The organism is Streptococcus vestibularis ATCC 49124 (genome assembly GCF_000188295.1).
Lineage (GTDB): Bacteria > Bacillota > Bacilli > Lactobacillales > Streptococcaceae > Streptococcus > Streptococcus vestibularis.
In genome coordinates this window covers 1,362,537-1,409,836 of the sequence record NZ_GL831112.1, presented here as the reverse complement: position 1 = coordinate 1,409,836, position 47,300 = coordinate 1,362,537, and the positions used below count along the sequence as shown (strand labels likewise).

Genomic DNA, 47,300 nt, shown 5'->3' with positions numbered 1-47,300 from the left:
ATACAGAAATTATAGAGCCAAAATATCTGAGAGTCTTCTTTATTTGCATTTAGTTGACTAAACTTAGGTTTTATAGAGAACAATCTTAATAAAGCAAGTCGAGTTTTCGGAATTTTCCTAAAATCCTAGTAATAGTAAGGGATTTGTGATAAAATAAACGAGTAAATAAATAAAAGAAGAGGTATGTGAAATGTCACGTAAACCATTTATCGCTGGTAACTGGAAAATGAACAAAAATCCAGAAGAAGCAAAAGCATTCGTTGAAGCTGTAGCATCAAAACTTCCTTCATCAGATCTTGTTGAAGCTGGTATCGCAGCTCCTGCAGTTGACTTGACAACTGTTCTTGCTGCTGCTAAAGGTTCAAACCTTAAAGTTGCTGCACAAAACACTTACTTTGAAAATGCAGGTGCTTTCACTGGTGAAACTAGCCCACAAGTTTTGAAAGAAATCGGTACTGACTATGTTGTTATCGGTCACTCAGAACGTCGTGACTACTTCCACGAAACTGATGAAGACATCAACAAAAAAGCTAAAGCAATCTTTGCTAACGGTATGCTTCCAATCATCTGTTGTGGTGAATCTCTTGAAACTTACGAAGCTGGTAAAGCGGCAGAATTCGTAGGTGCTCAAGTTTCAGCTGCTTTGGCTGGATTGACTGCGGAGCAAGTAGCTTCATCAGTTATTGCGTACGAACCAATCTGGGCTATCGGTACTGGTAAATCAGCTTCACAAGACGATGCACAAAAAATGTGTAAAGTTGTGCGTGATGTTGTAGCAGCTGACTTCGGTCAAGAAGTTGCTGACAAAGTACGTGTTCAATACGGTGGATCAGTTAAACCTGAAAACGTTGCTGAGTACATGGCTTGTCCAGACGTTGACGGAGCTCTTGTTGGTGGTGCATCACTTGAAGCTGAAAGCTTCTTGGCATTGCTTGACTTCGTTAAATAATGAATAAAAAGTTCGAGAACTGTTCTCGGCTTTTTTGTTTGTAAACATGTGTCTAAAAAACTAAACCTAATAAGATAAATATGTGGTTTATATAAATAGAGTTTTGAAATGTTTTGTGGTTTTGATGACATGCCAAGATGTACACTTTTTTACCATAGGCTATATACTTTCTGAGATTGTTCTTTTAGCCTAAAATTTGATAAAATAGAAGGTAACAAAATAAAAAAGGAAGTATCATGTCAAAAGGGTTATTAATCTCAATCGAAGGGCCAGATGGTGCTGGAAAGACTACAGTTTTGGAGGCGCTTTTACCTCGTCTTAGAGAAGCCTATCCAGCCAAAGTCGTGACGACACGTGAACCAGGTGGAGTCGCTATTGCAGAGCAAATTCGTGAGGTTATTTTGGATGTAAATAATACGGCTATGGATGCTAAGACAGAGCTCTTGCTCTATATTGCGGCTCGCCGTCAACATTTGGTTGAGAGGGTTTTGCCAGAGCTTGAAGAAGGCAATATGGTCATCATGGATCGTTTTATTGATTCATCAGTTGCGTATCAAGGGACTGGTCGTGGCTTGAATCAGGATGAGATTGCCTGGTTAAATGCCTATGCGACTGATGGGTATAAACCTGATGTGACCCTATTGTTTGATGTGGATTCTGAAACTGGTTTGGCCCGTATTGCAGCTAACGGCGAACGCGAAGTCAATCGGTTGGATTTAGAGAAGCTTGACCTACATCAGCGTGTACGTCAAGGTTATTTAGATTTAGCACAGGCTGAACCAGAACGTATCAAAATAATCGATGCCTCACAGGCTTTTGAGGATGTTGTAGAGGAAGCTTGGAAAGTAATTAAAGGCTATTTATAAGGAGCAAGATGAAGTTAGCTGAGAGTCAAAGCAAACTATTTGAAGAGTTTTCACAAATTATCAGAGAAAATCGTTTGAGTCATGCTTATTTGTTTTCGGGTGATTTTGGAAGTCTCGATATGGCTATTTGGCTAGCACAGAGTCGGTTTTGTGTGACTCCTGAGAATGGTCTACCTTGTGGTCACTGTCGTCCCTGTCGTTTGATTGCACAGGGGGACTTTTCTGATGTTAAAATAGTAGAGCCACAAGGACAGATTATTAAGACGGACACGATTCGCCAGTTGACTAGAGAGTTTAGTCAATCGAGTTTTGAGGGGCAGGCTCAGGTTTTTATCATTCGTGATGCAGATAAGATGCACGTCAATGCTGCTAATAGTCTATTAAAGTTTATTGAAGAACCTCAAAGTCAGATTTATATTTTTCTTTTGACAGCTGATGATAGTCGTATGTTACCTACGATTAAAAGCCGAACTCAACTCTTTTATTTTCCTAAGAATCGGGCTTATCTGGAAGAATTGCTTCAGAAGGAAGGTTTGTTGTTGACACAAGCCAAAGTGTTGGCAGATTTTGCTAAAGATGATGTTCAGGCTTTAGACTTAGCTAAAGATAATAAGGTTCTTGATCTGATTAATACAGTAGAGCGTTTCACACAGTCCCTGCTATCTAATCAGGACCTGCTTTATTTGGACGTTGCAAAACTGGCTGTCCAGTGTAGTGAAAAGTCGGAACAAGAGATAGTCTGGGCTTTTTTAACTTATCAATTGGGGAAGGATATACAAAATCCACAAGCAAGACGATGGCTAGACTTAGTTTATGAGGCTCGAAAAATGTGGCTTGCTAATGTCAGCTTTCAAAATGCGATGGAGTATATGGTATTATCATGACAGAAGTCATTGGAATAAAATTTGAAGAAACTGGAGCAGTAGAATACGTTGTTCCTGATAAAAATTACGCCAAAGATGACTTTGTAGTCGTTTTGGAGAAAAAAGATAAGCGCCTAGCCCAGGTTGTCATGGAGAACACAGATTTTCCTGAGGTTAGTTTGCCTGCGGATTTGAATCGGGTTGAAGGATTGGCAGGAGAGAAAGATTTTGCTAGATATGATGAAAATCTTTTGAAGGCTGAAAAGAGTATGGGAGTAGTGGCTGATTTAATTGCTCAAAATCAGCTTGATATGAGGGTGGTGGATATTGTCTTTCCCCTAAATAGCTCATACGTGCGTATCAGTTTTGTGGCTGAAAAGCGGGTAGATTTTCGTCAGTTGCTCAAGGATTTGGCGACTTACTTTAAGACACGTATTGAGTTACGTCAGATTTCAAGTCGTGAGGAATCAAAAATCTATGGTGGCTTAGGACCTTGTGGTCGGGCACTTTGTTGTTCTAGTTTTTTGGGTGAATTCCCACCAGTATCGATTAAGATGGCTAAAAATCAGAGTTTATCTTTGAATTCTGGTAAGATGAATGGGGTCTGTGGTCGACTTATGTGTTGTCTCAGTTATGAAGATGACTTTTACCGAGATAGCAAGGCAAGTTATCCTGACTTGGGTGATGAAATTGAAACCAAGGATGGCACGGGTCAGGTCGTTGCCATTGATGTGATTGCAGGGACTATTAAGGTTGTATTTGAAAAAGGGCGTGCGCCCCTAACTTATGGAGTGGAGGAAGTTCAGCTAAATGGAAAAGCGTGAATTGTATGATAAATTCGAGGAATTATCACAAAATTTGATGTCGATGTTGGCAGAGGTAGAAGCAATTAAGGCGAACTTCTCAGGGATTCTCGATGAAAATACGGCTCTCAAGTTGGAGAATGACAAGTTACGTGAGCACTTGAGTCAAGTAGTTCAAGAGGAGACAGGGACTAAAATGTCTCATGGCAAGGTGAACCTCGAGGCTATTTATGATGATGGATTCCACATTTGCCCAGATTTTTATGGTCAACGTCGTGATAATAATGAAGCTTGTGGCTTCTGTGCAGAATTGTTGTACGGAGATTAAGTATGCAGGTTCAAAAGAGTTTTAAGGGGCAATCTAATTATGGTACCCTTTATTTGGTTCCCACACCTATTGGTAATTTGCAGGATATGACTTTTCGCAGTGTGCAAATCCTGAAAGAGGTGGATCTTATTTGTGCGGAGGACACGCGTAATACAGGTCTCTTGCTCAAACATTTTGAAATTGAAACCAAGCAGTATTCTTTTCATGAGCACAATGCTTATGAAAAAATTCCAGATTTACTGGAACGCTTGAAGTCAGGTCTTTCTTTGGCTCAGGTTTCTGATGCGGGTATGCCTTCCATTTCGGATCCTGGGCATGATTTGGTCAAAGCCGCCATTGCTGAGGATATTCCTGTGGCGGCCTTACCGGGAGCATCAGCTGGTATTACAGCCTTGATTGCTAGTGGTTTAGCACCGCAACCTCATATTTTTTATGGATTCCTGCCTCGTAAAAAGGGACAGCAGATTGATTTCTTCAAGGGAAAAGTATCTTATCCTGAGACACAGATCTTTTACGAGTCACCCTACCGTGTGGCGGATACCCTTGAAAATATGCATGAGGTCTATGGTAACCGTCAAGTAACTCTAGTTCGAGAATTGACCAAGCTTTATGAAGAGTATCAGCGAGGGTCAATTTCAGAAATTTTAGATTATATTGCTAGTAATCCTCTCAAGGGAGAATGTTTACTGATTGTGGCTGGAGCTTCTGAGAATGGTAGGAAAGAAAATCTAACATCAGATGTTACGCCAGTGAAGGCTGTTGAAGCTTTAATTGCTTCTGGTATGAAACCTAATCAGGCTATAAAAACCATTGCTAAAGAGCGAAAAATAAACAGACAAGAGCTTTATAACCTTTTCCATAGGGTTTAAGAGGCTCTTTTTTTGTGGCGACATAATATGTCAGAAAAGAAAGAATTATCAAAAAATTCCGTAAATACACTTGTTTGTCTCATATTTTTGTGTTATATTTTCTAACATAAAATATTTTGTGAATTGGAGTGGTTTTATGGATACAGGTAGCAGTGCCTTTATATTGATTTGTTCAGCCATGGTTTGTTTGATGACACCGGCCTTGGCCTTCTTCTATGGTGGTCTTGGGCGTCGAAAAAATGTCATTAATACTATGATGATGTCTGTTCTTCCCTTAGCTATAGCCTCTCTCTTGTGGATTGTTGCTGGCTACTCGCTTTCTTTTGGCGGTCATGGGAATTTCTTCGGTAATTTCAGTCACCTTTTTTAAATGGTGTGTCTGAAACGATTTCAAGTCGTGGTCTAGCTATTCCTGATCTCTTATTTGCGGCTTTTCAGATGATGTTTTCCATTATCTGTGTGGCGATTTTGACAGGTTCAGTAGTAGAACGTATGCGCTTTACTCCTTTAACTATTTTCGTAGTCTTTTGGTTATTTTTGGTCTATTATCCTTTTGCACATATGGTATGGGACGAAGGGCTCCTTGCTAAATGGGGGACAATTGACTTCGCAGGTGGTGATGTGGTTCATATTACCTCGGGTGTATCGGCCTTGGTTCTGGCAATCGTTGTTGGTAAACGTCGTGATTTTGGCATTTTAGAACACCGTCCTCATAATGTTCCTTTTGTCCTATTGGGAGCGGGTCTCCTTTGGTTTGGCTGGTTTGGTTTCAATGCAGGCTCAGCCTTGGCTGCTAATGGCTTGGCAGTTCACGCGCTAGTAACCACACATGTTTCTGCAGCAGCTGCCATGTTTTCATGGTTGGCTCTTGAAAAATATGTGACAGGTCATCCATCTTTGGTCGGTGGTTCGACTGGTTTAGTAGCTGGGCTTGTTGCCATCACGCCTGGAGCCGGTTTCGTTTCCATCTGGAGTGCCATTCTAATTGGAGCTATGGTTAGTCCGGTTTGTTTCTATGCTATCTCTGTCTTAAAAAAACGCTTTGCCTATGATGATGCTTTGGATGCTTTTGGTTGCCACGGCGTTGGAGGTATCTTTGGTGGTTTGGCTACTGCGATTTTTACGACACCAGATTTAGCCCTAGATAAGGTCAATATTGGCTTGATTTATGGGAAGGCCCATCTGTTTATTGTGACCATTTTGGCTATTATCTTTACAGCTATTTGGTCTGCTCTTGTGACCTATGGTATTATTAAAGTAATTGCTCATTATATGCCTTTACGTGTCACTGACCGTGATGAAGCTATTGGTCTTGATGACTGTGAACACAAGGAAACAGCCTATCCAACCTTTATGGGCTTAGATTCGTAGGAGAATACAGATGAAAAAAGTAGAAGCGATTATTCGTTCGGATAAATTGGAAGATTTGAAAAATGCCTTGACTGGTAGTGGTTTAGCCAAGGGAATGACTGTAAGTCAAGTTCTGGGTTACGGTAATCAACGGGGCTTTGCAGAGTTTGTTCGTGGACAGCGCATTGTTCCTACCTTATTAGCTAAGGTCAAGGTTGAGATTGTAGTTAAGGATATGGCAGTTGACGAGGTTGTTGATGCCATTCGGAGCGCCGTAGCGACGGGAGAAGTTGGTGATGGGAAGATTTTTATTGTTCCTATTGATGATGTTATCCGTATTCGTACGGGTGAACGTGGTGGAGACGCCATTTAATATATGAAGGCTTAAACCGGTTGGTTTGGGTCTTTTTTAGTGAATTTTGATATACTTAGAGGAGTTAGTATGATTGAGGGGGTGACCGATTGGCGAAAGGAAAAAAGAAAACTAAGTCGAAAGCTAGACCTAAGAAAACTAAAAAGAAAAAGAAGTCTTTCTTGCTTTTTCCTAAATTTTTCCAAAAGTGGAGTCTGATTTTTATGGGTCTATTTGCCTTATTGGGCCTCCTAGCTAGTTTAAATTTTCCAAGGTTGACTATGGAAAAAAATATGACGCCTACAGATGAGACGACGGTTGCTTTTATTGCTGAGATTGGCGAGACATCGCGCTATTTGGCAGCTAGAAATGATCTTTATGCATCTGTCATGATAGCTCAGGCTATTCTAGAATCTGATTCTGGCCAATCAAGTTTGAGTCAGAAGCCATCTTACAATTTCTTTGGAATTAAAGGAGAATACAATGGTCAAAGTGTAACCCTACCGACCTGGGAGGATGATGGTAAGGGAAATCCTTACCATATTGATGCGGCCTTTCGTTCCTATGGTTCCGTGGAAAATTCTTTACAGGATTATGTGGACTTCCTTGAGGGAAGCTACTATGTAGGAGTGCACCGTTCCAAGACAAAGAGTTATAAAGATGCGACGGCAGCCCTAACAGGCGTTTATGCTACCGACATAACCTATGGGGATAAATTGAACAGCATCATAGAACAATATCAGTTAACTATTTACGACACATATTAGGATCAAGGAGAATAAGAAAAATATGAACCAGAACCAAGTGAAACTCATTGCAATTGACATGGACGGGACACTCTTAAATAGCCAAAAAGAGATACCTGAAGAGAACATCAAGGCTATTCAAGATGCGGCTGCGGCAGGTATTAAGATTGTCCTTTGTACGGGTCGCCCACGTTCAGGCATTGTTCCCCATTTTGAAAAATTGGGTCTTAGTGAAGAAGAGTACATTATCATGAACAATGGGTGTTCAACTTATGAAACTAAAAATTGGACCTTGCTTCAATCTGAAAGTTTATCTCGCTCTGAAATGGAAGCACTCTTGCAGGCTTGCGAAGACTTCCCAGGGGTGGCTCTAACCTTTACTGGTGAAAAAACTTACTATGTTGTGGGTAATGAGGTACCTGAGCTAGTAGCTTATGATGCTGGGACTGTTTTTACAGAAGCGAAAGCTAGGAGTTTGGAAAAAATCTTTGAGGAAGGGCAAGTGATTTTCCAAGCTATGTATATGGCTGATTCTGAATCTTTGGACGCCTTCCAAAATGCTGTGCAAGATAGACTTAATCAGAGCTATAGCACAGTTCGCAGTCAAGATTATATCTTTGAAATTATGCCACAAGGAGCAACCAAGGCCAGTGGACTGAAGCATTTAGCTGAAAAGTTGGGTATCAATCCCGAACAGATTATGGCTTTGGGAGATGCTGCTAATGACCTTGAAATGCTTCAATTCGTCGGTCAAAGCGTTGCCATGGGTAATGCGAGTGACGACATTAAGGCTTTGTGTAAGTATGTGACTTTGACAAATGACGAGGCAGGTGTGGCACACGCCATTCGTACTTGGGCTCTATAAGAAAAAGACCTTTAGCTTTATTGTTTGCTAAAGGTTTTTCGATTTCTGATAATGGCAATGAGAGTAGTAAGTGTGATAGTGACATCAGTGATGGCAGCTGGGTAAGCCTGAATGGTCAAATCGTAAATTAGCCAGAGTAACATATTCTCAATAATGACCCAGCGAAGCCACTGAAGGTTTGGTGTGGCAGCAATAGCTAGGCTATAGGAAACTGAAGAGATGATTGGCAAATAGCCAATAACCCCAAGTTGATTGAGATAAGATCCTACGATGATTTGAAGAATGATGAGGATGGTCAAGATAGTCTTGGTCATTTTCTTTTTGATCATCAAACGATTTCTAATGATGGAAATACTAATGGTTAAGGCACCGGTATAGCCACCCAATAAGAGGTTAGCAGTGGCAGTGAAAATATAGTCGGTAATTTGCCAGGCGAGCATCTTATTTTTTGATTTTGCAAAAGAAGATATGGCAACACAGAGGGCTCCAATGGCTGAGAATACTTGTGCTAGAAGGTAGATTATCATGATTCAACTTCCAATTTTTTCCTTTATTATATCACAAGAAAGAAGGATTTATTTCGATAATATCTATCCGTTATTTTGAGGTTACAAAAGATGAAGGAACAACTAAAAAAATCATCTCCCAACGGATGATGGTATTGCTACGCTAGGGTTCCATTTATGAAAATCTCCAAACACTGCTAGTAATGTTTTTCTGACTGGTTTTGCTTGAAATCTGGTGACAAGTATCAGATAAAAACGCAGCATACTCGAGACGGGCATTGATGGCTTTCTGATATGAGTATCTGATCTTTTTATTATTTTTGGGAAAAGTCTTGTTTATTCCTTAATAAATAGATACAATAGAAGAGTCGGTCTTACCGAAAATTTTATATAATGAGGACAAAAATGTGTCAGTAAATTGGCAGGATATTGCGTTTTCTTTCCTCGGTGGTTTGGGACTTTTCCTATTTAGTATTAAGTATATGGGTGATGGTCTTCAACAAGCGGCCGGAGATAAACTACGCTTTTACATCGATAAGTACACCAGTAACCCATTTTTAGGTGTTCTGATTGGCATTGTCATGACGGCCTTGATTCAGTCGAGTTCAGGGGTAACCGTTATTGTCGTAGGTCTGGTTTCGGCAGGGCTCTTGAGTCTTCGTCAGGCTATTGGTATTGTCATGGGGGCGAATATCGGGACAACCGTAACCTCCTTCATGATTGGTTTCAAGCTTGGTGATTATGCTCTTCCAGTGATTTTCCTAGGGGCAGCGTTTCTCTTCTTTACGAGTAATAAGAAGCTCAATAACCTAGGACGTATCTTGTTTGGTGTTGGGGGGATTTTCTTTGCCCTTAACCTGATGGGAGATGCGGTAGAACCTTTGAAGTCAGTAACAGCCTTTAAAGATTACCTGGCAACTTTAGGTGACCGCCCAATTATGGGAGTTATCATTGGTTCTGGTTTGACCATGTTGATTCAGTCTTCGGCAGCTACCATTGGTATTCTTCAGAGCCTTTATTCAGGTGGTTTGCTTGACCTACAAGGGGCTCTTCCAATCCTCTTTGGGGACAATATCGGAACAACTATTACAGCGGTTCTTGCGGCTCTTGGTTCCAACATTGCGGCCAAACGTGTGGCAGGGGCTCACGTACTGTTCAACGTTATTGGAACGGTCTTGTGTTTGGTTCTTCTGGTACCATTCACAGCTCTGATTCAATGGTTTAAGTCTATGCTTGGTTTGACACCAGAGATGACTATTGCCTTTGCCCATGGTACCTTCAATATTGCAAATACTATCGTGCAATTCCCATTCATTGGGCTTCTTGCTTATCTTGTAACTAAGATTATTCCTGGTGAGGATGAAGTTAACAAGTACGAAGCGCTTTACTTGGATCGTTTGCTTATCACACAAGCGCCAGCCATTGCCCTTGGTAATGCTAAGAAAGAGTTGGTTCACTTAGCGTCATATGCCATTCAATCTTTGGAGGCTTCATACGCTTTCTTTGATAAAGGTGATGAGAAATACTTTGACAAGGTTGAGAAGTATGAAACAGCTGTTAATAGTATTGACGAAGAGTTGACAACCTACTTGATTGACATCTCTAATGAATCTCTAAGCGTTTCTGAAAATGAAGTGTTGGCAAGTGTGCTTGACTCTGTTCGTGACTTGGAGCGTATTGGTGATCTGGCAGTTGCAAGCGCCAACCTTTCACAACATATTCATAATAAGGGGATTGAATTCTCTGAGACTGCTAAGACCGAGCTTGGGGATGTTTATAACCGTACGCACCGTATTGTTCTCGATAGTATTCGTGTTGTTGTGGATGATGACAAGGTGCTTGCAGGTCAAGTCATCCTTCGTCATGAAGAATTGGAAAAACTTGAAAAACAATTGCGTAAAACACATACCAAACGTCTTAACAATGGTGAATGTACTGCGCAAGCAGGTATCAACTATGTTGATTACCTCTCACATTACACACGTATCGCAGACCATGCGATTAACCTTGTTGAAAAGGTTACAGAAGGTGTGATTTAATAGAGAAAGTCGAGAAAATTTCTCGGCTTTTTTGATATAATGAAAGCGTATTAAGAATATAGAAAAATGATGAGAGGTGGTCCTATGACCTATTATATTTCAGCCAAACGTTTTTACTTTGAGAATAAAATCAAGGAAGGGGGTTACCTAGCGGTTGTGGATGGTCGTTTCGGTGACTGGTCGGAAAAGGTACCAGAAGGTGCAGAAGTACTGGATTACAGTGATTATCAGATTGCTCCGGGTCTTGTAGATACTCATATTCATGGATTTGCGGGTTATGATGTCATGGATAATTCTGAGGAAAGTCTTCTTGGCATGAGTCAAGCCTTGCTTTCAGCAGGTGTGACTTCTTTCTTACCGACAGCATTGACAGCACCATTTGAAGAGTTAAAAGCTATCTGTCAGACAGCAGCAGAGACGGCTGGTAAGGAGCCTGGTGCTAAAATTCAGGGACTCTTCTTTGAAGGACCTTATTTCACTGAGACCTATAAGGGAGCGCAAAATCCTAAATATATGGGCAATCCAAGTATAGAACAGTTGCAAGCCTGGCAAGAGGCGGCTCAAGGCAAATTAATCAAGCTGGCCTTGGCTCCTGAACGTGAGGGAGTAGTTGAATTTATCAAAGAAGCGACTGGGCAAGGTGTGACAATCGCTCTAGGTCATTCCAATGCTACTTACGAGGAAGCTGTAGCGGCTGTGGAAGCTGGGGCATCTGTTTGGGTTCACGTCTACAACGGTATGCGTGGGTTTACGCATCGTGAACCTGGAATGGTTGGAGCAGCCTTCGATAGTCCAGAAACGATTGGTGAGTTGATTGCAGATGGTCATCATGTGGTTCCTGCAGCTTGTAAGGTTCTTATCAAGCAAAAGACTCCTCAAGGAGTTGCCCTTATTACAGACTGTATGTCAGCGGGAGGTTGTCCAGATGGCGACTATATGTTAGGCGAACTTCCTGTTATTGTTGAAAATGGTACTGCCCGCCTCAAAGAAGGTGGTAACCTGGCTGGTTCTATCCTACAACTTAAAGATGGTGTCAAGCACGTCGTTGATTGGGGACTTGTGACGGTTGCTCAAGCTTTACAAATGGCGAGTCATGTTCCAGCTAAATCTGTTGGTCTTGAAAATACTTGTGGAAGTCTAAAAGCAGGTCTACCAGCTGATTTTATCGTCTTAGATGACTCCTTGGACTTGCAAGCAACCTATATTGATGGACGAAAAGGTTGGGAAAAATAAGAGTATAAGTAGCACTTTCTTATGAAGGTGCTGTTTTTAATTGATTTTTACAAAGGTGTCAGAGTAGTGTAAAATAGAAATACTTTATATTTTATAGGAGGTAATATGTCAAAACGTATTTGGAGCATTGCCCTGGCCTACGTCGGTGTAATGATTGGTGCAGGGGTATCTTCAGGGCAGGACCTCTTACAGTATTTTGTTAGTTTTGGAGCCTGGGGACTGATAGGTGTTATAGTTCTAGGAATTTTGCATGTTGGCTTTGGGCGACTCATGATTGCTCTGGGAAGTTATTACCGTTCAGATGATCATTCAGTAGTCCTGGCAGAAATCAGTCATCCTGTGATTTACCGTATTTTGGATATCGCTTTGATTATCACTTGTTTCCTGTTTGGTTTTGTGATGACAGCTGGTGCAGGGGCTAACCTAAACCAACAGTTCGGCTTTCCGATTTGGGTAGGTGCCTTCCTGTGTACAGCTCTGACTATCTTTGTGAGTTTCCTAGATTTCAAAAAAATCATCGGTGTTATTGGAGTTTTTACCCCTATGATTTTGGTTATGATTGCTATGATATTCGTGACCAATGTTCTAGGGCGTCACTGGGATTTTGCAGAGATGGATAAGGTGTCGCAAACCATTCAATCTCCCTTCCCAAGCGTTTGGATGTCTGTGATCAATTATTTTGCTGTTTGTGTCATGTCAGCCATAGCCATGGCCTTTGTAATGGGTGGATCTATTCTCAAAATCAATGAAGCCGAAAAGAGTGGAGCCTGGGGAGGATTTATGGTTGGTGTGATTTTCTTCGTCACGACCTTGATTCTCTTTGCTAACAGTGATAAAGTTGCTAGCTCGGATGTTCCTATGCTGGCTATTGCCAAGGAAGTGAACCCTATCTTTGCGACACTCTACGCCTTAGTGATTTTTGGCTTGATTTTCAATACCGTCTTTAGTCTCTACTATGCCCTTGGGAAACGCTTCTCAGCAGGTAGTGATAAACGCTTCAAGTTCTTTGTGGCTGCATTTGCCCTTGCTGGTTTTGCTATTTCCTTCGTGGGCTTCCGTCAATTGGTAGCGGTTATGTATCCTATTATCGGTTATCTGGGAATACTGATGTTGGTTGTGCTAGTTGTAGCTAGCTACCGCAAAAAAGCCAAAATTCGTAAGGAAAAGGAAATTCGAAATCATCTCTTGTCTATCGTCGAGAAAGCTTATGATCCCAATCAAGACTTAACCCATCAGGACAGGAAAAAGGCCCAAGAACTTCGAGAAGCTTCAATTATTGATAATGATATTCTTCATGAAGATTCCCATGCACATGTTCGTCAGGAAATGGGAATCAGTGAGAAGGATTAGAATTTTATTTTACAAGTTTCTCTATTTCTGCTATAATACTGACAAGAAAGAAGGGCTTATGGCGTTTTTCTAGCGAGCTTGGGATAGTGAAAGCCAAGTAGAGCAAAGTAAGCAAGTGGCGCTTTCTCTCAGCAAAGAGCTGAAGACAAACAGATAAAATGAAGTAATAAATTAGGGTGGAACCGCGTTTCTGACGCCCCTAGTCGCAAGGCTTGGGTGTTGAAATTCGGTTCTTTTTGAATTCGTCTAATACCTAAGTAGAAAGGAGTACAATGCTTAAAGGATCTTGTTTATGTAAAGCAGTGACTTACACTCTAGATGAGGAATTATCTGAATTAGTTTTTTGCCACTGTTCATTCTGTCGGAAAGCAACTGCGTCTGCCTATACAGTTAATGCTAAAGTTAGCAGTAAAAATCTAGTATTGCATGGAAAAGAAAAGCTTGTTACGTATAGTTCTTCTCCAGGAAAACAGCGTTATTACTGCCAGAACTGTCATAGTCAAATTTTCACTGTTCAAGAAAATATACCAGAAGTCTGTGCTTTGAAATTAGGTACAATAGATGAATGCGATCAGAATTTACAAACTGTTCCCAAACGTCATATTTTTCAGGATCCAGCTTTTTCTTGGTTGCTTGATAAATAAACCTAAAAAGATAATATAAATTAAAGGAGTAAATAATGTCTAAAAAACTAACCTTCCAGGAAATTATCCTTACTTTACAACAATACTGGAATGACCAGGGTTGTATGCTCATGCAGGCTTATGATAATGAAAAGGGTGCAGGAACCATGAGTCCTTACACCTTCCTTCGTGCCATTGGGCCTGAACCATGGAATGCGGCTTATGTAGAGCCATCTCGTCGTCCAGCTGATGGTCGTTACGGGGAAAACCCAAATCGTCTCTATCAACACCACCAATTCCAAGTGGTTATGAAACCATCACCATCAAACATCCAAGAGCTTTACCTTGAGTCATTGGAAAAATTGGGGATCAATCCTTTGGAACATGATATTCGTTTCGTTGAAGATAACTGGGAAAACCCATCAACTGGTTCAGCTGGTCTTGGTTGGGAAGTTTGGCTTGACGGTATGGAAATCACTCAGTTCACCTACTTCCAACAAGTTGGTGGATTGGCAACTGGTCCGGTAACTTCTGAGGTCACTTACGGATTGGAACGTTTGGCTTCTTACATCCAAGAAGTAGATTCTGTTTACGATATTGAGTGGGCTCCAGGCGTTAAATACGGAGAAATCTTCCTTCAACCAGAATATGAGCACTCAAAATACAGCTTTGAAGTCTCAGACCAAGATATGCTTCTTGAAAACTTTGAAAAATTTGAAAAAGAAGCAGGACGTGCTTTGGAATTGGGTCTTGTTCACCCAGCCTACGACTACGTATTGAAATGTTCACATACTTTTAACTTGCTAGATGCTCGTGGTGCTGTTTCTGTCACAGAACGTGCCGGTTATATTGCCCGCATCCGTAACTTGGCCCGTGTTGTAGCCAAGACCTTCGTTGCAGAACGTAAGAAACTTGGTTACCCACTTCTTGACGAAGCCACACGCGCAAAACTCCTAGCAGAAGAGGAAGAATAAACAGAGCGTATTAAAAAGGATTGGCTAATAGAGTAATCCTACAGAACCAGTTGCCGCAGTGATAAAGGTATCGTTAGAGAAACTAACGATACCAGGCAAAATTGGAGACATAGGCTCCAATTTTAGCAATGAAACGACGCAGTCGGTTGCTTGCGTGACAATCACATAAGGCAAACTGGAAAAAAATATTTTTCGGAGAAAAAACATGACAAAAAACTTATTAGTAGAACTTGGACTTGAAGAATTGCCAGCCTACGTTGTCACACCAAGTGAAAAACAACTCGGGGAGAAAATGGCAGCCTTCTTGGATAACAATCGTCTTTCATACGAAAGCATTCAAACTTTCTCAACACCGCGCCGTTTGGCAGTCCGTGTCATTGGATTGGCTGATCAACAATCTGATTTGACAGAAGATTTTAAAGGACCTTCTAAGAAAATCGCCTTGGATGCAGAAGGTAACTTCTCAAAAGCGGCACAAGGATTTGTCCGTGGAAAAGGCTTGACCGTTGATGATATCGAATTCCGTGAAGTTAAAGGTGAAGAATATGTCTACGTGACGAAACATGAAGCTGGAAAACCTGCCAAAGAAGTCTTGGCTGGCGTTCCAGAAGTGCTTTCTTCATTGACTTTCCCTGTTAGCATGCACTGGGCTAACAACACCTTTGAATACATCCGCCCTGTTCATACTTTGGTTGTCCTTTTGGGCGACGAAGCGCTTAACCTTGATTTCTTGGATATCAAGTCAGGTCGTGTGAGCCGTGGTCACCGTTTCCTTGGGCACGAAGTGGAAATCACCAATGCAGATTCTTATGAGGAAGACCTTCGTACCGTGTACGTGATTGCGGATAGCAAAGAACGTGAAAACATGATTCGTGAGCAAATCAAAGCCATCGAATCAGAACAAGGTGTTCAAGTCCAAATCGAAGAAGGACTTTTGAATGAAGTCTTGAACTTGGTCGAATACCCAACAGCATTTATGGGAAGTTTCGACACTAAGTATTTGGACGTTCCAGAAGAAGTCTTGGTGACATCAATGGAAACGCACCAACGTTACTTTGTTGTACGTGACCTTGACGGTAAGCTTAAACCAAACTTCATCTCAGTCCGTAATGGTAACGCTGAGCATTTGGAAAATGTTATCCGAGGAAATGAAAAAGTATTGGTGGCCCGTCTTGAAGATGGTGAATTCTTCTGGCGTGAAGACCAAAAACTCAAGATTGAAGATCTCGTTGCTAAATTGGCTAACGTGACTTTCCATGAAAAAATCGGTTCTCTCTCAGAACACATGGCCCGTGCTGGTGTCATTGCGGCTTCCTTGGCTGAGCAAGCTGGTTTGACTGCTGAAGAAAGGGCAGCCGTAGCGCGTGCAGCTGAAATCTACAAATTTGACCTCTTGACTGGTATGGTCGGAGAGTTCGATGAATTGCAAGGAATCATGGGTGAAAAATACGCCCTCCTTGCTGGTGAGGATGCTGCGGTTGCGACAGCTATCCGTGAGCACTACCTTCCTGATTCAGCAGACGGAGCTCTTCCAGAGACTAAGGTTGGTGCCATCCTTGCGCTTGCAGATAAATTGGATACCCTCCTTTCCTTCTTCTCAGTTGGCTTGATTCCATCAGGTTCTAATGACCCTTATGCGCTTCGTCGTGCAACGCAAGGGATTGTTCGTATCTTGGATGCTTTTGGTTGGCACATCCCTATGGATGAGTTGATCGACAGCCTTTACGCCCTTTCATTTGATAGTCTTTCTTATGACAATCAAGCAGAAGTTATCAACTTCATCAAGGCACGTGTGGACAAGATGATGGGACGTACATCAAAAGATATCAAAGAAGCCGTTCTTGCTGGTTCAAACTTCGTGGTTGCGGATATGCTTGAAGTAGCTGACGCCCTCTCAGCAGCTGCTAAGGCTGATGGTTACAAGGCAGCTGTTGAATCACTCTCACGTGCCTTCAACTTGGCAGAAAAAGCAGATGATTCAGTAGCAGTCGATGCCAGTCTCTTTGAAAATAATCAAGAAAAAGTCCTTTCTAAAGCAATTGAAGAGCTTGAATTGACTGGTTCAGCTAGTGACAAATTGGCTCAGCTCTTTGCTCTTAGCCCAGTCATCGATGCCTTCTTTGACAACACGATGGTAATGGCAGAGGATGAAGCTGTTAAAAATAACCGTTTGGCCCTTCTTTCGAGTCTTGTGGCTAAAGCCAAAGCTGTTGCAGCCTTTAACCAATTGAATACAAAATAGAGGTAAGAGGAATGGATTCTAAAAAAATTGCTCGAATCAATGAGCTTGCAAAAAAGAAAAAACAGAAGGTTTGACTCCAGAAGAAGCAGTGGAACAAGCAAAACTTCGTGAAGAATACATTGAGGGCTATCGTCGCTCAGTTCGTCACCATATCGAAGGAATTAAAGTGGTTGATGAAGAGGGTAACGATGTGACACCTGAAAAACTACGTCAAATACAACGTGAAAAAGGTTTGCATGGCCGTAGCCTTGATGATCCTGAATCATAATAACGATGTACAAGGGTTTGGAATTTTTCCAAGCCCTTGTTTCGAAGTATAAAATTCTGAATATTCTGTATAAAATTGACCAATTATTTCAAAAATGGTAAAATATAAGTTATGTTAAAAATGGCATGATTCAATGAGTCGTGCTAAATAGAATTGGAGTGAAAAAAATGTCGCAAAAGCAACATCATAAAGACGACGAAAACCAGACTGAGAATGGGATGGTGCGTGGTCTTCAAAACCGTCACGTCCAGCTGATTGCCATCGCTGGTACAATCGGTACAGGTCTCTTTCTTGGGGCGGGGCGTTCCCTATCCCTAACAGGACCTTCAATCATCTTAGTATATATACTAACTGGTATCTTCATGTATCTTATGATGCGAGCGATCGGTGAGATGCTCTATATGGATCCTGACCAGCACACCTTTATCAACTTTATTACCAAATACCTTGGTAAGGGCTGGGGATTCTTCTCGGGTTGGTCTTACTGGGTATCGCTGATATTCCTTGGGATGGCAGAAATTACGGCTGTATCGACCTATGTGCAATACTGGTTCCCGAGTTGGCCTGCCTGGCAGATTCAGATTGTCTTCTTGATTATCCTGAGTTCGGTTAACCTAATCGCAGTTAAGATTTTCGGGGAAGTTGAGTTTTGGTTTGGGATGATCAAGATTGTCACCATTCTTGCCTTGATAGCTACAGGGATATTTATGGTAGCAACTAACTTTGAAACGCCAGCTGGACATGCTAGTCTTACCAATATCACACAAGGATTTCAGATGTTTCCTAAAGGTTGGGTGAGCTTTGTCATGACCTTCCAAATGGTCTTCTTTGCCTACCAAGCCATCGAATTTGTAGGGATTACAACATCTGAGACAGCAAATCCACGTAAGGTGTTGCCAAAGGCAATCAAGGAGATTCCGATTCGTATTGTCATTTTCTATGTGGGTGCCCTCATTGCCCTCATGGCTATCTTCCCATGGCAAAAACTTCCAGTTAATGAATCACCCTTCGTAACGGTCTTCCAAATGGCTGGTATCAAGTGGGCAGCGGCTTTCATTAACTTTGTTGTTTTGACAGCAGCGGCTTCATCATTGAACTCAACGCTTTATTCTACAGGTCGTCACCTTTTCCAAATTGCTAAGGAGACACCAAATAGTAAAGTCATGAAAGCTTTGAAGCTAGATACTTTGTCACGTAATGGTATTCCTTCACGTGCTATCATTGTTTCAGCCATTGTAGTATGTGTTTCAGCCTTCATCAACGTCTTACCTGGTGTATCTGATGCCTTCGCTTTGATTACGGCATCATCATCAGGTGTCTACATTGCCATCTATATTTTGACCATGCTTGCTCATCTCAAGTACCGTAAGTCTCAAGAGTTTATGGCAGATGGCTTCCTTATGCCAGCCTATAAGATTCTTAATCCATTGACTATCCTTTTCTTCATCTTCGTCTTTGTTTGTCTCTTCTTGCAAAAGTCAACAGTTGTCGGAGCTATCGGAGCAACCATCTGGATTGTAGTGTTTAGTATCTACAGTAACTGGAAACACAGTAAATAAATCGATTTAGCTCACCTTATGGTGGGTTTTTTAGTTGCCAAAAAAAAGGACACAAGGTGTCCCAGTTATTAGTTATGCAATACTTTCTTGGCTTCCATGGTGAAAGAAACCGCTTATGAGGTCCTTACTACGATGGAAAATAGCGGGCTTGTGATCGTTGTGCGAACGGCCATTAACATCAAGTTTAGCCCATTCAAGAGCCTGGTGGGCATTTCGGTCTGAGACTGTAGATGTCCCAATATAGCTATAGATGCCTGCTTGAGCGAGAATAAAACCTTGCAGTTGACGAATATGTTCATCATTGAGGGCTTCGGAAAAATGAATCTTAACTGTCTTATAAGTTAAAGCTTGGACAGACTCGACGATAGGCGACTCTGCTAGGAGGTGCAAAAGTTCTTGATGCTTAGTAAAGTACTTATCATAGTTCATTGGAAGAATGATAGTATGGGCAATCCAATCTTCCAAGTTGGCTTTAGCTTTTTTACTGAGACCTCTTGCTGTGATACTGAGATCATCCATATTGAAAGGAAGCTGGTCGATGTGAGCAGTGTTTGAACCATATGCCTTTCTGAAAAGCGGTGTACTTGATAGAATATGTCCAGTGGGAGAAATAATAGCCAAGGCAGTTTCCTTGGTTTGGTAACCAAGCTCGTGGCATTCCATGCTAGCGTATGTGTCTTTAAATTCAATAATTGCTCTTGTCTTCATCGTGTAACTCTCTTTCTGTTAGTTTATAAACTAACAATAGTTTATCATGACTTATAATCTTGGTCAAGATTATACCTTCAAAAACAAAAAAATATTTTTGTAAGGGTTTGCAAAAAATATTTGAACTCTGATATTATATAACCATAGCAAAAGGATTGTTACTGGTCAGCAGGCAAAACCTAGATAAATACGAAAAACTAATGGGAGTAGTGTATACTCATCTCAATTGGTTCTTGGTATTTATTTAGGTTTTTTTCGTTGAAAAAGCCTCAAAGAAAATTAGGATCCTAGACAAGAAAGGAGACCTTATGGCTAAATATACTGAATTAGCTGAGGACATTCTCAAACACGTTAGTGGCAAGGAAAATGTTAATAGCTTGAAACACTGTGTGACACGTTTGCGCTTTGATTTGAAAGATGAATCTAAAGCAGATGATGACTACCTTAAGAACCGTGACGGAGTTGTTACTGTTGTTAAAGCAGGTGGACAATATCAGGTGGTGATTGGTAACCATGTGCCTGATGTTTATGCGGAGGTTCTCCAAGTTGGTGGTCTTCCAGCAGGTGGAAGTCTTGATCTTGATGAGGGGGATGCACAAAAGGGTAATCTCTTCGATCGCTTTGTATCCCTAGTCTCAAGTATTTTCCAACCTTTCCTTGGTCCATTGGCTGCGGCCGGGATTATCAAGGGTGTAGTTGCTATCATGGCAGCATGTGGTCTGTCAGCTGCAACAAGTCCTATTTATGTCATCTTGAATGCAGCAGGAGATGGTTTCTTCCAGTTCTTGCCAATCTTGATTGCATTAACATCTGCCCGTCGTTTCAAGGTTAATGAGTTTACAGCTATTGCGATTGCAGGAGCGCTTGTTTACCCTGATATTGCTACACTAGTGACTGCTCTTCAAAAGGCTGGTCAAGGACATGTTCTAGGAGTTATTCCTTTTGCACTTCCTGCAGGAGGTTACCTCTCAACTGTAATGCCTTCTATCTTGGCAATTTGGGTGGCTTCATACATTCAAAAATTCTTTACCAAGATTACTCCAGATGTGATTAAAGTCTTCGTAGTGCCTTTCTTTACATTACTCATTACCGTTCCATTAACATTCTTGGTGGTGGGACCAGTTGCCAATACTTTCTCTAATGGATTGACAAATCTTTTCCAAGCAATCATGAACTTTAATCCGATTGTCTTTGGTCTTGTACTTGGTGTTTTGTGGCAAGTCTTGGTTATGTTCGGAATGCACTGGGCACTTGTTCCCCTTGCTATCTTAGATGTGGCAACAAACGGAAGTTCTATTATTCTTTCAGCAGCTATTCTTCCATGTTTCACGCAAACAGGTGTGTTGGGAGCTATCATGCTTAAAACGAAAGAAGAAAAAGTCCGTACCATCTCTATGCCAGCCTTCATTTCATCTATTTTTGGGGTTACAGAACCTGCTATCTATGGGGTAACTCTTCCAATGAAAACGCCATTCTATATTTCATGTGGTGTTTCAGGACTTATGGGGGCTGTCATGATGGCCCTAGATATTAAGGCGTATTCAATAGGTGGTCTGGGTGTCTTTGTCTTCCCAAGCCTTATTGGGCCTGACGGTAACCTTTCTAAAGTTATCTTTGCCATTATTATTGCCATTGTGGGTGGTGTTCTTGCCTTCCTCATCCAACTCTTTGTACGAGTACCAAATCTATACGGTGGTGGATCAGCTAAGGGTGAAGAAAAAGCTGAAGAAGCTGCACCTGCTCCTAAAGAAATTCAACAAGAAATCATTGCTAGCCCACTTATTGGGAATATTGTCCCACTTGACCAAGTTCCTGACCAAGTCTTTGCCTCAGGAGCTATGGGTAAGGGGATTGCTATTGATCCTACCGATGGTGTAGTTGTTGCACCAGCTAAGGCAACGGTTAATTTAGTCTTCCCTACTGGCCATGCTATTGGTTTGACAACTGAAAATGGTGCAGAGCTTCTCATCCATATTGGTATGGATACTGTTTCTCTTGCTGGAAAAGGGTTCAAGACCTATGTGGAAGCAGGGGATGTCGTAGAAGCGGGTCAAAAACTTATAGAATTTGACCTAGCAACTATTCGAGATGCAAAATTACCAGTTATCACACCAGTCATTGTGACAAACACTGCTGACTTCGATGATGTCTTAACTACTAAAGAAGCCCGCGTTAACACTGGTGATTATCTCTTTACTGCTGTCAAATAAAAATAAATCCGAGGATCAGCTTCTCGAATTTATTTGAATTTGTAGTCTTTAACGACTTCTACTGAATTAACTATTACATTTTCTTTTGGTTTGCTATTGTTATCAACTTCAAGGTTAGCAATAGTATCAACGACATCCATGCCTTTGATAACTTGTCCAAAGACAGTATATTTCGTATCACCAGCAGGGTAGCCTCCTTTTTTGTAGGCGTCAATGATAGGTTTTGGATAGCCTGCGTTTCCTAGTTGCTTACTTTGGTCATCCTTGTTTTGAACGATGAAGAATTGGCTGCTGTTTGAATCTTTAGCACCGGTATTAGCCATAGCAAGTGCGCCACGGATGTTGTAGAGGAATGGTGTAGGTTCAACAGCGAAACCTTTCTTCCAGATAGATTCTCCACCGGTACCATCTCCCTTAGGATCACCACTTTGAATCATGAAGTCCTTGATCACACGGTGGAAGGTAAGACCATCGTAGTATTTATCCTTGGTGTGCTTCAAGAAGTTTTCAGAAGCCTTAGGAGCAAGCGTAGGGAAGAGTTTAACAGTGATATCACCTTTTGAAGTATGGAGGATAACTTCAGCTTCGTCCTTGTCGACCTTGTCTGTCAACTGTGGAAAAGCCTCTTTTCCAGATTTTTGAGCTTTTTCTAATTGTTTAGTGAATATCTTACTATCCACGTAAGCATCTCCACGAACAGCACGTGAAATGTTCTCACGGTAGATAAATCCTAGTACAGCGAGAACAAGTACAATAATTAATGGAATGTACTTTTTAATGTTTTTCATATAAACTCCTTTGGTGCATTATACCTACTATTGTAGCAGAAAAAAACTTTTGGGAAATGGTTAACAGAGGTCTTTAGATATGGTAGAATGGGATTATCAACAAGAAAATGAACAATGGGATTAGATATAGGAAAAAGGTTGCCTCAGGCTAAAAGGTGAGGTCTGACTTTTGAAAGGACGCATGCTACTTACTCTTATCAGAGATAGCTGTCTAAATCCTAACTATAGAAAACTTCGCCAAGTCGAAGGGACCTCTTGTTTGGATTTCTTGAAAAAAGGAGATTTTTATGTCAACTAAAGCAGAATGGGCTGAACTCTTTGAGTCGGTACATGGGCGTAAGCCTAGCCCCCAAGAATTTTTGGACGCTAAAGCAGCTGACTTTGATACTAGCGTTTTGATTGCTCAAGTAGCATCTGTGCAAGAAGCAGCTAATGAACCTGTCGCTGAAGAAGTGCCAGCAGAACAAGCAAGCAGTGAATCACCATTTGGAGATGCAGCCTTCTCAGAAGCACCTGCTCAACAACCGATACCACAATTTGATTCAAGCATGTTTGAAAAAGCATCTATCCCTACAGCTAAAGGATTTGGAACTGTACCTAATCCCGTAGATAGCTCAGCGGATAAACTTCTCTTCAACCTTATCTTACCAATCGTTACGATTACTCTTGCAGTAATCTTTGCCATCTTGGCATGGATTGTCAGTCCTGCTTGGCTCTTCATTATTTTGACAGTGCTTGTAGTTGCTGTGGCAGTGGTTTCACTTATCTTCAGCCTTAAATCAAGCAAGAAATTGCTCTCGATCATCGCAACAGGTGTTGCTGGTCTTATGCTCTTTGTGTCTATCGGTGGTTTTATTTTTCAAATGGCTCAAAACTCTAGTGATAGTACAAGCTCAAGCAAGACATCAAAAGTTGCTGATAAAGATGATGATGACAGCGATTTAAAATCTGACTCAAAAGGTGACAGCACTGATGTCAACGATTATATTGACAAAAATGCTAAATTTGACTGGAATGAATCTAAGTTCAAAAAGTTGAAAGCAGGTAAAGACTCTGTTAAATCAATCATTAAGACATACGGCAAGGCGTCAAATGCCGAGATGTCAGGTGATGAGTTGAAGTTAACATACTCTGGTAAAGACTATGGTGAAAGTGTCTACCTAAACTTTAAGAAACAATATGATGGTACTTTTATCTTGTCATATGCTTCAGGTAGCTTCCCTCAAGATAAGGTAGAAGTTGACAACTCTTACAAGTCTGACTGGACGAAAGAGCAGTACGAGGCACTTACTGAAGGAGACTATAGTGACCCATCTAATGGTACGAAACTAAAGGATGTCATTAAAGATCACCCTAAAGCTTCAAACGCTGATTACACTATCTCAACATCTCGTGAAGGTGAGTTCAAGAAAGAAATGACTCTCTCTTATAGTGACTTTGATGCAGAAGAAGGAAAACTTAAGAGTGTTTACTTGTCATTTGATGCCAAAGAAGGTGAAGATACCTTCTACCTAGCTTATAAATCAGGTTTGGGAGATGACTAAATAAGGAACAGGAGGGGAAAACTTCCTGTTTTTTCTTGATAAAAGGAGAAAGTTATTGAAATTTCGCACCTACTTTTACATGGTAGTCTTACTCGCTATCTTTACATACAGAAGTTAATGTCGTAGTATAAAAGTTTATGTAAATATAGACTTTAAAAAAGTACGGTTTAATTATTGCAATTTCTTATAGTCTTTATAGATTTTGTAAGCTTAGTTTCGGAATTAAGAAGGATTAGTTGCTTAACTATAAATATAAAAAACTAGTCTTACTAACACCAGACTGTATATATGTGCAAGATTTTTAAAGGATGAAGTTGTGTCAGTAATCTATTCAAAAGTAAAAATGTCAAATAATATTTTTGAAGCTTGTAAATTGGTAAGAAGCTTTATTAGTCTACCAATTGGTGAAATAAAAGAATAGGATTCAAAAGGGAAAAGTTTTATTAGGATATGATTATTTAGATTTAGAGGATTTAATAAAAATGGATACTCTCTTAGAAAATCTTAAAAACTTAGGTGCTTATCTATATTTATATGAGGGTGATTGTGAGGTAAATATGGAATTCCGTAGTAATACAAACGAGTCATATAAAGGCATTGCTGAGGAATAAATAATCCATTATTTGACCTGCACCACAAACAGTTAGACAGAAAAATCTAACTTTTGGGTGCAGTTTTTCGTCTTTCGTCAATTTTCACGAAATAGCTTGTCACTTAAGCGTCTCAAGCAGTTTTAAAAAATATCACTTTATCCGACTTTATTTTCATAAGACCAGATTAAAGTATGATAAAATAAAGAAAAAGAGATAAAGGAGTCAGCTATGGCAACTAAAGAAGAATGGGTGCGTCACTTTGAGGACGTCAATGGTCGTAAACCAAGTCCTGAGGAGTTTATGGAGGCTAAGAAAGAGGATTTTGTCATCGCTACTGAGGATGAAACTGCCCAAGTGTCTGAGCAAATTGAGGCTCAGCAGGTGGATAGCTCTGAAACTACTGAAGAGGTGTCTGTTGACTCAGTAGCAGATACGCAACTAGACGAAGTTCAGGTGACATTAGAGGAGGAAGCTCCTAATCACATGCCTGAGTTGAATCTGGAGAAAGAGCAAGAAAAAGAAACTCCAAAGACAAGTCAGATACCTTTGGAAAACCCTTATTACAAGCCAAAAGTAACCAAGAACAATGCTTTTGTTAATATTGCTTTGCCAATTATTATCCTAGTTTTGGGGATTCTATTTGTCGTTTTGTCTTGGACGCTTCCTATCGGTTTTGTCTTTACTTTCCTTGCTTTCTTCCTTATCATTTTGGCGATTGTGACTTTGGTTTTGAGTCTGAAATCGACACGCAAGGCACTATCTATTATTGCCCTAGTCATGTCAATTATCTTCTTCATGACTTCGCTTGCTGGAGCAGGTTATCAAGCGGTGAAATATGTCATGAACCATGCCGATCAGTTTGAGGCTGATCTTCGTTACAGAGCAAATAAATATATTAATAAAGATTATCAATTTGACTGGACAGAGGACCAGTTTAAGGACTTGAAGGTTGACTCTTTGACTTTGGATGAGGTCCTAGATGCTCACGGTAAGGCTACGGATGCCGAGTGGCGCAATGAGGGTGAGACACTGACACTAGACCTTACTTATTCAAAAGAGGGAACAGGTAGTGATCACTTTGTCCGTTTGACCTTTAAGTCTAAAGATGGTACTTACATCCTAGAGCATGCTTCCGCAGATTTTGGCTATGATAAAGTTAAGGAAGTTAGTGACTATCATAGCAACTGGACAAAAGATGACTATGAAAAGTTGTCTGTAAGTACACAAGCTGATTTGCTCAAGGGGACACGACTTTCTGAGGTGGTTGAAAAACACCCAGAGGCTAGCTTTACTTATCATGAAATGACACAAACCGAACAAGGAGATCTCACTCAGTCAGTGAGTCTTAGCTACCGTGATTATAATCCAGAAAGTGATAAGTTAGATACTGTTCGTTTGACCTTTGACTATGATAAACGTGAAAACGAGTACTTCTTGACAGACAAATCAGACGAATAAGACTATTTTTTAGTAATTCAAGCTCAGGGTTGCCTGAGCTTTTTACTATCAACAAAAGAGGATAAAATCTGGTATAATAGAACTGATTGATTTTTCAAGAAAGAAGTGTCACATATGAACATACAACAACTACGTTATGTCGTAGCCATTGCCAATAGTGGAACCTTCCGCGAGGCGGCCAGCAAGCTCTTTGTGAGTCAGCCTAGTCTTTCAGTGGCTATCAAGGATTTGGAGCAGGAGTTAAATTTTAAAATTTTCACCCGTACAACGACGGGGGCAGTCTTGACCAGTCAGGGCATGACCTTTTATGAACGCGCGCTTGAGGTTGTGCGCAGTTTTGATAGTTTTGAAAATCGCTATCTTAATGCTTCTGAAAAAGGGAACCAGTTTTCTATTGCCAGTCAGCACTATGACTTTTTGCCACCTTTGATTACGACTTTTTCAGAACGTTACCCTGATTACAAGGATTTTCGTGTCTTTGAGTCTACGACCATTCAAATTTTGGATGAAGTAGCCAAGGGGCACAGTGAGATTGGAATTATCTATTTGAATCGTCAAAATAGTAAGGGCATCCAACAAAATATGGACAAGCTTGGGCTTGAGGCTATTGATTTGATTCCATTTAAGACTCATATTTATCTTCGCAAGGGCCATCCACTGGCTCATAAAGAGAGTTTAGTCATGGAGGATTTGGCGCACCTACCTACCGTACGTTTTACTCAGGAGAAGGACGAGTACCTGTACTATTCTGAAAACTTTGTGGATACATCAGATTCGTCTCTTATGTTTAACGTGACAGACCGTGCGACTTTGAACGGTATCTTGGAGCGTACGGATGCTTATGCGACGGGTTCTGGTTTCCTAGATGCTCAAAGTGTAAACGGTATTACAGTTATTCCACTTGAGGATAATTTGGATAACAAGATGGTTTATGTCCGTCGTAAGGGGATTAACTTATCATCTTGTGCTCTCAAGTTTGTCAATGTTATGTTTGACTACTTTGATACTTACAAACCATAGGAGGACTTATGCGTAAGGTTGTGATTCCTTTGGCTATTCTAGCTCTGATTGGTTTGGATCAGTGGGTCAAGCATTGGGTTGTGGCAAATATTGCCCTTAACCAAGTTATCAAGGCTATTCCTGGGCTTTTCAGCTTGACCTATCTACAGAACCGTGGTGCTGCCTTTTCGATTTTACAGGGTCAGAAATATTTCTTTGTGATTTTGACGGTTCTAGTGATCGGTGCTGCTTTGGTCTATCTGGTTAAGAATTACCAGAAGAGTCTTTGGTTGGTGCTATCTTTGATTTTGATTATCTCAGGTGGTATTGGCAACTTTATCGACCGTTTGTACTTGGGTTACGTGGTTGATATGGTTCAGCTTGATTTTATTGATTTTGCAATATTTAACGTGGCAGACTCCTATCTAACGGTGGGTGTGCTGCTCTTGATTTTAATCTTATGGAAAGAGGAAAATGGAAGTCATCATTAAAGAGGCGGGAAACCGTCTGGACAAGGCTTTGGCCGATTTGACAGAATTGTCACGTAGTCAGGCCAATGAAGCAATCAAGGCTGGAACAGTCTTGGTTAATGGTAAGTCGGCCAAGGCTAAGTATGCGGTTAAAGAGGGTGATGTCATTACCTATGTATTGCCTGAAGAAGAGGTCTTGGAATACAAGGCTGAAGATATTCCTTTGGATATTATCTACGAGGATGCGGATGTGGCAGTGGTCAACAAACCTCAAGGTATGGTGGTCCATCCATCAGCTGGCCACACGTCTGGCACCTTGGTCAATGCTCTTATGTATCATGTCAAGGACCTTTCGTCTATCAATGGTGTGGTTCGTCCTGGGATTGTTCACCGTATCGATAAGGATACGTCTGGTCTCCTTATGATTGCTAAGAACGATAAGGCCCACAATGCTTTGGCTGCGGAGCTTAAGGATAAGAAGTCCCTTCGTAAGTATGTGGCTATCGTGCATGGCAATCTACCTAACGATAGGGGCGTGATTGAGGCTCCGATTGGGCGTTCGGACAAAGACCGCAAGAAGCAGGCAGTAACAGCTAAAGGAAAACCTGCAGTTACACGATTTACCGTTCTTGAACGTTTTGGCAACTATACCTTGGTAGAGTTGCAACTGGAAACAGGTCGCACGCACCAGATTCGTGTGCACATGGCTTATATCGGTCACCCGGTGGCGGGAGATCCTCTTTATGGGCCACGCAAGACCCTCAAGGGCCATGGCCAATTTCTACATGCCAAGACTCTTGGTTTCACACATCCTACGACTGGAGAATTGGTCGAATTTACAGCGGAAGAACCTGCTATTTTCAAGAAAACCTTGGAGAAGTTGAGAGAAGCTTAACAGTTATCAAACGGATAGTCTTTCTTGGGAGAGGCGTCCGTTTTTTTCTTGTAAAAGAGTCTGAAATTTGCTATAATTTACCTAATTAAATAAGTCCTTTAATCACTGTCCAGAGAGGCAGGCAAGGAGCCATGAGAAGCGCGCGGTTGAACTGTGCCATGTTTTTGTGTATCTCCTTGTTTCAAGGGGATTTTTTGTATTTAGAAAGGTTCTTTTTATGAAGAAAAAAGAGATCGTCGATGACGTAACCATGAAACGTGCCATTACACGTATCACTTATGAGATTATTGAGCGTAACAAAAATCTCGACAAGATTGTCTTGGCTGGTATTAAGACACGTGGTGTTTATATTGCCCAGCGTATCCAAGAGCGCTTGAAACAGTTGGAAAACCTTGATGTACCATTGATTGAGCTTGACACTAAGGCTTACCGTGATGATGTTAAATCTGAACAGGACACATCCCTTATTCCTATCGAAATTGATGGTACGGATGTTATCCTTGTAGATGATGTGCTTTACACAGGTCGTACTATCCGTGCAGCTATTGATAATATCGTTAGCCATGGGCGTCCGGCGCGTGTTGGTTTGGCTGTCTTGGTTGATCGTGGTCACCGTGAATTGCCAATCCGTGCGGACTATGTTGGTAAAAATATCCCAACTAGTGAGTCAGAAGAAATCGAAGTTTTGGTGACAGAAGTTGATGGTAAGGATAGTGTCAACATTATCGATCCAAGCTAAGTTGACTGACGGATAGGGTGAAACGCCCTTTGTATCTTGTTAAATGAACACGCCCTAAGCCTTGTGCAAAAAAGATCAATATTCTTAGGAGCTGGCGCTCCGTCATCATATTTCCTATCTTTGCTTTAGGCCTTATACGGGCGTTGTATCTTACTTAACTGAACACGGGACTCATTTCTTAGGAAAAAAGATAAGTCTCCTAGCACAATTTGGAGTGCGTTGTCGACTTCGATTTTTCTACAGAAATGTTTGGCTTAGCCAAAACGTCCCTTTGTATCTTATTAATTGAACACGGTCTAAGAGCTGTGTAAAATAGATAAATCTTCCTAGAAGCTAAAGCTTCTGCGTCAGATTTCCTAATTTTACTTTGCTCTTTATACGCCCTTTGTATCTTAATTTTAAGGAGTACTTTGATATCGTGAATAACGTAAAATATGATGTGAATGATATGCCCAAAGCTGGTTTATTGGTGGGTTTGTCATTCCAGCACTTGTTTGCAATGTTTGGTGCGACGGTTCTTGTACCGATTTTGGTAGGGATTGATCCCGCTATTGCTCTTTTCTCATCTGGTTTGGGAACTTTGGCTCACTTGACGGTGACTAAGTACAAGATTCCAGCTTACATGGGGTCTAGTTTTGCCTATATTGCGGCTATGCAGATGCTTATGAAGACTGACGGTATCGCAGCGGTGGCTCAAGGTGCCATGGCTGGAGGTTTGGTCTACTTGATTGTTGCCTTGGTTGTTAAGTATGCGGGAAATGCTTGGATTGATAGAGTCCTACCGCCAATTGTGGTTGGTCCAATTATCATCGTCATCGGTTTGAGTCTTGCGGCTAATGCTGTCAAGGATGCGACAATGGTTAATGATACCTATAGTATCTTTAGTCTTGTGATTTCTATGGTAACTCTCTTTGCCGTCATCCTCTTTAACATGTATGGTAAGAAAATCATCGGTGTTATCCCAATTTTACTTGGTTTAATCGTGGGTTACATTTTTTCAGTGGTTCTTGGTTGGTTGACGGGACATGAGTTTGTTCAATTTTCAAAAGTTGCGGCTGCTCATTGGTTCCAAGTTCCAAGTTTTGACATTCCGTTTGTGAATTATGACTTCAAACTCTATCCAAGTGCGATTTTGACCATGGCTCCGATTGCCTTTGTGACAATGACTGAACACTTTGGGCATGTTATGGTTTTGAATAGTTTAACTGGACGTGATTACTTTAAAGATCCAGGTCTTGATCGTACTCTAACTGGTGATGGTTTGGCACAGATTATCGCTGGTTTCTTTGGAGCTCCACCAGTAACTTCTTATGGTGAAAATATTGGGGTTATGGCCCTTAGTAAGGTATACTCAGTTTACGTTATTGCGGGTGCAGCGGTGATTGCGGTCTTGATGAGTTTTATCGGTAAGGTGTCTGCTCTCTTGAGTTCAATACCAACAGCTGTTTTGGGTGGAATTTCAATTGCCCTCTTTGGGGTTATCGCTGCTAGCGGTTTGAAAATTTTAGTTGAACATAAGATTGATTTTGATAATAAAAAGAATCTCTTGATTGCTAGCGTTATCTTGGTATCTGGTATCGGTGGTTTGATGATTGACCTTGGTGGTCTCCAAATCACGGGTGTGGCAACCTCAACCATTCTTGGAATATTGCTTTACCAAATCTTGCCAGATCCTAACAAAGGTAGCAAGGACTAATCAATCATTAAAAAGGAAAAACTATGGCGATTGCAGATGGAAAAGTGTCACTAAAACATTTGGTGACTATGGAAACCCTCACGAATGAAGAGGTTTTGGGCCTGATTCGTCGAGGTGGAGATTTTAAAAACGGCAGAGCTGATTTCCAGCTGGATCGACAGTATTTCGCTGCCAATCTCTTTTTTGAAAATTCAACACGAACACACAAGTCCTTTGAAGTGGCCGAGAAAAAACTAGGCTTGGATGTGATTGAGTTCGATGCTGGGACTAGCTCGGTGAATAAGGGTGAGACCCTCTATGATACCATTTTGACCATGTCTGCCTTGGGCGTTGACATCTGTGTGGTTCGCCACTCGGAAGTCGATTACTACAAGCAGTTGATTGATAGTAGGACTATTCAGACCTCTATTGTTAATGGCGGTGATGGTTCAGGGCAACACCCAAGTCAGTGTTTGCTTGACTTGATGACCATTTACGAAGAGTTCGGAACCTTTAAAAATCTTAAGATTTGTATTGCAGGTGATATTACGCATTCGCGTGTCGCTAAGTCCAATATGCAGATTCTCAAGCGTTTGGGTGCTCAGCTTTATTTTGCTGGTCCTGCAGAGTGGTATTCGAATGAGTTCGATGTCTATGGTCAGCATGTGGCTATTGACGACGTCATTGAGGGCTTGGATGTACTCATGTTGCTTCGTGTTCAGCACGAACGTCATGGGGACGATAAAGGATTTTCAAAAGAAGACTACCATGCTCTCTATGGTTTGACTGAAGAACGTTATGCCAAGTTATCTGATCAGGCGATTATCATGCACCCTGCTCCGGTTAATCGTGATGTGGAGATTGCTGATAGCCTGGTTGAGGCGCCTAAGGCTCGTATCGTTGCTCAGATGCAAAACGGGGTCTTTGTCCGTATGGCAATTATTGAAGCTATTTTAAATGGCAAAGCGTAAACTACGTTAACCGATTCCTGAGAGAATCAGACGAAAAAGAACATGGGCTAAATCTTTGAAAAGAGACAAATCTTCCTAGAGGCTAGAGCTTCTTTGTTAGATTTGATTTTCATTCAAATGTTTAACGCCCTTTGTATCTTAGTGAAAGGAACAATTTAGTATAATGGCAAAACGTTTACTTATTTTGGAAGACGGCACTATTTTTGAAGGTCAGGCCTTCGGTGCTGATGTGGATGTGACGGGTGAAATCGTCTTTAATACTGGTATGACAGGTTATCAAGAATCTATCACAGACCAGTCTTACAATGGTCAAATTTTGACTTTTACTTATCCACTTGTTGGTAACTACGGCGTTAACCGTGACGACTATGAGTCAATTAAGCCAACGACCAAGGGTGTCGTTGTGTCAGAGGCTAGCCGTCGTGCTAGCAATTGGCGTAACCAAATGACCTTGGATGAGTTTTTGAAAGCTAAAAACATCCCGGGTGTTTCTGGTATTGATACACGTGCTTTGACTAAGATTATCCGTCAACATGGTACCATGAAGGCGACTTTGGCTAATCCTGGAGACAGCATTGGGCACTTGCAAGATCAATTGCGTGCCACTGTTTTGCCAACGAACAATATTGAGCAGGTATCGACTAAGACAGCCTACCCAGCACCTGGTGTTGGTAAAAATATCGTTTTGGTTGACTTTGGTCTCAAGCACTCTATCTTGCGTGAGTTTTCAAAACGTGACTGTAACGTGACTGTTGTGCCACATGATATCACTGCTGAAGAAATTCTCCATCTTAATCCAGATGGTGTGATGTTGTCGAACGGTCCAGGTAACCCTGAAGATGTACCGTATTCACTTGATATGATTCGTGGCATTCAAGGCAAAATTCCAATTTTTGGTATTTGTATGGGTCACCAGTTGTTTAGTTTGGCGAATGGTGCCAAGGCCTACAAGATGAAGTTTGGTCACCGTGGATTTAACCATGCGGTTCGTGAAATTGCGACTGGTCGTGTTGATTTCACCAGCCAAAACCATGGTTATGCCATTGACCGTGACACTCTTCCAGAGTGCCTCATGGTAACGCACGAAGAAATTAACGATAAATCAGTTGAAGGTGTTCGTCACCGTGACTTCCCTGCATTCTCAGTGCAATTCCACCCAGATGCAGCACCTGGTCCACACGATGCTAGTTATCTCTTCGATGAGTTCTTAGAATTGATTGATGCTTTCCAAGCTGAAAAAGCACGTCATTAATTGCAACTGTCTAGTGACTATAGTGGGGTGTAACTCCTGTTTGCCCCAGTCTACTACCTTATTTAATGACAACCAGAGAGTTGTCAAATAGAAAGGAGAAGATACAGGTTCACGGAAGTGAACACGCCCTAAGGACTGTGTAAAAAAGATAAACGGTGACTAGACGCTTAGGCGTCGTCGTCACGTTCCCTATTTTCACTGGGTCCTTAACGGGCTTTGTATCATAAATTATGCCTAAACGTTCTGATATTAAAAAAATCATGGTTATCGGGTCTGGTCCTATCATTATTGGTCAGGCTGCTGAGTTCGACTACGCTGGTACGCAAGCTTGCTTGGCTTTGAAAGAAGAAGGTTACAGTGTTGTCCTTGTTAACTCTAACCCTGCGACAATCATGACTGATAAAGAAATCGCAGATAAGGTTTATATTGAACCAATTACGCTTGAATTTGTCACACGTATTCTTCGTAAAGAGCGTCCAGATGCCCTCTTGCCAACACTTGGTGGACAAACTGGTTTGAACATGGCAATGGAATTGTCAAAAGCTGGTATTCTTGAAGAGCTTGGAGTAGAGCTTTTGGGAACAAAATTGTCTGCCATTGACCAAGCCGAAGACCGTGACCTCTTCAAACAATTGATGGAAGATTTGAAACAACCAATTCCAGAATCAGAAATTGTAAATACGGTTGAAGAAGCAGTTGCCTTTGCGACAGAAATTGGTTACCCAGTTATCGTGCGTCCTGCCTTTACCCTTGGTGGTACTGGTGGTGGTATGTGTGCCAACGAAGAAGAACTTCGCGAAATCGCTGAAAATGGATTGAAATTGTCACCAGTAACACAATGTTTGATTGAACGTTCAATCGCTGGTTTCAAGGAAATCGAATACGAAGTTATGCGTGATGCCGCAGACAATGCTCTTGTGGTATGTAACATGGAAAACTTTGACCCAGTTGGGATTCACACAGGGGACTCAATCGTATTTGCTCCAACGCAAACCTTGTCAGATATTGAAAACCAAATGCTTCGTGATGCCAGCTTGAAGATTATTCGTGCCCTTAAAATTGAGGGTGGATGTAACGTACAGTTGGCGCTTGACCCTAATAGCTTCAAGTACTATGTTATTGAAGTAAACCCTCGTGTATCACGTTCATCAGCCCTTGCCTCAAAAGCAACTGGTTATCCGATTGCCAAATTGGCAGCTAAGATTGCTGTTGGTCTGACACTTGATGAAATGATTAACCCAGTCACTGGTACAACCTATGCCATGTTTGAACCAGCTCTTGACTATGTGGTTGCTAAGATTCCACGTTTCCCATTTGATAAATTTGAACACGGTGAACGTCGTCTTGGTACTCAGATGAAAGCAACTGGTGAAGTTATGGCTATCGGTCGTAACATCGAAGAGTCACTTCTTAAAGCCTGCCGTTCACTTGAAATCGGTGTTTACCACAATGAGATGTCTGAACTTGCGGACGTCACAGACGATGCTTTGGTTGAAAAGATTGTCAAAGCTCAAGACGACCGTCTCTTCTACCTTTCTGAAGCCATCCGTCGTGGTTACACTATTGAAGAATTGTCAGAGTTGACTAAGATTGATATCTTCTTCCTCGACAAATTGCTCCATATCTTCGAATTGGAACAAGAATTGGCTACTCACGTAGGCGATGTTGATGTTCTGAAAGAAGCTAAGCGTAACGGTTTCTCTGATCGTAAGATTGCTGATCTTTGGAATCAAACAGCCGACCAAGTACGTGCAACACGTTTGGAAAATAACATTGTTCCTGTTTACAAGATGGTTGATACCTGTGCGGCTGAGTTCGAGTCATCAACACCATATTTCTACTCAACTTACGAGTGGGAAAATGAATCAATCAAATCTGATAAAGAATCTGTCATCGTTCTTGGTTCAGGTCCTATCCGTATCGGACAAGGGGTTGAGTTCGACTATGCGACAGTTCACTCTGTAAAAGCCATCCAGGCTGCAGGTTACGAAGCTATCATCATGAACTCTAACCCTGAGACGGTTTCAACAGACTTCTCAGTTTCAGATAAACTTTACTTCGAACCATTGACCTTCGAAGACGTGATGAACGTTATCGAATTGGAACAACCTAAGGGTGTCGTGGTTCAGTTTGGTGGTCAAACAGCCATCAACTTGGCAGAGCCATTGTCTAAAGCTGGTGTGAAAATCTTGGGTACACAGGTTGCTGACCTTGACCGTGCCGAAGACCGTGACCTTTTTGAACAAGCCCTTAAAGACCTCGATATCCCACAACCACCAGGACAAACAGCGACAAATGAAGAAGAAGCGGTTGAAGCAGCTCGTAAGATTGGCTTCCCAGTTCTTGTTCGTCCATCATACGTTTTGGGTGGACGTGCCATGGAAATCGTTGAAAATGAAGATGACCTTCGTTCTTACATGCGTACAGCCGTTAAGGCAAGTCCAGACCACCCAGTCCTTGTTGATAGCTATATCATTGGACGTGAGTGTGAAGTGGATGCTATCTCTGATGGTAAGGATGTCTTGATTCCAGGCATTATGGAACACATCGAACGTGCAGGGGTTCACTCAGGGGACTCAATGGCGGTTTACCCCCCACAAACTCTTTCTAAGAAAATTCAAGAGACTATCGCTGATTACACTAAACGCTTGGCTATCGGTCTTAACTGTATCGGTATGATGAACATCCAGTTTGTTATCAAGGACGAAACGGTCTATGTTATCGAGGTTAACCCACGTGCCAGTCGTACGGTACCATTCTTGTCTAAGGTGACTGATATCCCAATGGCTCAAGTTGCTACAAACTTGATTCTTGGTAAATCATTGGCTGAGCAAGGTTACAAAGATGGTCTATACCCAGAAAGCAGCCATGTCCATGTCAAAGCACCAGTCTTCTCATTCACAAAATTGGCTAAGGTAGATAGCCTCCTTGGACCTGAAATGAAATCAACTGGTGAAGTTATGGGGACAGATGCGACTCTTGAAAAAGCCCTCTATAAAGCCTTTGAAGCTTCTTACCTCCACTTGCCAACCTTTGGTAACGTTATCTTCACTATTCATGATGATACTAAAGAGGAAGCCCTTGACTTGGCCCGTCGCTTCGATGCTATCGGTTATGGTATCTACGCCACTGAAGGAACAGCCAAGTTCTTGAATGAACACGGAGTTCACGCAACCCTTGTTAACAAATTGGGCGAAAATGACGACAATGACATTCCAGCCCTTGTTCGTACTGGTAAAGCGCAAGCTATTATCAATACGGTTGGTAACAAACGTACTTATGACGAAGATGGAGCAGCTATCCGTAGCTCAGCTATTGAAGCTGGAATTCCACTCTTCACAGCGCTTGATACAGCAGATGCTATGGTGCGTGTGCTTGAAAGCCGTAGCTTTACAACAGAAGCTATCTAAATATGATATTGAGTCTCAGCCTTGCTGGGGCTTTTTTCTTACACAAATGTAAGCTCAAAAATTAAAATGAAAGCTAAGACGATGGTTTTGTTTCCGAAGATTCTGCTATACTAGTAGCATGATTATTACCACATCTTTACGTGAAAACGAGGCCTTGATTGCACGTGCCCAAGAACTAGCTTACGAGCTAGGAGCTGACTACCAGCCTCGTCGCAAGTTATCCTTGGCAAAATGTTTAGAGCGATTTGGAGCTTTTTATCTTCTATATGAAGATAGATTGTCTTTTGTTAATGTGAATGGTAGTGAGTTGTCCTTTCATCCAGATACGGCGGTTCTTCGCATTAAGGCTCTGCATGATGCTTTAATTAGTCTTTTGGGGCAGTCTCCCAAGTCTATTCTTGATACGACCATGGGGCTGGCTTCAGATAGTCTAGTGATGACAGCAGTGGGAAATAGGGTGACAGCCCTTGAGAGTCAAGAGGTGATTTTTCAGGTGGTTTCTCGTGGTCTAGCAACTTACCAGACAGATGACAAGCGGCTTGAAAAAGCGATGCGGTCTATTAAGGCTATTAAGAGCGATAGCTTATCCTTTTTGAAATCCCAGGCTGATCACTCTTTTGATATCATCTATGCCGATCCTATGTTTTCAGAGACTATCAAGGAATCGGAAAATCTACAAGCTATCAAACCTCTAGCTAATGGCAGTCGTCTGACAGAAGAATGGCTCGATGAGGCTAAACGTGTCGCACGAGAAAAAATTATCATCAAGGCACATTTTCGTGACCCTATTTTTGAGGAACTAGGGTTTGAACGTCAGGTTCGTCCCAATCAAAAGTTGCACTATGGCTTTATGTATTTAAAAGGCGGTCATTGACACTGAAATTTAAAAGTATTACAATTGTATTATCTATAAAGTACAAATAGAGGAAGAGAGATTTATGCGAAAGAAAATCAGTCCAAAGTTATTTAAAAATAAAAAAAGAATTTGGATTATTGGAGGAATTGGCTTTCTTGTCATTTTGATTTTAGGTTTTAACCTTTTTGGAGGAGGGGGTCAAGATGATAAAGCGTCAGAGAGTCCCACAGCGAGTAAGGTAACAAAGGGTCAACTGGCCTCGTCTACTCTTCTAACTGGCATGGTGAAGGCTCAGTCGGAACAGTACGTTTATTTTGACAATACCATTGGACGCAATGCCACTGTGACAGTCTCTGTTGGTGAGGAAGTTAGTGTTGGTCAGCAACTGGTCCAATACGACAGCACCTCAGCCCAAGCAGCATATGATACGGCTAGTCGTGCCTATAATAAGGCAGTTCGTGACCGTAATTATTTCCAACAGTATGGAACAGCTCCTTCGGCTTCAGCACAAACAAGTAGTGATTCGGATGAGGATGATTCGACGACTACCGTTAGCCCTCAACAGCGTCAGCAAACCGAGGTAAGTAATTACCAAACCTTGCAGGACTATAATGATGCCATTGCTAATGCAGCATCAGAGCTAGAAAAGGCACAAGATGTTCTCAATCAAACAGTAATTGTTTCAGATGCTAATGGGACAGTAGTAGAAGTCGCGGACTCTGTGGACCCTGCTTCAAAAGAGAGCCAAACCCTAGTTCATGTGACAAGCGAAGGCCAATTTGAGATTCAAGGAACCTTAACAGAATATGACATTCCAAATATTTCAGTGGGGCAAAAGGTCAAGATTACTTCCAAAGTATACCCAGACCAAACTTGGACAGGGAAGGTCAGTTATGTTTCCAATTATCCTAAGCAAAATGCTAGTCAGTCAGCTAACGCTTCTGGCAACTCAGGTCAGTCAGGTTCTCAGTATGAATACAAGGTTCAATTGACCAGTCCTATCGGAAAACTGAAACAAGGTTTTAATGTCTCTCTTGAAGTGACAAAGGATGATGATGCCTTGTTGGTTCCTGTAACTGCTGTGAGCAAGAAAGGCTCTGACAATTATGTCTGGGTGTACGATGATAAGACTCAGAAAATCAAGCAAGTTAAGGTCAAACTTGGTAATGCAGATGCCAAGCAACAAGAAATTGCATCAGGGCTAAAAGAAGGTCAAAAGGTTATCACCAAGGCCGAAAAATCCTTTAAGGATGGGGAGACCCTAAAGAATGTGACGGATGCTAGGGGTAAAAAGTCCAAAGACACTAGCGGAGAAGAGGTGAAGTCAATTGACTAAGCCAGCTCTTATGGTTTTAAAAGGTATCACCAAGTCTTTCAAAAATGGTCAAGAGTCCTTGCAGGTACTCAAGGGGATTGATTTATCAGTTGAAGAAGGTGACTTCGTGGCAATCATGGGTCCTTCTGGTTCAGGAAAATCAACCCTCATGAATATTATCGGCCTCCTTGATCAACCGACGACAGGTTCCTACCAACTCGAGGGCGAGGATGTGGCTGATCTCTCTGAAAATCGTTTGGCCAAGGTACGAAATGACCAGATTGGCTTTATCTTTCAACAGTTTTTTCTATTGCCAAAGTTAAGTGCCCAAAGGAACGTAGAGCTTCCCTTGATTTATGCAGGGAAATCTCCACGCGAACGTAAGCAAAGGGCAGAGCAATTCTTGGAAAAAGTCGGCTTGTCAGACCGTAGCCATCACCTACCGTCAGAGTTGTCTGGGGGACAGAAGCAGAGGGTTGCCATTGCGCGTGCACTGTCTAACGATCCGGCAATCATTTTGGCGGATGAACCTACGGGTGCTCTTGATACCAAGACAGGAAACCAGATTATGGAGCTCTTAACCCAGCTAAACCGTGAAGGGAAGACCATTGTCATGGTTACCCATGAACCCGAGATTGCAGACTATGCCCGACGTAAGATTGTCATTCGTGATGGTGAAATCACTCAGGACACGACTGATAGCGTTCGGATTGACTAGGAGGTAAGAATGGAAAATTGGAAATTTGCTCTTAGTTCTATTCGTTCACACAAGATGCGGTCCTTCCTGACCATGTTGGGAATTATCATTGGTGTTGCTGCGGTAGTACTTATCATGGGGCTAGGAAATGGGATGCGTCAGAGTGTTACCGATAGTGTGACAGGTGATAAGGATACTGTTCAAGTCTACTATGAAGCCAAGGGTGAGGAGTTAGATCCTGCCTATGCAGACTTGTCACAACCGACCAAACCGGTTAAAGAAGTTTGGTTGGAGCAAGTGGCTAGGCAGACACCTGGTATCGATAGTTATTTTGTGACCAACAGCCTAACGTCCTCTATCTCCCTCCAAAAAAAGACTGTGAAGAATGTTAATATCACAGGTGCCAGTCAGGGCTACTTTAAAGCTAAAAAGTTAGAGATGTTGACAGGACGTTCCTTGAAAGACAATGATTACAAAAATTTTTCGCGCGTCATTGTCATTGATCAGATGGTAGCCAAAAAACTCTTTAGGACGAATGAGGATGCCCTTAATCAGGTGGTTACTATTGGAAATAATGATTATCGTGTGATTGGTGTTTATAAGAATAAAGACACAGCTATTGGTGCCTCTGGTGAAATTGGGACAGCGCTTGTAGCCAATACCCAGTTAGCAGCTGAGAACAATACTGATCCTATTGGCCAGATTTTTTTCCATGTGACCGATGTGAAAAATAGTAGCAGTGTCGCTAAGGATGCCGCTAAACGTTTGACCCAGTTGTCCCAAGCTGATAATGGAGAGTACAAGGCGGCAGATATGAGTTCAGCCTTAGATCAGGTGAACACAATCTTTGGAACCATTACCACTGTTGTCGGTGCTATTGCTGGGATTTCACTCTTAGTTGGTGGAATCGGTGTTATGAATATCATGCTGGTTTCGGTAACTGAGCGGACAAGAGAGATTGGTCTTCGTAAAGCTTTAGGTGCCACACGTCGTAAAATCTTGACTCAGTTTTTGATTGAATCGATGGTCCTTACCATCCTGGGTGGTCTGATTGGTCTAGGTTTTGCGGCCCTTGTAGTTGGACCAATTGGGAGTGCAATGAATCTTAAAGCTACGGTCTCTCTTAGCGTAGCCATGGGAAGCATAGCCTTCTCAGCAGCCGTAGGAATTATCTTTGGTCTCCTACCGGCTAATAAAGCTTCGAAACTCGATCCTATCGAAGCTCTTAGATATGATTAGAAAAGACCTCTTGAAATCTTTGGATTTTGAGAGGTTTTATGGTGTTCAAAAAAGATAGAGAAAAAATCCAAAAAAAGTTGTATTTTTCTCTTGACGTCTGATTCAGGTCATGGTATCCTATATAAGGTTTGAAAAAAACTGACCTAAGACAGTTGGGGAGCTAGACTCGTAAACATCCAACCGAGGCACAAAACGTAACTATTTTTTGTAACGTATTGTACTTTCGTGTCTAGGTTTAGGTGCGATTTTTTTGTGCCTAGCCCAAAAATAAAAACGGAGGTAAAACTACTAATGAGTGAAGCTATTATTGCTAAAAAAGCTGAACAGGTTGCTATTGTCGCTGAGAAAATGAAAGCAGCAGCATCTATCGTTGTTGTTGACTCTCGTGGACTTACAGTTGACCAAGATACAGTTCTTCGTCGTAATCTTCGTGAATCAGGCGTTGAATTTAAAGTTATCAAAAACTCTATCTTGAGCCGTGCAGCTGAAGAAGCAGGTCTTGAAGACCTTAAAGAACTTTTTGTTGGTCCATCTGCAGTAGCATTCTCAAACGAAGATGTTATCGCACCAGCAAAAGTTATTAGCGAATTTGCTAAAGACGCAGAAGCTCTTGAAATCAAAGGTGGTGTTGTTGACGGTGCGTTCACTTCAGTCGAAGAAATCAACGCTCTTGCATCACTTCCAAACAAAGAAGGTATGCTTTCTATGCTCCTTTCTGTACTTCAAGCGCCAGTGCGCAACGTTGCATACGCTGTCAAAGCTGTTGCAGAAAGCAAAGAAGACGGTGCTGCATAAGCTCGTCTTCACAACTCGTAGCTTAAGCTACGTTTAAAACACTATATTAAAAACACATTTGGAGGAAATCACAATGGCATTGAACATTGAAAACATTATTGCTGAAATTAAAGAAGCTTCAATCCTTGAATTGAACGACCTTGTAAAAGCTATCGAAGAAGAGTTTGGCGTAACTGCTGCTGCTCCTGTAGCTGCTGCTGCAGCTGGTGGTGCTGACGCTGGTGCTGCTAAAGATTCATTCGACGTTGAATTGACATCTGCAGGTGACAAAAAAGTTGGTGTTATCAAAGTTGTACGTGAAATCACAGGCGAAGGTCTTAAAGAAGCTAAAGCTATCGTTGACGGTGCACCATCAGTTCTTAAAGAAGGTGTTGCTGCAGCTGAAGCTGAAGAAATCAAAGCTAAACTTGAAGAAGCTGGAGCTTCAGTTACTCTTAAATAATAAGGTAACGACTCAAGTCGCTTAATAAAGGAACCAGGGCATTAGCTCTGGTTTTTTATTGAGATAAACGATTATGAGAAACTGTTTGAATTAATGGGGTTCCCTACCTAAAAACTGCCAAATTTATTTTTGGCAGTTTTTTGTTTTTCTATTTTAGACTGATCTTGTTTATCATATCTTCTACTATGGGATTAAAATATGAACGATTTTTCGATTTATTATTTTTTACTTGAAACAATTAAAGCATGTAAGAATAGACTGTCGCCTACATCATAATTTATATCTGATACTCACCTTTTTTTAATATATTGGAGTTTGCTTGCTATTCTTAGGTAGAAAAATTTAGGAATTTCTTTTCTCTTTGCGGATGCCTATTCATTCTGGTAGAGAGGAGGCAATGAAGAAGCAAATGCTTACTAAGAGAATATTTCCCCCCAAAAAACAGATTTAGCCACTAACTATGATGAGGTTTTGAACAAGGTCTTATATGATATCAATCACCGACCACGGAAATGCCTAGCTTACAGAACTGCTTGTGAAGCTCTAGTGGATGAGTTCGAGTAAATGTTGCACTTATACTTGCAATTTATCATTTCAAAAATTATAAAAAAGTTGTATTTTCATATTATATTATTTGATTAGAGTAGAGCAATTTGATAAAATAAATAGCACATGTGAAGGAATAAAAACTGAAAATTATCTTCTGGACTATTTTTGATGATATTCGGAAGTTTTTTAGTTGAGGTATTTCTGAGAACATGAAAATAAATAAAAGGAGGTTGTTTGACTCGATGAAAGGCAAGCAACAACAAGATTTTAGGGTAGAAAAATACATCCGTTACGGTATTCGTAAATATAGTTTTGGAGCGGCATCGGTAGCTATTGCGGCTGGTTTGATGTTCCTTGGAAATGGAGCAGTATCTGCTTCAGAAACGTCAGTTAATGGGAATACTGCAGATTCATCAGTAGTAGCTTCTAATCCAGAAAATGATGGGACTTCGACGAAAGCAGAAACTCCAGTAACTGAAAAAGAAGTAAAGGCAGAGGAGCCTAAAAAGGAAGATACTTCAGTTCAAAAAGAAGCAGAAGAAAAAACACCAACAGAAGCTCCTAAAGCAAATACTGAAAAAACTGCTGAAAAGGTTGCTGCCAATAAAACAGCACTCTATGAAGCAATTTCAAGCTTAGAGAACCGTATCGCTGTAGCTAAGAATGCAGATGCAAGTGCTCTTTCTGCTGCAAAGGAAGCTTTAGCAACCGCAAAATCGGTTTTTGCGAATCCAACAGATGGACAATCAGAAGTTGATAGTCAAACAGAAGCACTTAAGGCTTTAGCGACAGTTCTTGTAGAATCAAACGCTGCTGAAACTGCAAAGAAAGAAGAAGCGGCTAATCAAAATCAAGACAATCCTACAGTAGACACCAAGGTTTTGAACCAAACTTTATCTGAAGCAGAAGTTACCAACCAATTAGCTTATTCAGAGATGAATAAAAAGGATCTTTCTGATGAGAGTAAAGGTGCTATCGAGGCAGCAATTGCTAAGAACAAAGTTGTCCTTGCGGAAACAACCAAATTGTTGGCTGATAAGAGCTTAGCACAAGAACAAGTGGATGCTCAGTTGAACCGTTTGAACGAGTCAATTCAGGCAGTCTATGACGAATTGAAACGAAACGGTATCGGCCAAGATGGGAAATTCGCTGTAGCTCTCTCAGCTAACGAAGGATACACAGCTTCTTCTACAGAATTAAGAAAAGAAAATGGTGAATTTCTTGGTTCTACAGGTAAATCTTACAAAGTACTAGATGGCAACGACAACTATAAAATTTATGTTCATGGCTATCAATCTGAGAACACTGATGTGCCTGCGGCAAATAGTGGACAAGCAGGAATAAGTGGTCGTACAGATATTCCTTTATCAAAAACTGAAGCTCAAAAACTTGGACGAGAAGCTGCTCTATGGAAAGGTAAAATTCGTGCTACAGGAAAAGCTAATGGGAACACAACTTGGGGATCTGGTGGAGCTTATGAATACATAGCTACAGAAATCTACGGATATACTTATGAACAAGGAAATCACTATGTATATCTTACAGATGTGAAAAAACGTTTTAGTTTATCTGATGAGGCAACTGCTGCAGGTTACAAAATCACAAACGTCGCCTTAAGCAACTTAATTCCAGGATTAGCTTATAATGAAGCTACAGATACTGTAGAAGGATATGTAGCATCTTCTCTTCAAAACGGTGTATATGACATGCGTTATATTGTAACTGTAGAGAAAGATGGAGCTACTCAGCAGGTTACTTTCAGGGATTTAACGGCTGGATGGATAGGATGGCAAGATACATCTGCACCACTTATTCAAGGATCTTCTAAGTTAGTTACAGTAGGTGACGAAGTAAGTCATAACATCAAATATGTTGATAATGATGGAATGAGTCGTGATGAAAGAACTGGTTATGTATACAGAAGTAATGGAGAAAAAGTTGTTGCCGGTTCAAAAACTGCTCCTGGAAGCACGAGTGGAGCAACCTTTACTGCAGTTGATGGATCTAAAGTAAATACCGAGAACGGACCACAAACTGTCACAGCCCATACATCCCTAAACGGTAATTATACAGGAAGTCAAACTTCAATAAACGATGTCGTACCAGGATTAAATTATAATCCACAAACTGGAGATATTACTGGGACAGCAAGTGAAGCTGGAATTTTCACAGCGGCTGTTTATGCGAAAGACTATAATAATACAACCAATGCGAAAAATCAGGATTGGAATATGTATGGTCAAGAAGCTCATGAAAATATTACAATCGCAGTAGCACCTAAGATTACTGTTAAGAATGTTGAAGCTTATGCAACAAATATACCTGTAACAATCTCAAATGGAGCTAACAAAGCAGAAATTACAATGCCAGATGGAACAGTTACTAAATTAGTAGCTAAGAACGGAAACTGGGTAGTAGCTGCAGGTACTACAAATACAGCAGTTCAAGAAGGAGCAGTATTAGCGCCAGTTGCAACTTCAGGGGAATCAACTATTAACTTAACAGTGACTCCGAAATCTACAAAATACGTTGGTGTGGATAATATTGCGGCTAAAGCAACAACTGACAAGGTAAAAGCAAATATTCAACGTGAATTTGCTATGGTAACTGACGCAGCAGGTAATACGTACAAAGCGGTATTTAACCATGCAACAGGTAAATATTCGTTACCTACTGAAAAAGCTTATGAATTAAAAGACAATGGTAATGGTACATCAACTCTTATTGAACGTCGTGTTTATACAGATGCGCAAGCAAATGGTGATGTTAAATTCGTTGTTTATGAGTTTGAACGTACATGGAATACAACATCTTCAGCATCAACATTAGAGGACAAGATTGCAGAAATCCGTAAAAATGGTGAGGTAACTGCAGTAGGTAATGTTACGCGTACAGAGACTCTAATCAAGAAAGATAACACATCATCAGAACAAGGGATGGTAGTTACAGTAAGTTACGACTCAGTAACAAACCAATGGACATCTTCTGACGGTACAGCGGTAACAGCTAAAGAATCAAATGCAGGTTGGGAAATCGAAACAGCATCTGGATTCAAAGGATATGTATCATACCGTGAAGCAAGTTCAACAGATGTAGCATCAATCCAAAATGCTAAACCAACAGGAACCTCAACAAGCTATTCAGAAGCAAAAGGTACATCAGTAGACTTAATCAAGTCAACTAAAGCAAATGTAGCATTCGCAGATACAATCGATGATAAAACATCAGCAACAGATTCTGATACGATTAAAACAAAAGTAACAGCAACTGCACCAGATGGCTCAGTAACTACTTTTGATGGAGCTCAAGCAGAAGAAACAGCTTATATCCAAGCACAACGTACAGCAGCAGCTAAAACTCAAGCGGCAGCAACAGCTGTAAAAGAACAACAAGATACACAAAACGAATTAGCTCGTCTTCAAGAACTACTAGACCGTCAAACACGAGTAGTAGAAGATGCTCAAAAGGCATTAGATGACTTGAAATTACGTACAATTTCACCAACAGCTCAAGAATTAGCAGAAAGAAAACTTGCTAATTCTAAAGAGTTTAAAGCATCTATAGAAGAACAATTAGCAACAGCTAAGGCAAATCTTACTACAAAAACAACAGAGGTAGAAACAGCACGTACTGCAGCTTTAGAAGCTGAAAAAGCGGTAGAAACAGCACGTACAGCTCTTAAAACAGCAGCAGAATCAAACTTAGCTAAAGCTAACGCTTATGTACTATCTCAAAAAGGACGTTACAAAGTAACAGCCAGAGCAGTAGACTCAAACGGTGTTGTAACAACTCCAACAGTAGATGGAACAGATGCTGGAGAAGTTACAGAAGATGCAGTAGCAGAAACAACTTACTACATCGTAGTAACAGAACCAGAGAAATCATCAGGTGCTCAAGCTCAAAAACAAACTGACTCAATGGCCGACAATTTCAATGATGGAAAAGAAGGAACTACAGTATCAAATTATAAACTAGTAGATCCAAAAACAGGAGCAAAAGTTGAATCTTTAACAACTGAAGAAGGAACATACACTGTAGATCCAACGACTGGTGAGGTGTCATTTACACCAGCTGAAGGATTTGTTGGTACAGCAGCTCCTATCACAGTAGCAGCAGATGTGACATTTAATGACGAGTCAGGTAACCCAGTAACAGTACCAGTTTCAAATACATATACACCAACTGTATACGGAATTGACCCAGCTGATGATGAAACTACTGGTAAACAAGGTCAAACGCAGACATCTATTTCTGGAAAAGAACGTTTTGAAGAACTAAACACTGCAACTAATACACCTGATGGAACAAATGTTGACTGGACAACAGCTGCCTACTCATTAGAAGGAGCTAATGCTGAAGGTAAAGTGGTAGTTGATGGAGAAGGAACATACTCAATCGATCCAACAACAGGTGTAGTAACATTTGAACCACTTCCAACATTTACAGGAAAAGCTAAAGGTGTTAATGTACAAGTATCAGTAACAGCAACTGACTCAGAAGGAAACAAAGTTCCAGTTACTTCAAAAGGGTCTTATACTCCAGAAGTAACACCAGTTAAGCCAACAGGTGAAGGTGTAACTTCAAGTGGTAAACAAGGTCAAGAGCAAACAGGAACACCTAAATTTACTCAAGGTGATGAAACAGCGCCAATCACAATCAACGAACAGCAACCGGCTAAATTCGTAGTAAATGGACAACCAGTAGAAGACAAAGAAATTCCAGCTACAAAAGATGGAAAAGAAGTTGGTAAATACGTAATCGATCCATTAACAGGTGTTGTAACATTTAAACCAAACAAAGACTTTGTTGGTACTCCGGATCCAGCAACTGTTGAAGTTAAAGATAAGAATGGAACTCCAGCAACAGCTACTTACACACCAACAGTAACGCCAGTAACACCAACAGCAGAG

General features: G+C 41.2%; 37 protein-coding genes, 3 pseudogenes and 1 other annotated feature. Of the genes and pseudogenes, 37 read left to right on the top strand and 3 right to left on the bottom strand.

Annotated elements, in window-relative coordinates; translation table 11 throughout:
- Window positions 1–190: 190 nt before the first annotated feature.
- The 10 genes and pseudogenes from tpiA (at window position 191) to HMPREF9425_RS06760 (ending at window position 7,991) form a co-directional block, all read left to right on the top strand.
- Window positions 191–949 (top strand): triose-phosphate isomerase, encoded by a 759-nt coding sequence (gene tpiA, locus HMPREF9425_RS06805; protein WP_003095461.1) that lies wholly within the window; start codon window positions 191–193, stop codon window positions 947–949.
- 236 nt (window positions 950–1,185) lie between these two features.
- On the top strand, window positions 1,186–1,815 hold the full coding sequence (gene tmk, locus HMPREF9425_RS06800) for a dTMP kinase (protein WP_003095357.1): 630 nt from the start codon (window positions 1,186–1,188) through the stop codon (window positions 1,813–1,815).
- Between the two features lie 8 nt (window positions 1,816–1,823).
- A complete protein-coding gene (locus HMPREF9425_RS06795) occupies window positions 1,824–2,699 on the top strand; it encodes a DNA polymerase III subunit delta' (RefSeq protein ID WP_003097726.1) in 876 nt (291 codons plus the stop codon).
- Window positions 2,696–3,502, top strand: a complete 807-nt coding sequence (gene ricT / locus HMPREF9425_RS06790) for a regulatory iron-sulfur-containing complex subunit RicT (protein WP_003095374.1) — start codon at window positions 2,696–2,698, stop codon at window positions 3,500–3,502. The genes HMPREF9425_RS06795 and ricT overlap by 4 nt, the downstream gene beginning before the upstream one ends.
- Window positions 3,489–3,809, top strand: coding sequence for a DNA replication initiation control protein YabA (yabA, locus tag HMPREF9425_RS06785; protein WP_002887582.1), 321 nt, complete (start codon window positions 3,489–3,491; stop codon window positions 3,807–3,809). The genes ricT and yabA overlap by 14 nt, the downstream gene beginning before the upstream one ends.
- A gap of 2 nt (window positions 3,810–3,811) precedes the next feature.
- Complete coding sequence (rsmI, locus tag HMPREF9425_RS06780) at window positions 3,812–4,678, top strand: 16S rRNA (cytidine(1402)-2'-O)-methyltransferase (RefSeq protein ID WP_003097725.1); 867 nt, start codon at window positions 3,812–3,814, stop codon at window positions 4,676–4,678.
- A gap of 136 nt (window positions 4,679–4,814) precedes the next feature.
- Window positions 4,815–6,049: pseudogene (locus HMPREF9425_RS06775) on the top strand (ammonium transporter).
- 10 nt (window positions 6,050–6,059) lie between these two features.
- Entirely contained in the window at window positions 6,060–6,401 is a 342-nt protein-coding gene (locus HMPREF9425_RS06770; protein WP_002886165.1) for a P-II family nitrogen regulator, read from the top strand.
- Window positions 6,402–6,490: 89 nt separating this feature from the next.
- Window positions 6,491–7,147 (top strand): glycoside hydrolase family 73 protein, encoded by a 657-nt coding sequence (locus HMPREF9425_RS06765; protein ID WP_003095411.1) that lies wholly within the window; start codon window positions 6,491–6,493, stop codon window positions 7,145–7,147.
- Between the two features lie 22 nt (window positions 7,148–7,169).
- A complete protein-coding gene (locus HMPREF9425_RS06760; RefSeq protein ID WP_003095604.1) occupies window positions 7,170–7,991 on the top strand; it encodes a Cof-type HAD-IIB family hydrolase in 822 nt (273 codons plus the stop codon).
- 17 nt (window positions 7,992–8,008) lie between these two features.
- Here the strand turns inward: HMPREF9425_RS06760 and HMPREF9425_RS06755 are convergent, their stop codons facing one another.
- On the bottom strand, window positions 8,009–8,518 hold the full coding sequence (locus HMPREF9425_RS06755) for a YgjV family protein (protein ID WP_003095613.1): 510 nt from the start codon (window positions 8,516–8,518) through the stop codon (window positions 8,009–8,011).
- Between the two features lie 386 nt (window positions 8,519–8,904).
- On the opposite strand from HMPREF9425_RS06755, the gene HMPREF9425_RS06750 reads away from it, so the two are divergent.
- The 8 genes and pseudogenes from HMPREF9425_RS06750 (at window position 8,905) to HMPREF9425_RS06715 (ending at window position 18,785) form a co-directional block, all read left to right on the top strand.
- Window positions 8,905–10,536, top strand: a complete 1,632-nt coding sequence (locus tag HMPREF9425_RS06750) for a Na/Pi cotransporter family protein (RefSeq protein ID WP_003095540.1) — start codon at window positions 8,905–8,907, stop codon at window positions 10,534–10,536.
- Window positions 10,537–10,620: 84 nt separating this feature from the next.
- A complete protein-coding gene (gene nagA, locus HMPREF9425_RS06745; protein ID WP_003095440.1) occupies window positions 10,621–11,769 on the top strand; it encodes an N-acetylglucosamine-6-phosphate deacetylase in 1,149 nt (382 codons plus the stop codon).
- 105 nt (window positions 11,770–11,874) lie between these two features.
- Window positions 11,875–13,119, top strand: a complete 1,245-nt coding sequence (locus tag HMPREF9425_RS06740) for a YkvI family membrane protein (RefSeq protein ID WP_003095570.1) — start codon at window positions 11,875–11,877, stop codon at window positions 13,117–13,119.
- A 272-nt stretch (window positions 13,120–13,391) separates the two neighbouring features.
- Entirely contained in the window at window positions 13,392–13,763 is a 372-nt protein-coding gene (locus tag HMPREF9425_RS06735; protein ID WP_003097717.1) for a GFA family protein, read from the top strand.
- Window positions 13,764–13,798: 35 nt separating this feature from the next.
- Window positions 13,799–14,716, top strand: a complete 918-nt coding sequence (gene glyQ / locus HMPREF9425_RS06730) for a glycine--tRNA ligase subunit alpha (RefSeq protein ID WP_002886077.1) — start codon at window positions 13,799–13,801, stop codon at window positions 14,714–14,716.
- Window positions 14,717–14,921: 205 nt separating this feature from the next.
- Window positions 14,922–16,958: a glycine--tRNA ligase subunit beta gene (glyS, locus tag HMPREF9425_RS06725; RefSeq protein ID WP_003095362.1), complete on the top strand. Its 2,037-nt coding sequence runs from the start codon at window positions 14,922–14,924 to the stop codon at window positions 16,956–16,958.
- Window positions 16,959–16,969: 11 nt separating this feature from the next.
- Window positions 16,970–17,226 (top strand): annotated as a pseudogene (locus HMPREF9425_RS06720) (DUF896 family protein).
- 167 nt (window positions 17,227–17,393) lie between these two features.
- A complete protein-coding gene (locus HMPREF9425_RS06715) occupies window positions 17,394–18,785 on the top strand; it encodes an amino acid permease (protein ID WP_003095398.1) in 1,392 nt (463 codons plus the stop codon).
- 72 nt (window positions 18,786–18,857) lie between these two features.
- Here HMPREF9425_RS06715 and HMPREF9425_RS06710 read toward each other — a convergent pair whose 3' ends face one another.
- Entirely contained in the window at window positions 18,858–19,493 is a 636-nt protein-coding gene (locus HMPREF9425_RS06710) for a hypothetical protein (protein ID WP_003095665.1), read from the bottom strand.
- Between the two features lie 308 nt (window positions 19,494–19,801).
- Between HMPREF9425_RS06710 and HMPREF9425_RS06705 the strand changes: the two genes are divergently transcribed.
- Complete coding sequence (locus tag HMPREF9425_RS06705) at window positions 19,802–21,703, top strand: beta-glucoside-specific PTS transporter subunit IIABC (protein WP_003095426.1); 1,902 nt, start codon at window positions 19,802–19,804, stop codon at window positions 21,701–21,703.
- A gap of 29 nt (window positions 21,704–21,732) precedes the next feature.
- Here the strand turns inward: HMPREF9425_RS06705 and HMPREF9425_RS06700 are convergent, their stop codons facing one another.
- The gene (locus HMPREF9425_RS06700) at window positions 21,733–22,491 is read right to left on the bottom strand and encodes a peptidylprolyl isomerase (RefSeq protein ID WP_003095520.1); all 759 of its coding nucleotides are present in this window, start codon (window positions 22,489–22,491) and stop codon (window positions 21,733–21,735) included.
- Window positions 22,492–22,778: 287 nt separating this feature from the next.
- Between HMPREF9425_RS06700 and HMPREF9425_RS06695 the strand changes: the two genes are divergently transcribed.
- The 18 genes and pseudogenes from HMPREF9425_RS06695 to HMPREF9425_RS06615 all read left to right on the top strand — a co-directional run.
- On the top strand, window positions 22,779–24,035 hold the full coding sequence (locus HMPREF9425_RS06695) for a hypothetical protein (RefSeq protein WP_003095355.1): 1,257 nt from the start codon (window positions 22,779–22,781) through the stop codon (window positions 24,033–24,035).
- 821 nt (window positions 24,036–24,856) lie between these two features.
- Window positions 24,857–26,086: a CD20-like domain-containing protein gene (locus HMPREF9425_RS06690; protein ID WP_003097712.1), complete on the top strand. Its 1,230-nt coding sequence runs from the start codon at window positions 24,857–24,859 to the stop codon at window positions 26,084–26,086.
- 114 nt (window positions 26,087–26,200) lie between these two features.
- Window positions 26,201–27,106: a LysR family transcriptional regulator gene (locus tag HMPREF9425_RS06685; protein WP_003095368.1), complete on the top strand. Its 906-nt coding sequence runs from the start codon at window positions 26,201–26,203 to the stop codon at window positions 27,104–27,106.
- Window positions 27,107–27,114: 8 nt separating this feature from the next.
- Window positions 27,115–27,576: a signal peptidase II gene (gene lspA, locus HMPREF9425_RS06680; protein ID WP_003095556.1), complete on the top strand. Its 462-nt coding sequence runs from the start codon at window positions 27,115–27,117 to the stop codon at window positions 27,574–27,576.
- Complete coding sequence (locus HMPREF9425_RS06675) at window positions 27,560–28,450, top strand: RluA family pseudouridine synthase (protein WP_003095585.1); 891 nt, start codon at window positions 27,560–27,562, stop codon at window positions 28,448–28,450. Before lspA ends, HMPREF9425_RS06675 begins: the two co-directional genes overlap by 17 nt.
- A 217-nt stretch (window positions 28,451–28,667) precedes the next feature.
- Window positions 28,668–29,189 (top strand): bifunctional pyr operon transcriptional regulator/uracil phosphoribosyltransferase PyrR, encoded by a 522-nt coding sequence (gene pyrR, locus HMPREF9425_RS06670; protein WP_003095423.1) that lies wholly within the window; start codon window positions 28,668–28,670, stop codon window positions 29,187–29,189.
- Between the two features lie 418 nt (window positions 29,190–29,607).
- On the top strand, window positions 29,608–30,885 hold the full coding sequence (locus tag HMPREF9425_RS06665; RefSeq protein ID WP_003095351.1) for a uracil-xanthine permease family protein: 1,278 nt from the start codon (window positions 29,608–29,610) through the stop codon (window positions 30,883–30,885).
- 23 nt (window positions 30,886–30,908) lie between these two features.
- Window positions 30,909–31,835, top strand: a complete 927-nt coding sequence (locus HMPREF9425_RS06660) for an aspartate carbamoyltransferase catalytic subunit (RefSeq protein ID WP_003095459.1) — start codon at window positions 30,909–30,911, stop codon at window positions 31,833–31,835.
- A 163-nt stretch (window positions 31,836–31,998) separates the two neighbouring features.
- Window positions 31,999–33,087, top strand: a complete 1,089-nt coding sequence (locus HMPREF9425_RS06655) for a carbamoyl phosphate synthase small subunit (RefSeq protein ID WP_003095621.1) — start codon at window positions 31,999–32,001, stop codon at window positions 33,085–33,087.
- A gap of 230 nt (window positions 33,088–33,317) precedes the next feature.
- Window positions 33,318–36,497, top strand: coding sequence for a carbamoyl-phosphate synthase large subunit (gene carB / locus HMPREF9425_RS06650; RefSeq protein WP_003095464.1), 3,180 nt, complete (start codon window positions 33,318–33,320; stop codon window positions 36,495–36,497).
- A gap of 118 nt (window positions 36,498–36,615) precedes the next feature.
- Window positions 36,616–37,371: a class I SAM-dependent methyltransferase gene (locus HMPREF9425_RS06645; RefSeq protein ID WP_003097705.1), complete on the top strand. Its 756-nt coding sequence runs from the start codon at window positions 36,616–36,618 to the stop codon at window positions 37,369–37,371.
- A gap of 64 nt (window positions 37,372–37,435) precedes the next feature.
- Entirely contained in the window at window positions 37,436–38,689 is a 1,254-nt protein-coding gene (locus HMPREF9425_RS06640; RefSeq protein WP_003097703.1) for an efflux RND transporter periplasmic adaptor subunit, read from the top strand.
- Between the two features lie 10 nt (window positions 38,690–38,699).
- Window positions 38,700–39,386, top strand: coding sequence for an ABC transporter ATP-binding protein (locus HMPREF9425_RS06635; RefSeq protein WP_282183888.1), 687 nt, complete (start codon window positions 38,700–38,702; stop codon window positions 39,384–39,386).
- Window positions 39,387–39,395: 9 nt separating this feature from the next.
- On the top strand, window positions 39,396–40,604 hold the full coding sequence (locus HMPREF9425_RS06630) for an ABC transporter permease (protein ID WP_003097700.1): 1,209 nt from the start codon (window positions 39,396–39,398) through the stop codon (window positions 40,602–40,604).
- 124 nt (window positions 40,605–40,728) lie between these two features.
- Window positions 40,729–40,864, top strand: a sequence feature (ribosomal protein L10 leader region).
- Window positions 40,865–40,895: 31 nt separating this feature from the next.
- Window positions 40,896–41,399: a 50S ribosomal protein L10 gene (gene rplJ / locus HMPREF9425_RS06625; protein ID WP_003095623.1), complete on the top strand. Its 504-nt coding sequence runs from the start codon at window positions 40,896–40,898 to the stop codon at window positions 41,397–41,399.
- A gap of 73 nt (window positions 41,400–41,472) precedes the next feature.
- Complete coding sequence (gene rplL / locus HMPREF9425_RS06620) at window positions 41,473–41,841, top strand: 50S ribosomal protein L7/L12 (RefSeq protein WP_003095336.1); 369 nt, start codon at window positions 41,473–41,475, stop codon at window positions 41,839–41,841.
- Between the two features lie 336 nt (window positions 41,842–42,177).
- Window positions 42,178–42,405, top strand: a pseudogene (locus tag HMPREF9425_RS10610) (IS30 family transposase); the annotation flags it as partial.
- Window positions 42,406–42,632: 227 nt separating this feature from the next.
- Window positions 42,633–47,300 (top strand): YSIRK-type signal peptide-containing protein (locus HMPREF9425_RS06615; RefSeq protein ID WP_037621547.1); only part of this gene is annotated, 4,668 nt, incomplete at its 3' end.

What these genes read in the sequence shown, in the direction of transcription:
- tpiA (WP_003095461.1), top strand. Translation starts at nt 191, where the DNA reads ATGTCACGTAAACCATTTATCGCTGGTAACTGGAAAATGAACAAAAAT.
- tmk (WP_003095357.1), top strand. Translation starts at nt 1,186, where the DNA reads ATGTCAAAAGGGTTATTAATCTCAATCGAAGGGCCAGATGGTGCTGGA.
- HMPREF9425_RS06795 (WP_003097726.1), top strand. Translation starts at nt 1,824, where the DNA reads ATGAAGTTAGCTGAGAGTCAAAGCAAACTATTTGAAGAGTTTTCACAA.
- ricT (WP_003095374.1), top strand. Translation starts at nt 2,696, where the DNA reads ATGACAGAAGTCATTGGAATAAAATTTGAAGAAACTGGAGCAGTAGAA.
- yabA (WP_002887582.1), top strand. Translation starts at nt 3,489, where the DNA reads ATGGAAAAGCGTGAATTGTATGATAAATTCGAGGAATTATCACAAAAT.
- rsmI (WP_003097725.1), top strand. Translation starts at nt 3,812, where the DNA reads ATGCAGGTTCAAAAGAGTTTTAAGGGGCAATCTAATTATGGTACCCTT.
- HMPREF9425_RS06770 (WP_002886165.1), top strand. Translation starts at nt 6,060, where the DNA reads ATGAAAAAAGTAGAAGCGATTATTCGTTCGGATAAATTGGAAGATTTG.
- HMPREF9425_RS06760 (WP_003095604.1), top strand. Translation starts at nt 7,170, where the DNA reads ATGAACCAGAACCAAGTGAAACTCATTGCAATTGACATGGACGGGACA.
- HMPREF9425_RS06755 (WP_003095613.1), bottom strand. Translation starts at nt 8,518, where the DNA reads ATGATAATCTACCTTCTAGCACAAGTATTCTCAGCCATTGGAGCCCTC.
- nagA (WP_003095440.1), top strand. Translation starts at nt 10,621, where the DNA reads ATGACCTATTATATTTCAGCCAAACGTTTTTACTTTGAGAATAAAATC.
- HMPREF9425_RS06740 (WP_003095570.1), top strand. Translation starts at nt 11,875, where the DNA reads ATGTCAAAACGTATTTGGAGCATTGCCCTGGCCTACGTCGGTGTAATG.
- HMPREF9425_RS06735 (WP_003097717.1), top strand. Translation starts at nt 13,392, where the DNA reads ATGCTTAAAGGATCTTGTTTATGTAAAGCAGTGACTTACACTCTAGAT.
- glyQ (WP_002886077.1), top strand. Translation starts at nt 13,799, where the DNA reads ATGTCTAAAAAACTAACCTTCCAGGAAATTATCCTTACTTTACAACAA.
- glyS (WP_003095362.1), top strand. Translation starts at nt 14,922, where the DNA reads ATGACAAAAAACTTATTAGTAGAACTTGGACTTGAAGAATTGCCAGCC.
- HMPREF9425_RS06715 (WP_003095398.1), top strand. Translation starts at nt 17,394, where the DNA reads ATGTCGCAAAAGCAACATCATAAAGACGACGAAAACCAGACTGAGAAT.
- HMPREF9425_RS06710 (WP_003095665.1), bottom strand. Translation starts at nt 19,493, where the DNA reads ATGAAGACAAGAGCAATTATTGAATTTAAAGACACATACGCTAGCATG.
- HMPREF9425_RS06705 (WP_003095426.1), top strand. Translation starts at nt 19,802, where the DNA reads ATGGCTAAATATACTGAATTAGCTGAGGACATTCTCAAACACGTTAGT.
- HMPREF9425_RS06700 (WP_003095520.1), bottom strand. Translation starts at nt 22,491, where the DNA reads ATGAAAAACATTAAAAAGTACATTCCATTAATTATTGTACTTGTTCTC.
- HMPREF9425_RS06695 (WP_003095355.1), top strand. Translation starts at nt 22,779, where the DNA reads ATGTCAACTAAAGCAGAATGGGCTGAACTCTTTGAGTCGGTACATGGG.
- HMPREF9425_RS06690 (WP_003097712.1), top strand. Translation starts at nt 24,857, where the DNA reads ATGGCAACTAAAGAAGAATGGGTGCGTCACTTTGAGGACGTCAATGGT.
- HMPREF9425_RS06685 (WP_003095368.1), top strand. Translation starts at nt 26,201, where the DNA reads ATGAACATACAACAACTACGTTATGTCGTAGCCATTGCCAATAGTGGA.
- lspA (WP_003095556.1), top strand. Translation starts at nt 27,115, where the DNA reads ATGCGTAAGGTTGTGATTCCTTTGGCTATTCTAGCTCTGATTGGTTTG.
- HMPREF9425_RS06675 (WP_003095585.1), top strand. Translation starts at nt 27,560, where the DNA reads ATGGAAGTCATCATTAAAGAGGCGGGAAACCGTCTGGACAAGGCTTTG.
- pyrR (WP_003095423.1), top strand. Translation starts at nt 28,668, where the DNA reads ATGAAGAAAAAAGAGATCGTCGATGACGTAACCATGAAACGTGCCATT.
- HMPREF9425_RS06660 (WP_003095459.1), top strand. Translation starts at nt 30,909, where the DNA reads ATGGCGATTGCAGATGGAAAAGTGTCACTAAAACATTTGGTGACTATG.
- HMPREF9425_RS06655 (WP_003095621.1), top strand. Translation starts at nt 31,999, where the DNA reads ATGGCAAAACGTTTACTTATTTTGGAAGACGGCACTATTTTTGAAGGT.
- carB (WP_003095464.1), top strand. Translation starts at nt 33,318, where the DNA reads ATGCCTAAACGTTCTGATATTAAAAAAATCATGGTTATCGGGTCTGGT.
- HMPREF9425_RS06645 (WP_003097705.1), top strand. Translation starts at nt 36,616, where the DNA reads ATGATTATTACCACATCTTTACGTGAAAACGAGGCCTTGATTGCACGT.
- HMPREF9425_RS06640 (WP_003097703.1), top strand. Translation starts at nt 37,436, where the DNA reads ATGCGAAAGAAAATCAGTCCAAAGTTATTTAAAAATAAAAAAAGAATT.
- HMPREF9425_RS06635 (WP_282183888.1), top strand. Translation starts at nt 38,700, where the DNA reads ATGGTTTTAAAAGGTATCACCAAGTCTTTCAAAAATGGTCAAGAGTCC.
- HMPREF9425_RS06630 (WP_003097700.1), top strand. Translation starts at nt 39,396, where the DNA reads ATGGAAAATTGGAAATTTGCTCTTAGTTCTATTCGTTCACACAAGATG.
- rplJ (WP_003095623.1), top strand. Translation starts at nt 40,896, where the DNA reads ATGAGTGAAGCTATTATTGCTAAAAAAGCTGAACAGGTTGCTATTGTC.
- rplL (WP_003095336.1), top strand. Translation starts at nt 41,473, where the DNA reads ATGGCATTGAACATTGAAAACATTATTGCTGAAATTAAAGAAGCTTCA.